51 protein-coding genes and 3 tRNA genes (2 of these 54 running past the window's edge) are annotated in these 57,671 nt (G+C 33.8%); 17 read left to right on the top strand and 37 right to left on the bottom strand.

The features are described from left to right. The 8 genes from ABD859_RS06255 to ABD859_RS06220 form a co-directional block, all read right to left on the bottom strand. On the bottom strand, window positions 1–1,781 hold the 5' portion of the coding sequence (locus ABD859_RS06255; RefSeq protein ID WP_345141727.1) for an OmpA family protein. Its footprint begins 1,078 nt before the window's first position; the window shows 1,781 of its 2,859 coding nt (coding positions 1–1,781); the start codon lies at window positions 1,779–1,781; its stop codon lies off the left edge, out of view. Window positions 1,782–1,783: 2 nt separating this feature from the next. Further along, on the bottom strand, window positions 1,784–2,281 hold the full coding sequence (locus ABD859_RS06250; RefSeq protein ID WP_345141724.1) for a DUF4280 domain-containing protein: 498 nt from the start codon (window positions 2,279–2,281) through the stop codon (window positions 1,784–1,786). 11 nt (window positions 2,282–2,292) lie between these two features. Continuing rightward, window positions 2,293–3,528 (bottom strand): hypothetical protein, encoded by a 1,236-nt coding sequence (locus ABD859_RS06245; RefSeq protein WP_345141721.1) that lies wholly within the window; start codon window positions 3,526–3,528, stop codon window positions 2,293–2,295. Between the two features lie 95 nt (window positions 3,529–3,623). Continuing rightward, window positions 3,624–4,973, bottom strand: a complete 1,350-nt coding sequence (locus ABD859_RS06240; protein ID WP_345141718.1) for a DUF5689 domain-containing protein — start codon at window positions 4,971–4,973, stop codon at window positions 3,624–3,626. An 18-nt stretch (window positions 4,974–4,991) separates the two neighbouring features. Further along, entirely contained in the window at window positions 4,992–7,808 is a 2,817-nt protein-coding gene (locus tag ABD859_RS06235) for a TonB-dependent receptor (RefSeq protein ID WP_345141715.1), read from the bottom strand. 164 nt (window positions 7,809–7,972) lie between these two features. Then, window positions 7,973–9,190, bottom strand: a complete 1,218-nt coding sequence (locus ABD859_RS06230; protein ID WP_345141712.1) for an MFS transporter — start codon at window positions 9,188–9,190, stop codon at window positions 7,973–7,975. Window positions 9,191–9,427: 237 nt separating this feature from the next. Beyond that, window positions 9,428–10,468 (bottom strand): Gfo/Idh/MocA family oxidoreductase, encoded by a 1,041-nt coding sequence (locus ABD859_RS06225; RefSeq protein WP_345141709.1) that lies wholly within the window; start codon window positions 10,466–10,468, stop codon window positions 9,428–9,430. A gap of 156 nt (window positions 10,469–10,624) precedes the next feature. Then, window positions 10,625–11,695: an NADH:flavin oxidoreductase/NADH oxidase gene (locus tag ABD859_RS06220; protein ID WP_345141706.1), complete on the bottom strand. Its 1,071-nt coding sequence runs from the start codon at window positions 11,693–11,695 to the stop codon at window positions 10,625–10,627. 200 nt (window positions 11,696–11,895) lie between these two features. Here ABD859_RS06220 and rseP point away from each other — a divergent pair, with 200 nt between their 5' ends. The 4 genes from rseP (at window position 11,896) to ABD859_RS06200 (ending at window position 14,055) form a co-directional block, all read left to right on the top strand. Further along, window positions 11,896–13,239: an RIP metalloprotease RseP gene (gene rseP / locus ABD859_RS06215; protein WP_345141703.1), complete on the top strand. Its 1,344-nt coding sequence runs from the start codon at window positions 11,896–11,898 to the stop codon at window positions 13,237–13,239. 83 nt (window positions 13,240–13,322) lie between these two features. Further along, window positions 13,323–13,396 (top strand) — tRNA-Asn (locus ABD859_RS06210). Window positions 13,397–13,434: 38 nt separating this feature from the next. Continuing rightward, window positions 13,435–13,508, top strand: a tRNA-Asn gene (locus tag ABD859_RS06205). A 220-nt stretch (window positions 13,509–13,728) separates the two neighbouring features. Beyond that, window positions 13,729–14,055, top strand: coding sequence for a magnetosome magnetite crystal formation protein family (locus ABD859_RS06200; RefSeq protein WP_345141700.1), 327 nt, complete (start codon window positions 13,729–13,731; stop codon window positions 14,053–14,055). Window positions 14,056–14,142: 87 nt separating this feature from the next. On the opposite strand, the gene ABD859_RS06195 is transcribed toward ABD859_RS06200, so the two are convergent. From ABD859_RS06195 to ABD859_RS06185, 3 genes are all read right to left on the bottom strand, one after another. Next, a complete protein-coding gene (locus ABD859_RS06195; protein WP_345141697.1) occupies window positions 14,143–14,832 on the bottom strand; it encodes a hypothetical protein in 690 nt (229 codons plus the stop codon). Between the two features lie 172 nt (window positions 14,833–15,004). Beyond that, entirely contained in the window at window positions 15,005–15,841 is an 837-nt protein-coding gene (gene dinD / locus ABD859_RS06190; RefSeq protein ID WP_345141694.1) for a DNA damage-inducible protein D, read from the bottom strand. Window positions 15,842–16,059: 218 nt separating this feature from the next. Continuing rightward, window positions 16,060–17,256, bottom strand: a complete 1,197-nt coding sequence (locus tag ABD859_RS06185) for a C1 family peptidase (RefSeq protein ID WP_345141691.1) — start codon at window positions 17,254–17,256, stop codon at window positions 16,060–16,062. A 243-nt stretch (window positions 17,257–17,499) separates the two neighbouring features. On the opposite strand from ABD859_RS06185, the gene ABD859_RS06180 reads away from it, so the two are divergent. Beyond that, window positions 17,500–18,297, top strand: coding sequence for an AraC family transcriptional regulator (locus tag ABD859_RS06180; RefSeq protein WP_345141688.1), 798 nt, complete (start codon window positions 17,500–17,502; stop codon window positions 18,295–18,297). A 73-nt stretch (window positions 18,298–18,370) separates the two neighbouring features. Then, window positions 18,371–19,231: a CPBP family intramembrane glutamic endopeptidase gene (locus ABD859_RS06175; RefSeq protein ID WP_345141686.1), complete on the top strand. Its 861-nt coding sequence runs from the start codon at window positions 18,371–18,373 to the stop codon at window positions 19,229–19,231. Between the two features lie 63 nt (window positions 19,232–19,294). Here the strand turns inward: ABD859_RS06175 and ABD859_RS06170 are convergent, their stop codons facing one another. The 13 genes from ABD859_RS06170 to ABD859_RS06110 all read right to left on the bottom strand — a co-directional run bounded on the left by ABD859_RS06170 (window position 19,295) and on the right by ABD859_RS06110 (window position 33,751). Then, window positions 19,295–20,482 (bottom strand): BamA/TamA family outer membrane protein, encoded by a 1,188-nt coding sequence (locus ABD859_RS06170; protein WP_345141683.1) that lies wholly within the window; start codon window positions 20,480–20,482, stop codon window positions 19,295–19,297. 57 nt (window positions 20,483–20,539) lie between these two features. Continuing rightward, the gene (locus tag ABD859_RS06165) at window positions 20,540–21,514 is read right to left on the bottom strand and encodes a SphA family protein (RefSeq protein ID WP_345141680.1); all 975 of its coding nucleotides are present in this window, start codon (window positions 21,512–21,514) and stop codon (window positions 20,540–20,542) included. A gap of 56 nt (window positions 21,515–21,570) precedes the next feature. Further along, window positions 21,571–22,764, bottom strand: coding sequence for a helix-turn-helix domain-containing protein (locus ABD859_RS06160; protein WP_345141678.1), 1,194 nt, complete (start codon window positions 22,762–22,764; stop codon window positions 21,571–21,573). Between the two features lie 133 nt (window positions 22,765–22,897). After that, complete coding sequence (locus ABD859_RS06155) at window positions 22,898–23,476, bottom strand: DUF4136 domain-containing protein (RefSeq protein WP_345141676.1); 579 nt, start codon at window positions 23,474–23,476, stop codon at window positions 22,898–22,900. 280 nt (window positions 23,477–23,756) lie between these two features. Continuing rightward, window positions 23,757–25,157, bottom strand: coding sequence for a DUF2252 domain-containing protein (locus ABD859_RS06150; protein WP_345141675.1), 1,401 nt, complete (start codon window positions 25,155–25,157; stop codon window positions 23,757–23,759). Window positions 25,158–25,172: 15 nt separating this feature from the next. Beyond that, complete coding sequence (locus ABD859_RS06145; protein WP_345141673.1) at window positions 25,173–25,988, bottom strand: hypothetical protein; 816 nt, start codon at window positions 25,986–25,988, stop codon at window positions 25,173–25,175. A 93-nt stretch (window positions 25,989–26,081) separates the two neighbouring features. After that, window positions 26,082–27,098: an HAD family hydrolase gene (locus ABD859_RS06140; RefSeq protein WP_345141671.1), complete on the bottom strand. Its 1,017-nt coding sequence runs from the start codon at window positions 27,096–27,098 to the stop codon at window positions 26,082–26,084. Window positions 27,099–27,158: 60 nt separating this feature from the next. Next, window positions 27,159–28,823 carry an arylsulfatase gene (locus ABD859_RS06135; protein ID WP_345141668.1) on the bottom strand — a complete coding sequence of 555 codons (1,665 nt, stop codon included), beginning with the start codon at window positions 28,821–28,823 and terminating at the stop codon, window positions 27,159–27,161. Window positions 28,824–29,219: 396 nt separating this feature from the next. Further along, window positions 29,220–30,653, bottom strand: a complete 1,434-nt coding sequence (gene pyk, locus ABD859_RS06130) for a pyruvate kinase (protein ID WP_345141665.1) — start codon at window positions 30,651–30,653, stop codon at window positions 29,220–29,222. A 5-nt stretch (window positions 30,654–30,658) separates the two neighbouring features. Beyond that, on the bottom strand, window positions 30,659–31,147 hold the full coding sequence (locus ABD859_RS06125; protein WP_053472898.1) for an IPExxxVDY family protein: 489 nt from the start codon (window positions 31,145–31,147) through the stop codon (window positions 30,659–30,661). 125 nt (window positions 31,148–31,272) lie between these two features. Beyond that, window positions 31,273–32,013: a ribonuclease III gene (gene rnc / locus ABD859_RS06120; protein ID WP_073413452.1), complete on the bottom strand. Its 741-nt coding sequence runs from the start codon at window positions 32,011–32,013 to the stop codon at window positions 31,273–31,275. 9 nt (window positions 32,014–32,022) lie between these two features. Then, window positions 32,023–33,276 carry a beta-ketoacyl-ACP synthase II gene (gene fabF / locus ABD859_RS06115; protein WP_345141660.1) on the bottom strand — a complete coding sequence of 418 codons (1,254 nt, stop codon included), beginning with the start codon at window positions 33,274–33,276 and terminating at the stop codon, window positions 32,023–32,025. Between the two features lie 238 nt (window positions 33,277–33,514). Then, window positions 33,515–33,751, bottom strand: a complete 237-nt coding sequence (locus ABD859_RS06110; RefSeq protein WP_007137004.1) for an acyl carrier protein — start codon at window positions 33,749–33,751, stop codon at window positions 33,515–33,517. Window positions 33,752–33,926: 175 nt separating this feature from the next. Here ABD859_RS06110 and purN point away from each other — a divergent pair, with 175 nt between their 5' ends. Beyond that, window positions 33,927–34,487 carry a phosphoribosylglycinamide formyltransferase gene (gene purN / locus ABD859_RS06105; protein WP_345141657.1) on the top strand — a complete coding sequence of 187 codons (561 nt, stop codon included), beginning with the start codon at window positions 33,927–33,929 and terminating at the stop codon, window positions 34,485–34,487. A 91-nt stretch (window positions 34,488–34,578) separates the two neighbouring features. Continuing rightward, window positions 34,579–35,055, top strand: a complete 477-nt coding sequence (rnhA, locus tag ABD859_RS06100) for a ribonuclease HI (protein ID WP_345141655.1) — start codon at window positions 34,579–34,581, stop codon at window positions 35,053–35,055. A gap of 59 nt (window positions 35,056–35,114) precedes the next feature. Here rnhA and ABD859_RS06095 read toward each other — a convergent pair whose 3' ends face one another. Continuing rightward, window positions 35,115–35,462, bottom strand: a complete 348-nt coding sequence (locus ABD859_RS06095) for a DUF6249 domain-containing protein (protein WP_345141652.1) — start codon at window positions 35,460–35,462, stop codon at window positions 35,115–35,117. A gap of 297 nt (window positions 35,463–35,759) precedes the next feature. On the opposite strand from ABD859_RS06095, the gene ABD859_RS06090 reads away from it, so the two are divergent. After that, window positions 35,760–36,347, top strand: a complete 588-nt coding sequence (locus ABD859_RS06090) for an RNA polymerase sigma factor (protein ID WP_345141649.1) — start codon at window positions 35,760–35,762, stop codon at window positions 36,345–36,347. Beyond that, window positions 36,331–36,726, top strand: a complete 396-nt coding sequence (locus ABD859_RS06085) for a hypothetical protein (protein WP_345141647.1) — start codon at window positions 36,331–36,333, stop codon at window positions 36,724–36,726. Before ABD859_RS06090 ends, ABD859_RS06085 begins: the two co-directional genes overlap by 17 nt. A 270-nt stretch (window positions 36,727–36,996) precedes the next feature. Here the strand turns inward: ABD859_RS06085 and ABD859_RS06080 are convergent, their stop codons facing one another. Beyond that, complete coding sequence (locus ABD859_RS06080) at window positions 36,997–37,344, bottom strand: hypothetical protein (protein ID WP_345141645.1); 348 nt, start codon at window positions 37,342–37,344, stop codon at window positions 36,997–36,999. 235 nt (window positions 37,345–37,579) lie between these two features. Between ABD859_RS06080 and ABD859_RS06075 the strand changes: the two genes are divergently transcribed. Then, window positions 37,580–38,503, top strand: coding sequence for a PfkB family carbohydrate kinase (locus ABD859_RS06075; RefSeq protein WP_345141643.1), 924 nt, complete (start codon window positions 37,580–37,582; stop codon window positions 38,501–38,503). A gap of 81 nt (window positions 38,504–38,584) precedes the next feature. Continuing rightward, window positions 38,585–40,483: an amidophosphoribosyltransferase gene (locus ABD859_RS06070; protein WP_345141641.1), complete on the top strand. Its 1,899-nt coding sequence runs from the start codon at window positions 38,585–38,587 to the stop codon at window positions 40,481–40,483. 660 nt (window positions 40,484–41,143) lie between these two features. On the opposite strand, the gene ABD859_RS06065 is transcribed toward ABD859_RS06070, so the two are convergent. From ABD859_RS06065 to ABD859_RS06050, 4 genes are all read right to left on the bottom strand, one after another. Further along, the gene (locus tag ABD859_RS06065; RefSeq protein ID WP_345141640.1) at window positions 41,144–41,755 is read right to left on the bottom strand and encodes a superoxide dismutase; all 612 of its coding nucleotides are present in this window, start codon (window positions 41,753–41,755) and stop codon (window positions 41,144–41,146) included. Window positions 41,756–41,893: 138 nt separating this feature from the next. Further along, the gene (pth, locus tag ABD859_RS06060) at window positions 41,894–42,520 is read right to left on the bottom strand and encodes an aminoacyl-tRNA hydrolase (protein ID WP_345141638.1); all 627 of its coding nucleotides are present in this window, start codon (window positions 42,518–42,520) and stop codon (window positions 41,894–41,896) included. A 222-nt stretch (window positions 42,521–42,742) separates the two neighbouring features. Then, entirely contained in the window at window positions 42,743–43,354 is a 612-nt protein-coding gene (locus tag ABD859_RS06055) for a 50S ribosomal protein L25/general stress protein Ctc (RefSeq protein WP_345141635.1), read from the bottom strand. Between the two features lie 68 nt (window positions 43,355–43,422). After that, window positions 43,423–44,364, bottom strand: coding sequence for a ribose-phosphate pyrophosphokinase (locus ABD859_RS06050; RefSeq protein WP_345141633.1), 942 nt, complete (start codon window positions 44,362–44,364; stop codon window positions 43,423–43,425). Window positions 44,365–44,654: 290 nt separating this feature from the next. On the opposite strand from ABD859_RS06050, the gene ABD859_RS06045 reads away from it, so the two are divergent. Continuing rightward, window positions 44,655–44,734: transfer RNA gene (locus tag ABD859_RS06045), tRNA-Leu, on the top strand. A gap of 147 nt (window positions 44,735–44,881) precedes the next feature. On the opposite strand, the gene ABD859_RS06040 is transcribed toward ABD859_RS06045, so the two are convergent. The 6 genes from ABD859_RS06040 to ABD859_RS06015 form a co-directional block, all read right to left on the bottom strand. Next, complete coding sequence (locus tag ABD859_RS06040; RefSeq protein WP_345141631.1) at window positions 44,882–45,352, bottom strand: OsmC family protein; 471 nt, start codon at window positions 45,350–45,352, stop codon at window positions 44,882–44,884. A 169-nt stretch (window positions 45,353–45,521) separates the two neighbouring features. Beyond that, window positions 45,522–46,706 carry an aldose epimerase family protein gene (locus ABD859_RS06035; protein ID WP_345141629.1) on the bottom strand — a complete coding sequence of 395 codons (1,185 nt, stop codon included), beginning with the start codon at window positions 46,704–46,706 and terminating at the stop codon, window positions 45,522–45,524. 104 nt (window positions 46,707–46,810) lie between these two features. After that, window positions 46,811–48,319, bottom strand: coding sequence for an L-arabinose isomerase (araA, locus tag ABD859_RS06030; RefSeq protein ID WP_345141627.1), 1,509 nt, complete (start codon window positions 48,317–48,319; stop codon window positions 46,811–46,813). Window positions 48,320–48,484: 165 nt separating this feature from the next. Next, window positions 48,485–49,186 (bottom strand): L-ribulose-5-phosphate 4-epimerase, encoded by a 702-nt coding sequence (locus ABD859_RS06025; protein ID WP_345141625.1) that lies wholly within the window; start codon window positions 49,184–49,186, stop codon window positions 48,485–48,487. Beyond that, on the bottom strand, window positions 49,170–50,861 hold the full coding sequence (locus ABD859_RS06020; protein WP_345141623.1) for a ribulokinase: 1,692 nt from the start codon (window positions 50,859–50,861) through the stop codon (window positions 49,170–49,172). The genes ABD859_RS06025 and ABD859_RS06020 overlap by 17 nt, the downstream gene beginning before the upstream one ends. A gap of 232 nt (window positions 50,862–51,093) precedes the next feature. Beyond that, a complete protein-coding gene (locus tag ABD859_RS06015) occupies window positions 51,094–52,638 on the bottom strand; it encodes an alpha-N-arabinofuranosidase (RefSeq protein WP_345141620.1) in 1,545 nt (514 codons plus the stop codon). A gap of 565 nt (window positions 52,639–53,203) precedes the next feature. On the opposite strand from ABD859_RS06015, the gene ABD859_RS06010 reads away from it, so the two are divergent. Next, window positions 53,204–53,893, top strand: coding sequence for an NUDIX hydrolase (locus tag ABD859_RS06010; protein WP_073408252.1), 690 nt, complete (start codon window positions 53,204–53,206; stop codon window positions 53,891–53,893). A 295-nt stretch (window positions 53,894–54,188) separates the two neighbouring features. On the opposite strand, the gene ABD859_RS06005 is transcribed toward ABD859_RS06010, so the two are convergent. Next, entirely contained in the window at window positions 54,189–55,187 is a 999-nt protein-coding gene (locus tag ABD859_RS06005; protein ID WP_345141616.1) for a GntR family transcriptional regulator, read from the bottom strand. 102 nt (window positions 55,188–55,289) lie between these two features. On the opposite strand from ABD859_RS06005, the gene ABD859_RS06000 reads away from it, so the two are divergent. The 3 genes in view from ABD859_RS06000 to ABD859_RS05990 are tightly spaced (at most 19 nt apart) and all read left to right on the top strand, a layout consistent with a single transcriptional unit that may run on beyond the window. Continuing rightward, the gene (locus ABD859_RS06000) at window positions 55,290–56,345 is read left to right on the top strand and encodes an aldose epimerase family protein (protein ID WP_345141613.1); all 1,056 of its coding nucleotides are present in this window, start codon (window positions 55,290–55,292) and stop codon (window positions 56,343–56,345) included. 19 nt (window positions 56,346–56,364) lie between these two features. Further along, the gene (gene galK / locus ABD859_RS05995) at window positions 56,365–57,525 is read left to right on the top strand and encodes a galactokinase (RefSeq protein WP_345141610.1); all 1,161 of its coding nucleotides are present in this window, start codon (window positions 56,365–56,367) and stop codon (window positions 57,523–57,525) included. Window positions 57,526–57,539: 14 nt separating this feature from the next. Beyond that, window positions 57,540–57,671 carry the start of a UDP-glucose--hexose-1-phosphate uridylyltransferase gene (locus tag ABD859_RS05990; RefSeq protein ID WP_345141607.1) on the top strand. The gene runs 930 nt beyond the window's last position, so only the first 132 of its 1,062 coding nucleotides appear in the window; its start codon is at window positions 57,540–57,542; its stop codon lies off the right edge, out of view.

Below are 57,671 nucleotides of genomic sequence, written 5' to 3'. Positions count from 1 at the left end.
ATCTTATCTATTAAAGAATTTGATATTTCATTTATTTCCTCCTTAATACCATTTTTTAGTTCTAACTTTTTGTTATGGAAATAATAAGGTGCTTTTGCAGGTTCGTGTTGATCTTCGTGATGCGTATAATTATACTGAAAATGTCCAATCCAAACAATATCAGGATAAGCATTAATAGCAAGAGTTGGATTAGTATTCAAAGAATAATAGGCGCAGGAATTTAAGTAATAATGATATATGTTTTTATATGTTTTGCCAAATGAAAGTGAATCCGATATTTTTGGAGTAGTTGGCGTTCTTGAATGCAATTTTACATTTACATTATTTGCTCCTTTTTTTTCTATTAGATCATGAGATTCTTTCTTATTATAGCTGTCACGAGAAATTAATTGATTCGTATGATCTTTTGTTTTATGACACGCCTTTCTACTAAAGTCCTCAATACTTATTTTTATATCCCCTGGCTTTTTATAACTTGGCACAATAAGATCGTGTACAAGTGTTTGAGCATCGTTTTCGAAAAGTTTAAATCGCAAAGTGGTTCTTCGATTTTCCTGATGGAGTTCTTCTGAAATATTTTCTCCTTGATGAATTAATTTTGTTTTACCATATCCTTTTGCAGAAATCAGGTTTTTATCTACGCCTTGTGATATTAAATATTTTACAACAGAATCTGCTCTTTTTACAGACAACTCTAAATTGTATTCGTCTGTTCCTCTATTATCTGTATGAGCGCCTAACTCAACAGGAAGTAAAGGCGGTTCTTTTAAGTAAACAGCTACTTTGTCTAAAATAGGTTTTGCATCATTACGAATTTCCCATTTATCAAAATCGTAATGTATTTTCTCTAAAATATCAAACTTATCATCTGGATTTGCTCTGCGAATAAACTTTCCTTCATCAAATATCAGGTCATCATCTTCATTATATCCAATCCTAATTTTTGCAAATTTGCAGCTTCCGGGATTTTTTTCGTATTTTTTTGATTTTCCTACTTTTGCCTTATTGTTTCCTGTATCAATTTTAGGAAGAATGAATTCGGTTTTGTTTTTTATGCGCAAGTAACGCGCATGATAAACATCGTTATTATAGTCTTTTATATATTCTTTTGCTTCCGGATTCTTAACCTTTATATAGAAATCTTCAATTTCATTTTTATGTTTAATATTCCAATTGGAAGTATCATTAAGAATCACATTAATTTCACCATTTATAACAGGAACTTTGGTATAGACTTTTATTAATTCGTCGTCCTCAACTTTTTGACCGCCTTTTACTCTACGATGCACTTCTATAATTAAATTATTACAGCCGTTTAATCCTTCTGTTTTTAAATGAAGATAAACGGGATGTCCGTAACAAAAATAATGAGACAATCTCACATCCGTACCTTTTGTTTCAGTTGCCCAGGCACTAGAAATAATTCTGGGTTCGCACCAGCCGCTAATAAGTAAACCCGCAGATTTTGAATATTCTAAACTTGGTAAATTTACCTGCAGATAGTAAAGAAAGGGCCCACAAAGATTTTTAGGCAGTTTTATACCATAAGTATCCTCTCCTTTTTTTGTAGTTTTTAGAACACTTTCTCTTGGATTATTTGTTTGAAAATGCCATAATACATTTCTCTTTTTATCATCTGGATTTGTATCATTATACCATTCTGAAATTTTAAAATATACAAATTGATCAGCCTGTATAACCGTCCTTTGATCTGGAACTGAAAGACTGCTTACTATTTTACCTTCGCCAGTCCATTCAATTTTTTTTATTCCTTTTGCCATGATTAATTTTGTTCTATTCCGTTAAAATTAAATTCTGGTTTTCCTGCCTCATGTAGTTTTAATAATGGGTTTATTCTATTTTGCACATCGGGATCTGCTTTTTGAAAATTTTGTACAGAAGGTTCAGAAACCTGCCCATGTTTTACAATTTCTATACAGTTAGGAGTGCCCATTGAACAAGTTGCTTTACTGTCTTCAAGCAGAACTTTACCTTCATTACTAAGTGTTATTTTTTCATAGGGATTTTTCCATTCCGTCAAATCAACTATGCAAACTTTGTATTGATCATTACCCAAAGGCTGTTTTCTGCAGCTTCCAAATGAATTTAGCTCGAATGTCTTTCCGATTTCTTTTGTTGTTGCCTGTAATTTTTTTGCACTTCCTTTATCATTAGCAAAATGTTTTGAGTGTGTTTTTACTTTTAAAATATCTGTTTTTCCTTCTTTACTCCAAGCGCATTTACAAACTGCACCTTGCACTACCATGTGTTTTTCTCCCATTTCGTTTGTTTTTAAAAATAAAATTTGACAATTCCATAGACTAAAAGAGCTACAATTACAATAATCGCAATAAGCATCCATTTTATTTCCTGCTCTGTTTCTTGAGGTTTTCTATCTACGGATATATACAGCTCATTTCCAGTATCAAGAATTAATTTTCCCTGTTCATCCAGATTAGATATTACAATTGTAATTTTTTGCGGCACATCGAGTTCTATGGCGCATTCCAGAAAAAGACTTTCTACGGTATTAGTATTGGGGTCTAAAAAATAATGGGCTTCAAAAGTTCCTTGCAATTTTTCAGATTCTACTGTTTCTGAAATGTAATGTGAAAAAGGTAACCCATTTTCAAAGTCATCTTTGCTTCTGTTATCAGAAAGAAGTCCTTTTTGTGTTATGTTAACAAGATTATATTGGTCTACTGCCGGCAAAATAGTTTGTTCAACAATAAACTTTACATCTCTCAATTTATGAGAAACAGGAAATGAAATTGTATTTTGAAACTTTAATGCTTCTTTATACTCGATATTTAGTCCATTAAAAAATGCTCTTAAAAACCAATCATTACTAAATGATTCTCTAATAATATCGTCATGTTCTAATTTATTTTCAAAAGCCTTCAACCGCTCTTTAACAGCATTTCCGTTAAAATCGCTAAGTATCTCATTTTTTAAATTATACCAACGATTGCGTACTGAGTCAAAATTGTAAATATCAATCCACTTTCCATCAGAATCCACAACAATTTCCAAAGGATAAAATATTGATGCCGTTTTTTCTGCTAATTCATCCGAAGGGCTTTTAGAATAATTATCATTAATGTATAAAGCTTTTCTATCAATTTCAATTAAAGAATATTCATTAGAATCTGTAGCCAGCCACTTAACATTAATTTCTTCTTTTATAGAATGTCTCTCATTACCTTTTTCAATAATGTACATTGCCAGATAATTTTTATCTAGATGCGCCGGAAGAAATGGCAGTTTAAAATCTTTAGAAGAAAAATGTATTTTTTCGCGATATGCTTCTTGTGCTTGTTTTTCTTCTTCTGACTGAAGTATGAGAAGTTTTAGATGATTTGGGAAAGAGCGCCCAATACAATCTTCTAAAGGACAGTATGTATTATGATAACTCCTTAACTGGTAAACTTCAATATCTAATTTCGCAGCAACGCTTTCAAGAGTATCGCCTACTTCTATTTCATATGTAAAGTAATCATTATATGAAAACGGAACAACATAAGTCATTTCTCATAAATTTAAAAATCAAATATAGGAATTATTTTACAATTAAAACAATTCAGAATACAATAATCTACAATATTATATTTGTAGAAAATAATTTACTTTTCTCCAAAAATCTTCACATCATCAACCATAAAAGCACCGTTTAGTGTTTTATCTTTTCCTGCACCTACATATCTAAATGCAATATTTATATTTCCTGAATAAGCAGATAAATCAATTCCTCCGGAACTTATAAATTCTCGTGAAGGGGTGGAAAGAACAGGAACTTTGGCTTCCAGTTTTGTCCATTTTGCTTTCGTTACACTCGATCCGTCAAAATTGGTTGAAACATAAACTTCCAGTGTATTTAATGGCGAATCTACTTTTAAATCATGCTGAGCACTTCTAAAAGAGAGAACCGCATTTTTGTAACCTGTTAAATTAATTTTAGGCGAAACCAGCCAGGCAATATTTTCTGCTGCTGTTGTACTTGTGGTATTAAATTCGGCATAACCGTTTCCGGCATACACCATGCTTTTCCATAGTTTTGTTGCTTTTTCGACAATATTACTCCAGCCTGGCATCGCAAAATTGACATTGTTTTTAACTGACTGAAAATCTTCTGCAAAAAAGGGAACATTTCTTTTTCCATTCATTACAATATCATTTTCATATCGTACCATAAATTGATAATCCGATCCAAATTTGGTTAAAATACCTCTGGCTTTTCCACTTCCTTCGGGTACAAAATGATCTGCAAATTTTGCATAACTGCTGGTTCTAAAAATAATCTGATTTCCGGTTTTATCCCTTAAATACCAGTTTGTAGATCCTCCTACATTATTTGATTCTTCAAAATAATGACGTCCAATGGCTGATTCAGTAAACTCTACGTCATTTAATTCTATCAGCGTGTTTAATTTGCTGTCGTTTAGAGCTTCTTCTACAGTTAGTGATTGTACGAGTTCATTTTCATCAATAATAGTGCACGAAGCATTAAGAACATTTTTATATTCATTTTGAGAAATCCTGCCCACTGTTGGATCTCCAGCATTACTCACATATAGACTTCCAACTCGCAGACCTCCATAATACAAATCTGTAAACTGATTTTTTAGTTTTACATATACTTTGTTTCCAACTCTGTAATCGATATAAGTATTTGATGCATCCAATGGAACGCTAAAACCAATTGCAGGATTTTTAGACGTTGCTTTGGTCTGCAGTGAAATGTTTTTAAAGAAATTTCCACCTTCATCACTAGAAATGACATAAGCTTCTATTACATCATCATATAAATATTGTTTTGCTGTCGGTCCCGAAAGTTCGTAGACTTTTTCGACTGTTTTGTTTACTTTAAAATCCGGCTGAGTACAAGCAAGATGTGGTGTTTCGATTTCATTATTACAACTTATAATGAGCAATAATGTTATTCCTAAAAATAAACTTGAAAAGATGTTTTTCATAATAAATTAGTTTTCGATTTATAAACCAATTGTGAGATTTAAAAAATAAGTTCTTCCGTAACCGTAGTAATATTTTGGTCCAAATGATGGCATTCCACTTGACACATCTTGATTTAAAGCCCTAAAATTGGCATTCCGAGGCTGCTCAAAACCACCTGTTTTATAAACGGAATTCAAAACATTATTAACGCTGGCAAAAAGGCCAATATATTTTTTGTAAATGCGCCAGGATTTTCCACCATTAATATTTAATAAGGTTATGGGATCAAATTTTTCTTGTTTCAATAATTCATTTCCTCTTTCAGAAGTCGCTTCAGGAAAAGGAAAACCATTTGCCGGATTAATGTAAAATTGAGAAGTTCTAGAAATAGGCGAAACGTCAATATAATTATCTGTCAAATAATTGATATTAGTTCCAATCCACCAAAATTTTGGATCTCGATATTCTAAGCCAAGCGAAAAAGCATTTTGAGGCGTTCCTGCTTGTTTGTAGTTTTTAAGATAGGCTTTTCCAAAATCAAAAGTGGTTTGTGCTCCTTCTTTTACTGCATTTGCATCATTTGTTATTGATACATTTGGATTACTATTATAAATATAATTTCCGTAAGCAGCACTTAAAGTTGTTTTTAGAGTAGATGTAATTTGATATTCAAAACTCAATTCTGCACCTGTGTTTTTCTTATCGAGTTTGGTTAAAGTCTGACTCACAAAAGCGTCTGTAGGATCATAGCCTGCTCCGTTATCAAAAATTCCTTCAGCATAGAAAAAAGAAGTTTTTGACGTGTTTTTAATTAAAGTATAGTAAGCTGTTAATCGGAGTTTTAGTTTTGGAGAACTATAAACATAATTAGCTTCGGCACTGCTTATATTTTCACTTTCAATCCCGTTTACGATATTATTATTTAAACGTGAATTCGAAAATGTATTTCGCAGAGAAGGCGCTCTGGTAAGATGTGCTCCATTAAAAAACAGCCACTGTCTGCCCGATATTTTATAGGTAAATCCGCCTTTAAATCCAAAATTCTCAAAATTTACTTTATCGCTTTTTCCTAAAGAATTGGTTGGATAAAGTCCGTTTTGATACAATCCTTCTCGCTGATAATTGGACATCGAATAAGATTGCGCCAGATAAAATTCGGTTTTATTATATGAAAATTTAAATTGAGTAAAAGCATTTATAACATTCGATAAAAAATTATAATTATAGCCGTAAATATCTCCCGCTTTTACCTGTCTGTTTGGATTTTGCAAATCAGACTGTGCTTGATCTCCTTTGTAAAACGGATCAATATCATCAAAATATTTTCCTCCCAGAAGATCCAGCAAATATTGAAAATTATGCGATTTCAAATTCTGATAGGCAATTCCTCCATCAAAAGAAATGTTAGGAGTAATTTGTGTATTTAAATTAGAATTTACTGCAAAAGTTTTATCATCTGTTCTGTCTTCATACAAAACATAATGACTTTGTGCCGGTTCGTAACCATTTGTTCCCGGTTTTTGATTGGCCAGATACATGGCATTCCAATCGATTTGAGAATTAGCTAGAAATGTCTCTCTGCTTTTTTCTGCATTTTCATAATCGGGTGTGAAAGCTCCCGAAAATTCTCCCTGATCTTTTGCATAAAGTGAGCTGAAATAGCTTGGCATTTTTCTATAATAAACCGGATCCGGACTGTCTGCATTTTGATAATCAATATTGGTATTCCCAACTTTTCCAAACTGATACATAACGCCTGAATTCAGGTTTGTTTTTTCATCAATTTTAAAATAATGATTCAGCATAAACAGTGGTTCTTCAACGGTTTTAACCCTTCCGTTTCTTTGTTTATTATTCTGAAATCCCCAATATGAATTGTATTTTTCGCCCATCAAATTCGTGACTTCGGCTGTATTTGGAGAGTTTTTCCCTCTGGAATTAGGTGTGTAAAATCCGGTAAGATTGAGCGAATGTTTATTATTTAGTCTTTTTTCTACACTCATAAAAAAAGAATCAGCATTAAAGTTTGTTCCTTCAAAATATCCTTCGTCTGCCCATCTTTTTCCGGCAGAAACTACATAAGCCCAGCCAGACGAATCCATACCTGAAGCATACGTTCCAATGCCGCGCAGACTATACGTTGTATTACTTCCTGAAAAGGTAAACTGTGCACCTTTTCGATATAGCGAAGCACGTGTAAATATTTGCTGTGTTCCTAAAATGCCTCCAAAAGTATAATTTGAAGCTACGGTTCCTACCGAAAATTCCTGATTACGAAGTACATTATTTAGTCCGCCCCAATTGTTCCATTGCGGTCTTCCGTCGTAGATTTTATTCATCGTCATGCCGTTAAGCATCATGGTTCCGTTTTCACTGTCGAGTCCGCGGACTCTAAATCGTGCCTGACCCCAATTGAATGCAGAAGCCTGCATAAAAGCATCTTTTGAAGACTGCAAAAGCCCGGAAGTCATTTCTGAAGAACTATTATCTTCAGACAAGTCGCTGTCTAATAATGTGATTAATGCTGCCGGTACTTCGTCAGAATAAATATCTTCTAACTGTAAAACTCCCAGATATACAATCTGACCAAAATTAGAATGAATTTTGAGCAGTAAATCTTTGCAGTCCTGACTATGAATTAAAAGTAATTGCTCTCCTTCTATAGAAGAATGCAGTTCAAATCTGCCGGTTTTAGAAGTGAGTTTGGTTATAGAAGAGTTTTGAATGCTTACTACAACATTTTCCAGAGGATTTTGGGTTTTAGAATCAACAACAACTCCTCTAAAAACTGTTTCTTGTGCAAAAGCAAAACTAAAAGACCCTAAAATAAAAAAGGCAATGTATTTTTTTACCATTAAAAATTCCAATTTACTTTGAAAATTGATTTTCGGATAATAATCCTATTCAAAAGATAAAATTGGTTTTTAGAAATGGTTTTGTCTCGTTTGCAATACAAACAACAGAAAGTTCAAATATAGAAACTTTATTTTTAAAAGAAAATAAATTCTTACAAAAAAACTTAAGAGGAAGGTCTAATTTTAGAAACCATAAAAGCAATCAGCACTCCAAAAATCCCGATAAAGGCAAAAGAAAACTGAAGTCCGAAGTTTTGAGCAATGTGTCCAATAACCGGAGGTCCCATTAAAAACCCTAAGAAACTCACGCTTGAAACTATCGTTAAAGCTTCGCCCGCAGGAACTGTTGGATTTTTCCCTGCCAGGCTGTAAACCGTTGGCACAATTGTAGCAACTCCTAGACCTACTGCCATAAAAGCAATGATACAAGGAATAATATAAGGTAGAAAAACAGCTGTAAAAAGTCCAACAGAAATCATAACACCGCTGATTTGCATAACGCGTTCGCGTCCAAATTTATTGATCATTCCGTCGCCTAAAAATCTTCCGCCGGCCATCATAATCATAAATGAGGTATATCCTAAAACAACCAAAGGTCCCGGCGCCTGCACAATATCTTTAAAATAAACACCGCTCCAGTCAAACATTACACCTTCGCTGGCCATACTGCAAAAACCAATTACTCCCAGCCAAAGCAAAGCGCTGTCTGGTTTTGCAAACATTTTTTTCTTTTCGGTATTGTGTTTGATTTTTTCTTTGGCACGAATCAAAAATTTAAAATTAAAAGCGACCATTGTTAATACGACTCCGCCCACAATCATAAAATGATGTAAAGGCGATAAATCTAAAGCAAGCATTCCTAAACCAATTAAAGCACCTGTAAATCCGGCAAAACTCCACATTCCATGAAAAGAAGACATGATCGTTTTTTTGAATAAAACTTCGGTATAAACCCCTTGTGTATTTACCGCGATATTGGCTAAGTTTCCAAAAATTCCAAATAAAAATAAACCTAACGACAATTGTAAAGCAGTTGTAGCCAATCCTAAATTGGTTAAACTGAAGACATACATTATTAAAGAAAAAATTAAAACACGATGACTTCCAAATTTAGTAACCATTTTTCCCGAAAACGGCATTACAATAAGCTGCCCCATTGGAAGTGCAAAAAGTATAGAACCTAAATCGCCTTCTGTTAAATGAAGCGCGGTTTTAATATCCGGAATTCGGCTGGCCCAGGTTGCAAAACTCAATCCCATTCCGAAATAAAACATTCCTACAGCAAAACGAATTCGGTTTAAATAAGAAGCTTTTGCTTCTCTAAAAACTTTCTTGATTTTTCCTTTTGTCTGGAAAAGCTGTAATGGATTGAAGTTTATCAAAATTAATGTCTTTAAGGATTATGTTATAAAATTACAAAAAAGCAGCACATTTACTTAAAAGTACGAATTGTTCGTTTATTTACAACGTTATTGTTTATAAATTACTTCTTTTTGCCCGCAGATTTTACTGATTTAAACTCATTTTTGAAAGGCGATATTTTCATATTTCAAACAAAAAAAAAGACGCACTGCTGTGCGTCTCTACGATTAATCGAAATGTATATTTTATTGTAGATGTTATAAATTAATCACGGTGCGCTGTGCATTACTTGCAATAGCCGCTTCGATAATCTGCATTACTTTTACACCGTCTTGAGCTGTAACGGGTTCTTCTGTATCGTTTGTAATAGAATTGAAAACGCCGTCAAAAAACGAAAAGTAATTTCCTTTTAGCGTAGACACTTTTTCGCGAATCACTTTTCCGTCTATTTCAGTGTGCAGAATACCTTGTAAATCTTCCGATTCTGTTCCCCAGGATTCTAAATTTGGTTTTTCTCCAATTTTTAAATCATCTTCCTGAACGTCTCCGCGAGGTTTTAAAAAAGAACCTTTTTTTCCGTGAACGGTATAAGCAGGATTAGCTTCTCTGACAAAAAATCCAGCTTTTATACGCACTCTGAAATCATCGTAAATTAACAATAAATCAATCCAGTCATCTACTAAAGAATTTTCTCTGGTTATTCTGATATCTCCAAAAACAGATTTTGGAGAACCAAATAAACAAACTGCCTGATCGATAATATGAGGCCCTAAATCTTTTAAAACTCCTGCACCGTCGTTGGCCGTTTCTTTATGTGCCTTTGGACTTAATAATGGATTGTATCGGTCAAAATGGAATTCAGCTTCTACTAAATCTCCTAAAACACCGTCGTTTATAATTTTTTGAACGGTTTTAAAATCGCTGTCCCATCTTCGGTTTTGAAAAACGGCTAGTTTTACTCTTTTTTCTTCGGCAATCTGAGCCAGTTCCTGAGCTTCTGCGACTGTTGTTGTAAAAGCTTTTTCGACCACGGCATGTTTTCCGGCTAAAAGCACTTTTTTTGCATATTCGTAATGTGTTCCTACAGGCGTGTTTACGATTACTAAATCGACATCATCTTCCAGCAAATCATCTATTGAAGGATAGCTTTTTACGTATGGATAATCTTCCTGAATTAGTTTTTTGGTTCTTTCCCAAGATCCTAACAATTCAAATCCGGGATGAATATCTAAAAATGGCGCGTGAAAAACTTTTCCCGACATTCCGTATGACAATAGTGCTGTTTTTATTTTTTGCATTTTTTATATTTTTTTTGCCACAGATTAAATTGATTTACACAGATTTTTTGTTTGCCACGAATTTCACGAATTTGCATTAATTTTTCTAATCCAAAATTTAATTAATACGATTCAAGGTATAATCCTTTTAATCTCTGAAATCTGTGGCTAATAAAATTAAAGTTTAGCTCTTTCGTATTGTTTTGGCCATTCAATATCGTCGTTTAATGCTGCGACGAAATCTAAAGGTAAATTTGGATTTCTTAATGATTCTCTGGCGAATAAAATTAAATCGGCCTGACCTTTATTTAAAATTTCTTCGGCTTGTTTCGCCTCGGTAATTAAACCAACAGCTCCAGTTGAAATATGGGCTTCAGTTTTTACTTTTTCTGCAAATGGAACCTGATAACCTGGTCCAAGTGTAATTTTTTGATGTGAAACTAATCCTCCAGATGAAACATCGATTAAATCTACTCCTTTTTCTTTTAATATTTTTGAAAGCTGTACAGATTCTTCGGGATTCCATCCATTTTCTGCCCAGTCTGTTGCAGAGATTCTAACAAATAACGGAAGGTCTTTAGGCCATTCTTGTTGTACTGCTTCTAAAATTTCGAGTGTAAATCGAATTCTGTTTTCAAAACTGCCTCCGTATTCATCCGTTCTTACGTTTGTTAGAGGCGATAAAAACTGGTGCAGTAAATATCCGTGTGCCGCATGAATTTCCAAAACCTGATATCCGGCTTCTATAACTCTTTTTGCGGCTGTTTTAAAATCAGAAATTACTTTTTGGATTCCGTTTTTATCTAAAGCTTCGGGAAGAAAAGGCTCGTTGTCATGATAAGCGATCGTACTTGGCGCAACAGTCTGCCATCCGCCTTGAGCGAAATCTAACTTTTTATTACCAAGCCACGGAGCCGAAACAGAGGCTTTTCTGCCTGCATGCGCCAGCTGAATTCCGGGAATTGAATTTTGAGAAACAATAAATTCATTTATTTGTTTTAGTTTTTCGATATGCTCATCTTTCCAGATTCCAAGATCAGAGGGAGAAATTCGGGCTTCTGGAGAAACTGCTGTGGCTTCCTGAATAATTAATCCGGCTCCGCCTGTGGCACGGCTTCCTAAATGAACCAGATGCCAGTCGTTTGCAAATCCGTCAACGGCAGAATACTGGCACATTGGCGAAATTGCAATTCTATTTTTTAAGGTGATGTTTTTTATAGTTAATGGAGAAAATAATTGTGAAGACATATATGTAACATTTTATAGTTAAGGGCTACCAATTATATATGAAAGCCTTTTAAAAAGTAAAGTTACTCTATCTTGATAAAAGGAGAAATCGAAATGTTTATTAATTAACAAACATTTAAAACCTTAAGTAGTATCTTGCGGTATTAAATTAAATAAGAAAACGCTACTTTTGTGCGTTAAATACGAACTAAAAATTTACAATGGATATAGTTATCAAACTCTCTCAATTTTTATTGAGTTTATCTTTACTTATTATTCTTCATGAATTAGGGCATTTTATCCCGGCAAAATTGTTTAAAACGAGAGTTGAAAAATTTTACTTATTTTTTGATGTTAAATATTCGCTGTTAAAAAAGAAAATTGGCGAAACTGAATACGGAATTGGATGGTTACCGCTTGGAGGTTACGTGAAAATTTCGGGAATGATTGATGAGAGTATGGACAAAGAGCAGATGGCTCTTCCGCCTCAGCCATGGGAATTTCGTTCTAAACCAGCCTGGCAGCGTTTAATTATTATGCTTGGCGGTGTTACAGTAAACTTTATTCTGGCGTTTATTATTTATATAGGAATGGCATTTGCTTACGGTGATACGTATATTGCCAATTCTGATTTAAAAGATGGTGTGGCTATTGACAATCCTGCAATGCTTAAAGCCGGATTTAAAACGGGTGACAAAATAATGTCTATTGACGGAAAAAAGGTTGAGAATTTTGACAGTGATATGAACATGAACATTATCATGGCAAAACAGGTTCTTATTGAAAGAAACGGTGAACAGCAGACTATTAAAATGCCAACAGATTTTGTAGACCAATTATCTAAACATGAAAAAGGTTTATTAGTTGGCATTAGAATGCCTTTTGTTGTGGGTAAACTTTCTGAGGAATCTGAAAATACAGCTTTAAAACCAAAAGATTTAATTGTGAGCCTTAATGGTCAAAAAATTAAATATTTTGATGAAGCAAAAGTTATTTTAGAAAGTAACAAAGGAAAATCTATTCCTGCCGTTGTTTTACGTGATTTAAAAGAAACTCCTATTACTTTAAAGGTTTCTAATGCAGGAAAACTTGGCGTAGGTGTTGGTGCATTAGGAATGGATTCTTTAGAAAAATTAGGTTATTATAAAGTAAGCACAAAAGAATATGGTTTCTTCGAATCGATTCCGGTTGGTCTTGAAAAAGGAAAAGATCAATTAGTAGGTTACGGAAAACAATTGAAAATGATTTTTAATCCAGAAACAAAAGCATACAAACAAGTAGGTGGTTTTGCTGCGATTTATAATATTTTTCCAAGTTCTTGGAGCTGGGAAGTATTCTGGTCAATCACGGCATTATTATCGATTATGCTTGGAGTTATGAATTTATTGCCAATTCCGGCACTTGATGGCGGACACGTTATGTTTTTATTGTATGAAATAATAAGCGGCAAAAAACCAAGCGACAAATTCCTAGAGAATGCGCAAATGGTTGGTTTTGTTTTACTTATTTCACTACTACTGTTTGCTAACGGTAACGACATTTACAAGGCCATTGTAGGCAAGTAAAAAAAAGTCAAAAAAAGAGTGAAAATGTTTTTGAGAAACTAAAAATAGTTTTATATTTGCACTCGCTAAAAAGAGCAACAACTTCCTCCTTAGCTCAGTTGGTTAGAGCATCTGACTGTTAATCAGAGGGTCCTTGGTTCGAGCCCAAGAGGGGGAGCAACTTTTTTTAGCAAACATATTTACCTTTAAGGTGATTCCTCCTTAGCTCAGTTGGTTAGAGCATCTGACTGTTAATCAGAGGGTCCTTGGTTCGAGCCCAAGAGGGGGAGCTTAAAAAAAAAGACGATCAAATTGATCGTCTTTTTTTTTACCTATTTATATTACCTCCACTGAAAGGAATTCAAGCAATGGTTAACAAAACTACTGTGATCTGTCCAAATTCAGGATTCAAAAAAGTCTTATCTTGATACATTTTAAACCTATCTGTCCTGTTTAAAAAAGCTAATGTTGATATTTTTGCACAAAATTTAATATTTAAAATATAACAAAATGAATAATAAAACATTAGCCATTGTTTCTTACATAACCATAATTGGATGGTTAGTATCTTTCTTCTCTTCTAATTCGCCTAGAGATCCGCTGGTAAAATATCACCAAAAACAATCTTTTGGATTATATGTAATCGCAATTGCGTATAATGTAATTGTACAGATCGTAGCAAGAATTATTCCTTCATTAGCATCGATTTTAAGCTTAGTAAGTTTAGTTTTTCTAATTCTTATAATTATAGGAGCAATTAACGCAAGTAAAGAAAAAGAAACTCCACTGCCTTTAATTGGAAAAATCTTCGAAAACAAATTTGGTTTTATTAACTAAATATTGGTTTTGCAAAAAACAAAAAAAGACTATCGATTGATAGTCTTTTTTTGTTATATCACTTTCTCGAAATGACAGATCTATACTTTAATTTCTTGCAACTTTACTGTGCCTTGTTATATCGTTGGCTGTATTTTTACTTTCAAACAAAAGCATGGCTTCATTAGCTTTGTCAATTTGGTTAATTGCTTTTAAAGATTCGGCGTATCTGTAATAATAGACGGTTTCGATTTCCGGATCGAGAGTTATTAATTCTCCGTAGTATTTTGCAGAAGTTTCGAAATCATTTTCAAAATAACTTTTATCGGCAACTTTTTTGAGCATATCAATTGATCTGTAGCCTTTGTCTAAAACATTTGTATAAGTATCCAGAATATCTATTTTTACAAACTTTTCTGCATAAGCCGGAGCCGTAACCTCAACTTCTACGGGCTGAATCTCGGCATTGGCTTCAACAACTTCTTTTGGCGAAACAGCGCCTGCAGACCGCACTTTTTTCTTTTTATATATTGGAGTGACCGTTCTGGTATTATTTGGCCCTAAATCGTTTGTATACACCATATCCAGCTTCGAAACTTCATATTTGGTAGTTCGCTTACCAAAAGGCATATTGATTACTTCTACAACAAGATAAGAATCAATAATTAGATCTTCGGCTGATTTGTCGTCAAACTTTGAAGCTGTTTTTTTTGTATCTGCATCGATAATCGTATAATTTGCCTGAGCAAAACTGCCTACAGAAAAAACACTTGCGATAATAGCTGCATACTTTTTCATGATATTTAAATAAGTTCATACTGCATTAACAATCTATAAAGTTACTGATTTTGTGTTACTTAATGTTTATTTTAACTGCAAAGTGTCTGTAAAAACGATTAAGTGCAAATTCCTTGTTACCAATAAAAAAGCGCTGTAATGAAAATTGCAGCGCTTTTCTATTTTTAAAACCTTATTTTTTCTTCTTAGTTTCCTTGAGAATTTTTTTATCATCGCTTTCTAATTTACGTTGTACTTTTTTAACATCTTCAGCAGGAGCAAGATTTTCAGGCACAATTCCTCTCTGTGTAAGCATATTTCTTACCGCTTTATTATTTTCAATATGTTCATTTTCTATCTTATTTTGCCCTTTTAAATCTTTACTTTGTACATTTAAACCTGTCATTTCTGCTGCTAAATCTTTAGCTTTAATACTTATAGTAGGCAAAAAATCTGCAACTGGTCTATTATCCGGAATACTCATTTTTTTCTTAAGCTGCATCGTTGATAAACGAAATAATGCTTGATCTCCTTTTGAGCGTATTACACCAAAACCTTTATTATCTATTCCGCGTTCAAACAATATCCCGGAAAGTTGTTTTTCAGTTTGAGTAAGTTTTTCTCTTGCCTTTACTCTTTCAAATTCCAACAAACGTTGCTCTATCACTTCAGCTCTTCGGGTTTGAACTGCAAAATAATTTTGGGCAAAGGCAATTTCTTCCTTACGACTATCTCCATTTTGAGCGATTAAATAACATCCATAACGCGTAAGTGCTATATCATTAATGATATGATGAGCTCCTTTACCAGCTTCTATCACCTTCCCGACTTCAGGAAAGTGATTCTCTATATCTTCTCCTGCATTTAGACAAGCATCTTTTGCTTTCTTAATTACCTTTTCAAAGTTTTCCCATTTACTATATCCAAGTAATTTTTGCAATTCCCTAGCGCTCCAGCATTCAACTCCTTCTATATTTGATGCAGCTTCTTCGAATTGAGCAAAAAGATCTATGATTTCTTGACTTTTCATATTTATCATTTTATTTATTTTTTATCTATTTTGATTTCCCACCTTCATGAAAAGAAATAAAGAAAGAAAAAACCTATACAAATATAACTTCAAAGATACATCTTATATATTTTTTTCAATCCTCAAGTATTGAAAAAAAACAAACAAGAATGTTTAACAAAAAAGCGCCGCAATTTTCATTGCAGCGCTTTTCTAATTTTAAAAAACTTAATCGAATCTTAAACCCCTAATTTCTTAGCGATTTCAGAAGGAATTCCACCTTTGTTTACCATTAAGGCAGTAGTTTTATATTTTACGAAATTTTTGGTTACAAATAAGAAACCTTTGTAGTCGTTTGTTTCTCCCCAAGAATTTTTTACGATATAATATTCTTTTCCGGTTTGATCTTTTGCAAGACCAATAATATGCATTCCGTGGTCATCTGTTGTTGTGTAGTTATCAAACGCTGCCTGACGCATTTCCGGAGTAATTTCTGGTTCTGCTTTTGGTCCGTTAAACATATCAGCTTTTTCTTCTGCAGTCATTTCGTCGAATTTCTTTGTTGGTACATACGCAACACCGTTTTTCCAGCTAAAGCTTTTTTCGCTTACGTCTGTTGCCCAAGCTACCGTATATCCTTTTTTCAATGCGTTGTCGATAACGTCTGTCATGTCGTTTACTTTTACGTTGTAAACCTGATCGAATGACCAGTTATCAGGCACCATCATAGTTGTTTTTTGGTAGTAAGGAGAAGTTGTAAATGATGACAGCTCAACGTAATCATCCGGATTAATTCCTACTACTTCTTTTGCAAAAGACTGTGGTGTGTAGTTTTTTCCTTTGTATGTAAAGTTTTCCGGCACTTTTCCTAAATAAGAATCAATAACAGCTGCGTAAGCTTTTTGCCAGTTTGGTGTTAATTCTCCGTTTGGATTTTTAACCACTGCTGCTAAAACGCCTTCGATAAGTGCTGCCATTTCGGCAAATTTATTTTTATCTGTTCCGTAGTTTAATCCTGTGTAAACTTCTCTAGGAACGGCTCCGTATTTTTTGTACATGTTTGTAACATCATGTAAAGCGCCACCGTCGCCTAAAGTAACAGCTCCGTGCATACGAACGTAATTAATTCCTTTTTCTACATAAACGTTTCTTGCAGAAAAAACCTGAGAAAGCTCAACAGGCTGTTTTCCTAAACGAATCATTTCTGATTCTAAGAAAGAGTTTGAAGCATAGCTCCAACAAGTTCCAGATGAACCCTGATTTTTTACAGATGTAGTTCCTAAGTTTACTACTTCGGTAAATTTAAAAGCTTCTTTACTTTTATCGCTTGCATTTAACTTTAATGAATTTACCAAAATGTCCTGTGCAAAACAGCCGCTTACTCCCACTAAAAAAGCAGATGCAGCAAAAACTGATTTCATCGTATTTTTATACATAATATAAAGATTTAAATAGTTGACTTATTAGTAGCCGGTATTATATTTTTGTTACAAAACAATTAAATATTCGGTAAAAAAACTATTATTTAACAGTTAATCTTTATACAATGTTTTTATTATACATTTAAATCTTACAAATTACATAAAAACGTTAATCGATTTACAATCATAAACTAATTTTGTTTTTTGCTTTTAAATAAATAGTATTTTGGTTCTCTAAATGCCACACTTTAAACCTCAATGTACGAACTCGAAAAAGAGAAATACTTAGGCAATACTAAAAATAGTTTTGCCACAGCACAAGGAATTGCTGTAGTAGAAACCGAATATAACCAAAAGGTTTACGAAGGCTGGCATTCGCATAATAATGCACATATAACACTTTTTTTAAACGGCGGCACTACCGAAAAAAGGAAAAATTTTAGTGAAACTTTAGGTCCCGGTTCACTTCTTTTTTATCATAGTGATGAACTTCATTTAAATCAGGATACACTTTTTCCATCCAGAAACATCAATATCGAAATTGAAGAAAACCTGCTCAGGGAACTTCAAATGTCTGAATCTGTACTTGAAAAATCAATTCAAAACGAAGCTTTTACTAAATTCCTGATTTTAAAGATTTTTAAGGAAACGCTTTCTGCCGATTCTTTTTCAGGCGATAATATTACGATGTTGTTTTCGCAGTTATCCGGCGCTCAAAACCATTTAGACCGTTTTGAAAAAAGTCCGTTTTGGGTAAAAAGTTTAACAGAATTACTTAATGATTCCTGGAACGAAAATCCAAACCTTCAGGATTTAGCACAGGTTTTACAAGTGCATCCTATTACAATATCGAAACATTTTCCTAAATATTTTGGCTGTACTTTGGGCGAATATATGCGTCGTATTAAAATCAACCGTTCGCTTTCGCTGATACAATCTCCGGATTCTAATTTAACCGAAATCGCTTTTCAGTGTGGTTTTTCAGATCAAAGTCATTTTATAAGAACGTTTAAAAACCAAACCGGATTTTTGCCCAAACAATTTCAAAAATTATAAAAAGGCAAATTTCATTCTATTTTTTGTTTTTGGCTCCCTTTACTTTTGCTTCAAATTAATAAACCAAACTTAAATGGAAACCCTTACTACAAAACAAAAAACTTTTAATTCGCCAATAATCAAAATTATACTTGCCTTAGTTGTTTTTATGGCAGTGGTTATAATAGGACAGCAGATTGCTTCAAAACTGCTGGCTTTAACTCCTCTTGATAAAGATTACAGAAATCTGTTAAAAGGACTTTTTGTGTCTTCCGCAGCTGTTTTCAGTTATATTCTTTTCTTTAAAAAATATGACAAAAGAGCGATAACAGAATTTAGCACAAAAGGACTTGGCAGAAATCTTACAATTGGTCTTTTAATGGGTTTTATATTGCAGTCGCTGACTATTTTAGTAATGTACCTTAACGGAAATTACAGCATTGAGGCGATAAATCCGGTTTCGTACATCCTGATTCCGTTTGCTATAATGTTTACTGTTGCTATTATTGAAGAAATATTAGTGCGTGGTATAATTTTTAGAATTATTGAAGAGAAACTGGGAACTTATATTTCGCTTGCAATTTCTTCGATTATATTTGGTGCTTTTCATTTAATTAATCCAAATGGCACTTTAATTTCGTCAATATGCATTACAACTGCAGGTTTTTTATTGGGCGCGGCTTTTATTTACAGCCGTAATTTATGGATGCCCATTGCTTTGCATTTTGCATGGAATTTTACTCAATCTGGAATTTATGGTGCCATAACATCCGGAAACGCAAAAACAAATAATTTAATCGAAGCCAAAATACAAGGTCCTGAATTTATTACCGGAGGTGAATTTGGTCCGGAAGGATCAATAGAGGCAATCCTTTTTTGTGCTCTTGGAACAATTATTTTTATGGTTTTAAGTCATAAAAACAACCAGATTATAAAACCTTACTGGAAGAAGTAAAAACTTTTTAACACCAATAATCAACCTTGAAACCCAACAGGATTTAAAACTTGTTGGGTTTATTTATCTTAACCAATTACTTCCAAAAACAATATAATAAGCCCAATCTTCGGGACCACGGGCAACATCGACTCCCATACGGAGTTTAAATTTTCGGGCTAGTAAATATCTAAAACCTGTTCCGTAGCTGTACACAACAGGTTTTGCAAATGCCTGATCCCAATCGTTAAAAGCACTTGCGAGTCCGCCGTAGCCCATTAAACTCCATCTTCTGTACAAATCCCAACGTAATTCGGCTTCGGTAACAATGCTGGTTTTTCCCTGATATCTTGCGGCGGGAATTCCTCTTAAATTAATTCCGGGTCTTAAATAAAAAGGCGGACTCCCAAACGCCTGCTCTCCTTCTACCCTAAGCCCGCCAATTAATTTTTTTGTTAGTGGATAAAAGCCTATTGCCGATAAATTAACGCGCCAGGCATCATAATCGCTTCCAATGGCATCATCAGACCAAAAGAAATCTGACTGAAGCCGAATTCCTTTATCTGGTGTAAAAATATTGTCACGTCCGTCAAACTGAATAGCGGCACCCAACTGACTTATTGTACTTTTTATATCGCCGGGTTTTACAAAAGGCGGCGGTAAATTAAAATCGGGAAGATCAATTTTAGAATTTAAAAACAAATATTGCGGTCCGGCGCTCCATTTGGCATTATTAAATTGTTTGAGCCATTGTGTATAAAATATGGTCGATTTAAAATTGAGTTTAAATTCCTGATCCGGCACATTAGGCAGATTGTTTTCATAAAATGATAAATTCATATCGCCATAACCTGCCATAATACGATATAATATTTTGGGTTTTATAAGCGTTCCCGACCGAAAAGCACCCACCATCCAGCTTTTGTTTCCGGTGTACATTCCAATACCGCCTGTTATATCAGGATTTATAAAACGCTTTTTTCCGTTTTCATCAATCACAGGTGCATGTTTTTTTAGAAAAACAGGTACAATGGCACCGCCAATTCCGCCCAAAGCCGGTTCTGTAATAACCGTTGGAACAACAATAAAACCATGTGCATAAATAATATAATCGCTTAAATCGAAAGCGCCGTCGAGAGAATCTTTTACACTGATGTGCGTTTTTTGTGCAAAAGCAATTTGAAGAGAAAGAATGAAAAATGAAAGAATGAAAACCATTTTCTGAAAAAGTTTTCTGTTTTTTATAGAAGAATCTGAATGTATGTTTCTCATTTAAATCAATTTAAAATTTATCGAATTCACTTAAAAACATCAACTTTCAAGTTTGGTTTATCCTTTCTTTTCTTTTGATAAACTAAAAACATGTGCAAGGGTCAGGAAAAAAGTATTTCCCTGAAAACGACTTTCGGCACTTAATTCTGAAACCCAGCGAAGTCCCGCCGAAGTCCTGCAGCCAATATGAAAATAATTAACCTCAGCGCCAAGACCGGCTACTTTATCTTTGTCTGGTTCAAGTACAATATTGCCAAACGGAATTTTATCGTTTGAAACTTTATATTGCAGATAATAAATCAATCCTGCATTTAAAATTGATTTTGGAGCAGTTTTTTCGGCATTGAGCATATAAAAGGTTTTGCCCAAACCGCCTTCAATACTTAAAATATCTCCAGTTTTTATATCGGTATCTTTCTTTTTTCCGTTTATTTCATAACCTACTAAAGTCGAAAAGTGAAATGTTTTTTTATCATTAAAAAATAATGTTGTTCCTGCTGAAAATTCATTCATATACATTCCTAAACCGGCATTGTCTGAAGCTCCAGCCGTAAACCTTCCCGTTGGAAGATATAAGGAATAGCTAAAAACAAAATCGGCTTTTTTGGTATGCCAGCCCAGTTGTACAGGTTGTAGAAACATATCTGTAAAAGCAAGTGAGTTTTTAGAATCGACACTATTGCCCTGAATTGTATTTGATGCAAAAGCTAATAAAATGGTAGCACCGTAATTGGCTCCTAAAATTTTAAAATCGCTTACATAACTTGCTCCTGCTCCGGTTATAAACATGGTAATATCTGGATTGGCAAGAGCTTCGTCTCCGTCAGAATTTCGCAGTGTGCATGCATCATACAGATAACCCGGAACATAAACACTTAACGTATTTTCCGGCGCCTGCGTTCCTGATTGTAATCCCATGGCTCCTAAAATATGCCCACCTTTGAGCTGTGCATGAGCTGTAAAAAAGACAAAAAATAACAGTATTGTAAATACGAATTGTATGACTGGTTTTTGATTAAATTTCGTTTTCATGATTTTTCTTAATTAATTAGACTTTACAATCTATTTATTCTAACAGAATTAAATCTTCAGTTTGTAGATTGTTTAAAAAAATAAGAATTTGTTTTTTCCGGGTTAACTCTGATTATTCTAAAGTATTCTGAAGGAGATTTTCCAGTATGTTTTATAAAAGCTCTAAAACAGGTTGTTCTGGATTTAAAACCAGACGCCCATGCCATTCCTTCGAGCGAGAGATCTTTCCAGTCTGAATCGTTTATTTTTTCTTTGAAATATTCGATGCGTTTTAAGTTTATATAATCCTGAAAATGAAGATTAAATTCAGAATTAATTAAACTCGAAAGATTGTTTACCGTAATTCCGGTCTCTTCTGAAATATCCCGAATTACTAAATCTTTCTTTAAAAAGAGTTTTTTCGAATCGAATATGCTTTCTAATTTAGAAAGGTATAATTCCTTTTTTTCGGGAGTAAGTTCTTTAACCATCGGCAGTGAATTTTTAGTTTCGTTCGATGCAAATATTTTTAAATCTTCTTCAACAAGATTGAATTCTTCTATCTCGGACGAATCGTAAAACAACTGCGGTTTAAAATATAGCCAGCATACTGTAAAAATTAATACTGACGAAATCAAAACATAACAGGAATAATCGACTTTATTTACTTTGGTAATTAAAAAGAAATGCACGAAAAGTGTTGAAAACAGAAACAGAATCATCAAATTGTAAACCCTGATCCAGTTTAAAATTTTTATTTTTTGAAGATGATTTTCTTTAAATTTTTTCAAATCGTAATTTAAAATCATCATCGTCTGACAGAATGCATATAACAGCCAAACGCTTAGGCTTAATAACGAAAACGGACTTTTTATTTTCATCGAAATATAATCGATAAAATAAATATTGGTGTAGTTTCCAATCCATACAATAATGGTAAGTGAGAAATAAATTAGAAAAGGCAGAAAGTGAAGCCAGTCATAATTTCTAAAAGATGCGTTTGGAAAAAGCACGCTTCGTACATATAAGAAAGCACAAGGGGCAACAAGAAAAATAAAGGATTTCGTGATCATAAAAAGATCAGGGAAATTTTTAAACAAATGTGCCGACAAATAAAAATTATAAATACTTACAACCGCAAGACTAAACAAAAACAGGCCTAAGAAAAAGGACTTTGTATAGTTTTTCTTTGAAAAAAGAACCATAAATGAGGTAGCAAATCCAACAATTGTAGCTATAAAAAAGAAAAGCGAAAGTACTATATCCTGCATAATTTTAGTCTTAAATTATAAATAGAGAATCGTGTTCTTATGAAAAAAATCAAAAGAAAATAAAAGATATTTTTATAAGCGCCGTACTTTTTCTATACAAGAAAAAGCACAGCGGTCTTTATAAAAATTTAAACTATTTTTTTACTGCTCCCGGAGGAAAACCGGCTAAGATTTTTTTTATAGAGTTGTTAATAAATTCCTCCGGATTGTCGGGTTTACTGTCAATTTCGGCATTACCAATTCCCTGCCACACCAGTTTTTGAGATTTTGTAGAAACAATATCAATTACCAGCGACCCATCGACATAATCGTATGTATTAAATGTTGTATTAGCGCCTCCCATCATGGCACCTCCGCCCCAATATCCGTATGGTCTGTACATACCGCCATACCCATAGAAATTGGTATCGGCAGATACTGAAGTTTTATTTTTTAAGATCGAAACTGCATTTACTTTTAAATCGGGATTGTCGCTTTCTGTAAATCCTTTGGCAATCATTTCAGCGCGAATTGCATTTGTAACACGATCTACATTTAACTGGTTTACCTGACCCTGTTGTGCTTTTAAATCGTAAACTGCAAAAGTTTTAAATTCACTGAAATTTGCTGCATGATCGTAATCTGTTGAAACTTTTACAGTTGGGGAGCAGCTGTAAATTAAACCCAATAATAATATTGGGATAATGCGAAGATTTGTTCTTTTAATATTCATCTTGTAGAATTTTAATTAATGATTAATTGGCTTTAACTCGAAAATTATTAATTCTGAAAATCTTGAATGAATGATAAAGGCTTCAATAATGCGTCAGCATAACACAAAGAACTAAATTACAGGCGTTTACAAAACACTCAAAGATAAATCATTTATTTTAATTAGCACTATACTGTACGTAATTTTCTTACGTATAATACTTAAAATATTTTTGATTATTACAAAACATTCTTACTTTGCAGAGCTACATAATTGTTTGTACTTATTAATTACCAGCAAATTACATTTCTGGTGCGATAGGCAGTTTTCCTTCTTTTATAGCGCGAAGCATTTTGTGATAATCAGCTTCATTTTGATCGGCATATAAAATCGAAAACTTAGCAATGGCATTTGCAAATTCATTTCCTTTTCCTATATAACCGGACAATAATGATGGATCTCCAGAACGAGCGTGAGCTCTTGCCAGTGCCCATCCGCATGCTTTTGCATAATCTGCCATGTTTTCGGCTTTCATGATTTCTAAAACAGGTTTTACTTTTGCATCACGAAGCTGTCTGATGTAAAAAAATCGGTTTAAGTCGTCGCTTGTCCATCCTAAAAACATATCCGAAGCCGACTGCATTAATTTCTGTCCAATTACAATTCGCTCTCCCTGATGCGTATATTTTGATTTGTTTTTTAAATACGGTTCTAAAACACTTTTTCTGGCTTCTTTAAACTGCAAAAAAATAGGTTCTCCTGTTGCCGACATCAAAAGACTAATTCCGCACATGGTTCCCACACTTCCTACTCCTACCACTTTTATAGCAATGTCATGAAGTTTGTACCGGCTTAAAAGGATTTTTTTATCATCTGGCAGTGATTTCATGTATTGTGTATGAGCTTTTTCTGCAGCCTTCAAAACAATTTCTTCTTCTCTTACTGTGGGATGATAAATTAATGGCGGATCATCTTTTATTCTCGCACGAGGTCCTTCGTGATACGTCATTTTTGCAAATTCTTTTTCGTGAGCCGTATATTCTGATGCTTTTTTTATTCTCTTTTGATGAAACTTTTTGATTTCTTCGTCTTTACCCATTTCAATTAATTCAGACAAATCAATATCAGCATACCAAATCTGCAGTGCCGATAATTTACTATAATCGAGCATATGTCTTTTATAACTATCAGCGGCATGCCAGGCAAATTCTTTACAATTTTTATTGGAGAAATCTCTCCATCGTCCAGCAATGGCAAAACTTGCACACAGTCTTTTCAAATCCCATTCCCATGGACCCGGATAGGTTTCGTCAAAATCATTGATATCAAAAACCAGTTTTCTTTCCGGAGTGGCAAATCCGCCAAAATTCATTAAATGACAATCCCCGCAAAGCTGTAAATCAATTCCGGAATTGGGTGTCTCAGCTAAATCTGCCGCCATTATTGCTGCCGATCCTCTAAAAAACGCAAAGGGAGATTCCATCATTCTTCTGTATCGAATAGGCAGTAAGGTTTCTATTCTGCCAATACTGCTTTCAATTAAAATCTCAACAGGATCTCTTCGATTTACTGATGGTTTCCATTCCTGATGAACAGAACGCGGTACATTTTTTCTAATCTCATTTCCTCTGGCAAATCGCTCTGCTTTTGAGGAAACGGGATCAAAGATATTTTCGCTGTTATCTTTAAGTTCATCATTCATTATATAATGATTTTATTATTCCGGAAACACAAAAGCTACAACCGCTCTTAATCCCCAATCGGGTCTAATACTTTGATGTCCTACAATTGGAATAAGAGGCTGTACAGAAAACTGAACGACCTGTTTTCCAAATTTTGTAATTCCGCCCATGGTAGGATTTAGCGAAATCAGGGTTGTGTTTCCTTCCCAATTTTGAGTAATCTCTGCATTTACACCCCACGATGCACCGCTTTTATAACTATGAGATAGAAATATCTGTGTATAAAAACTATTAAAATCAGCTCGATCACTGGCTCCGGCCACTGACCAAATTTGATTGGCTATAAACCCAACTGAAAGTCCTTTTCCCTGATGCATAATCAATAAACTTGGACCTAAACCAAATTTTTCTGTTCCTAAAAATTTTTCTGTAGCGGTTGGAACCAAAAATGCAGGTCCAATTCCATAAATCAGTTTACTGCTTTTAGGAGCAAAAAAAGCGGTTACCGTTGCATCACTCAAACCAAATTCGTGTGTATTGAGCCCTGTAATATTTCTTTGATCGACAACTGGAAGAATATAACGGGTAATTAAGTTGAGATTATCACTCAGTTTAAACGGAATTACGGGCTGTACATTTATAGTGTATTTAACACCATTGTAAGGACCTATTCCGTAGTTTAAATTATTTTGAAGAGGAACACTTATCAAACTTGCTACTGGATTTGCCAGTTTATCTGCCAGTTCTTGTGCGCTCGCGCCTGGCTTCTCTTCCTGTGCATAACACTGGAAATTTAAAATAAAGCATATCACAAGTAACAGCTGCTTAATGTTGTTGGAAAACACTATCATGACTTTTCGTTTTATGGGATTTTTTTACTTTAAAATCAAAACGAAACAACTCCATTGATGAAGTTGTTTCACTTCAATTCTAACTAATTCAATCTAATTATCGGAAAAGACTTTTTTCCAGTCTTTTTTCATGTCTACAACATGCCATTTGTTTTTTGCTGCTGCATTTAACGATGCGTTATCTTTTTCCTGATAGCTGTATTCTCTAATAGAATCGTTATGGTTAACCAAAAGCTGGAAGGAAGGGTATTTGTTTCCCTGCGAATATTTGAGCATGGCAATGTCGCCGGCACCGCCTTCGTTTCCGCAGGCAAATACAGGACGCTGACCAATATGCAGCTGTATGCCGACAGGTTTTCCTTCTTTATCATTAAAATGATCTAAGGCCGGTTCTCTCTGGACTGCATTTTTAGCATTATCATATTTGTATTTAAAAGAAGTACCCACGACCTGATCTTTTGGAATTCCGTAAAAATCCTGAGATATGGCCCTTACCACTTCAATAGTCCCGCCGGTAACGATATAAGTTTTAAATCCGTTAGCACGCAGATAATTTAACAGCTCCAGTTGAGGCTGATACCGTATTTGTCGTACCGTAACATTTTTTCCCGGATATTTTGCGTTTTTAAAAAAGTCGTTTACAGATGTTTCAAATTCATCTTCGGTCATTCCGGTATGAGTTGCTGCAACGAGTTCTATAAGTGCTTTGTCTCCGCCTTTTTCAAAAAAGGTTTTGTCTTTTTCGACAACGGCTTTAAAAGGCTGTTTTTGAGCAAGCTCAGGCTTTGCTTCTACCATTTTTTTGACTTTATAAAAGGCGAAAAGTTCTTGTACATAGGGTTTTTCAGCCCATAAAGTTCCATCGTTGTCAAAAGTTGCGATTCTAAATTCTTCTGGAATAAAATCAGGACTTCCTTTTTTGGTTACTTTATCTACATAAGCTATGATATCACTTTTTAAAGTTCCGTCATTCCAGCTTGGCAATGGATCGCCGCTTACAGCAGTCTCTGTTTGTTTGCTTTCCGTTGTGGGAGAAGTCAGTGTGTCGGATTTTTTGCAGGAAAAGAAAAACAGAACTACCAGAGGCAAAAAAAATATTTTTTTTCTCATGATATTTACACTTTAGAAAAGAGATTCAAACTCTTAAATTTGAATCTCTTTTATGATTATTTATTTTTTCTTTTTCGAAGCTGCCTCTTCTTCCTTCATTTTCGGCAATACATTTTTCTCTATATATTGCTGTGCTTTAATACCCTTCATAGTTTCTTCCATAATAGTATAAGCAGAAAAACTTGGCGGAATAGATCTAGGAGGATATTCTTTAAATGTTTCAGCAAAAACCACTACATCTTGTATTGCTCCATATACTAACTGTACATGATTCATTAACCAATCCCAATAAGTATTTGAGGTAATATCTGCTCTTTCAAATGGATCTTGATAAAGATTAAATATTTTTTGCAAACGTAGTTTTGTAAAAGGTTCAGCCCATACTCCCATGGTTCCGGCAAGACGTTGTTCTGCAAAAACATATTTGTAATCTCCTTCTCTTAAACCTACTAAAAGACCATCATCATCTGTGTAAAAGAATTTATCTCTTGCACTTTTTGTGGTTGTACCTCTCAGGAAAGCACTTTGATCAAAACCATCCAGATGCACTTTATACGTTTTTCCATTTGCATTGTATCCTTTTAAAAGTTTATTAACAATATCTGGCTCTCCTGCAATAGATGCAAAAGTTGGAATCCAGTCGTTGTGACCCATTAACTCATTTGTTGTAGTTCCCGGCTTAATAACTCCTGGCCAGCGAACGATACAAGGTACACGGAAAGCTCCTTCCCAGTTGGTATTTTTTTCAGAACGAAAAGGTGTCATTGCGCCATCTGGCCAAGTATTCATGTGCGGTCCATTATCTGTAGAATATACCACAATTGTATTGTCAGCGATACCTAAATCATCAAGTGCCTTCAATATGCTTCCAATTGTTTCATCATGCTCAATCATACCATCAATATATTCGCTGTCACCATGTGTATATCTTCCTCTGTGTTCTGCTCGTACGTGTGTGCGAAGGTGCATACGAGTGGCATTAAACCAGCAGAAAAATGGTTTTCCAGCTGCATTTTGTCTTTTAATAAAATCTATAGCTGCTGCTGATGTTTCATCATCTACCGTTTCCATTCTTTTTTTGGTAAGTGCTCCTGTGTCTTCAATTTTTTGTTTACCAACTCTACCAAAACGAGGATCTGTAGTCGCATCGTCTACATTTGTTGCCGTACATTTTAAAACTCCTCTTGGTCCAAATTTTTTCAAATATTCCGGATCTTTTGGGTAATCTGGCAATTCTGGTTCTTCTTCTGCATTTAAATGATACAGGTTTCCAAAAAATTCATCAAAACCGTTTACAGTAGGTAAATTTTCGTTTCTGTCTCCTACGTGGTTTTTACCAAATTGTCCTGTTACATAACCCAGACTTTTCATAATACCTCCAACTGAAGGGTCTAACTGACTCATTCCCATTGGTGCTCCGGGAAATCCTACTTTAGTAAGCCCAGTACGTAAACCATGTTGTCCTGTTAAAAAAGCGGCACGTCCTGCTGTACAGCTTTGTTCTCCATAATAATGCAGAAAACGAAGTCCTTCATTGGCTAAACGATCTATATTTGGTGTAGTATATCCCATTATTCCATCACTGTATGCACTAATATTAGTAGTACCAATATCGTCGCCCCAGAGTACTAGAATGTTTGGTTTTTTTTGTGCTTTCACCTGAACAATTGTGAAGCAAACTAATGCAAAAAGCATTACGGCATTTCTAAATTTACTTTGTTTCATGGTAATAAGATTTGTTAATAATTCGTTTGTATATAAAAATGGTTTTTAAAATCGAACTATATTTTCTGTAAAAAATGAAACAGAAAATAATCTGTATTAAAAGCAATTTCTTAGAACATATTTACTGTTTACATATAGAGGGAATTATGCACCAGTATTTTTAACGTTTTGTTAAGGATCTCAAAATTATATAATTAAAAAAATAAACAGCTTGTTTTTAAGGCTTTAGCTTGTTGCAAATTATAACTTGCAACATAAAAAGAGATTATTTTACTTACAGATCTTTCATTTTGAAACTTGAAACATATTTTTTTACTCATGAAACTTATATAAAACAAAAAAGCCACCCGGAATTCCGGATGACTTTTTTTAAACATTATGATTTCTTTACAGAAACTATTCTATTTCTGAAACTCTCATGGTATTAACCATTCCTTTTTCTTTGATTGGCATTGCAGCAAGGTTAATTAAATAATCACCTTTTGATGCATAACCTTTTGCAACTGCAATTTGATTTACATCTGTTACTGTATCATCTGTACTTTCCTCATTATCATAGAAAAATGATTTAACTCCCCATAATAGGTTTAATTGAGTTAAAATTCTTCTGTTTGAAGTAAATACTAAGATATGTGCTGTAGATGGTCTCCAAGCTGAAATTTGGAAAGCTGTATAACCGCTGTTTGTTAAAGTACAAATTGCTTTTGCTTCAATTTCATTAGCTAATAAAGCTGCTTGGTGGCAAACCGTTTTCGTAACAAAACGTTTTGTTTTAATTTGCGGTGTGTTTTGAGGAACCTGAATTAATGGAGAGTTCTCAACAGCCTCGCAAATTTGTGCCATTCTTTGAATAACCTGTACTGGGTAGTTTCCTGTAGCAGTTTCTCCAGACAACATTACAGCATCAGCACCGTCCATTACAGAGTTTGCAACGTCGTTTACTTCTGCTCTTGTTGGAGTTAAACTTGTAATCATTGTTTCCATCATTTGTGTAGCAACGATAACAGGAATTCTGGCAGTTTTTGCTCTGCGGATCAAATCTTTTTGTACCAATGGCACCTCGTGAGCAGGAAGCTCAACACCAAGATCTCCACGAGCAACCATTAAACCATCGCAATATGCTACAATTTTATCCATGTTCTCAAGAGCTTCCGGCATTTCAATTTTAGCTATAATTGGAATTTTAAATTCTGAATGTTTAGCAATTAATTCTTGTAAATCTTGTAAATCGCGAGGTGTTTTTACAAACGAAAGTGCGATCCAGTCTACTTTTTGCTCAATAGCAAAAATAGCATCTGCAATATCTTTTTCAGTTAAAGCTGGTAAAGAGATTTTTGTGTTAGGTAAATTAACTCCTTTTTTAGATTTTAATTCTCCACCCTGAATAACTTTAGCAACAACTTCTGTTTTTTTATCTGTTGAAACGATTTCAAAAATAAGTTTACCATCGTCAAGCAAAATACGCTCTCCAACATTTACATCATTTGGGAAATTTTGATATTTCATAAATGCTTTTTTCGCATTTCCAATAATATCTTCTGCTGTAGTGAAAGTAATTTCGTCACCATCGTGTACAACAGTACCTTCTTCCATTACACCAACTCTAAGTTTTGGTCCCTGCAAATCTCCAAGAATCGCTGTAGTGTAACCAAACTCTTCGTTTAATCCTCTAATGATATTAATTTTTTCTTTTACTCCTTCGTAATCTGCATGCGAAAAATTGATTCTAAACACATTCACCCCTGCATCGATCATATCTTTAATGATCTCTCTTGTACTACAGGCAGGCCCAAGTGTAGCAACAATTTTGGTTTTCTTACTTGTTAACATTTTTTTTAAAAAATTAGATTGTTTTTTGATTTTATTTTATTGGTATCTACTGCATAAATTGCTGCAATACTTTCAATTGAATTTAGTTGTTGCTGAATTTCTGAAAAATCAACAGCCTCTTCGCTGTTATCGATCTTCAGGAAAAAATCTACCTTTTTGAATTCAGGAAGTAAATGAATTGTTGTAGAAACCTCACTTGTTTCATTAGAAAACAAATTCTGAAAATCATTTGTACTCACAGAAATGATCTCATTTTTATTCTGAATCAAATTCCATGATACAGCTTTCTCAGAATCATAATAATAAAATCTCGAAAAATTTGCCTCACCTTCTTTAGTCTGAGCATGGATCTCGTTTTTGCTCTTACTTAAGTTAATCGGAAGGTTCTTATTGATAAAATAGGCCAATCTATAATCTTCTAATGAAGTATGAATTGCCATTAAATAATAATCAATTTCGTCAAATTCGTCTAAATCCAATCTATGAATAGCCATGTCATGAAAAATCAAGTTGTAAATATACTATTTCTAACGGAGCATCAATAGTTATAAGCAGCTTGTTTTTATTAATTTATAAACGAAAACGATTTAGCGTTAAGAAAATTACAGCATTTTTGTAATTATTTCTTGTCAATTTTTTCCTGAAATGCAAAATAGGCTCTTTGCGAAGCTTTCTCTTCTGCTTTCTTTTTTGAAGTTGCCCGCGCTCTTGCGACCACCTTATCGTCTATACTTAATTTGACACCAAACAAACGCTGTCCGTCAATGCCGTTATCTTCAAAAATATCATAATGAAAGATTCTCTTTTCTTTCTGACACCATTCGATAACTAAACTTTTATAACTAATTACTTTTCCTTCTAGTCGCGCAATGTCGACATAAGGTGTAATTACTCGTTTTTGAATAAATCTTTCGCAGTACGAATAGCCTTTATCCAAATATATAGCACCAATAAGCGATTCGAAAATATTGCCATGAATATTTTCTCCAAAATGCTGTACTGGTACTTTGCTTTCTACAAAACGCACTAAATTTAAATCTTTACCCAGTTCATTTAAATGTTCACGGCTTACGATTTTTGAGCGCATTTTTGTTAAATAACCTTCATCTCCGTTTGGTGCTTTATTAAACAAATGTGCAGCAATTACGGCACTTAACATGGCATCTCCTAAAAATTCTAAACGTTCATAATTTATAGGATGACCTGCTTCATCTAATTTATTTGACGATCTATGGGTGAAGGCTTTTCTGTAAAATTCGATATTAATAGGCTGAAAACCAAGAATTTTCTGAATAGTGTCAAAAAAAATCCCGTCTTCTAGAGAACGGGATTTAGAAAATATTTTTTTGATAATATTCATATCCGAAAATTAGTCAGCTAACTTTTTAAACAATACACAAGCATTGTGTCCGCCAAAACCAAACGTGTTACTCATAGCAACATTAACTTCTCTTTCCTGAGGTTTGTTTAGAGTAAGGTTTAACGACGGATCGATATTTTCATCAACAACAGTATGGTTAATCGTTGGAGGAACAATACTGTGTTTCATCGCTAAGATAGAAGCAATTGCTTCAATAGCTCCGGCAGCACCAAGTAAATGTCCTGTCATTGATTTTGTTGAGTTGATATTAATATTTTTAGCATGATCACCAAAAACAGCGCTAATCGCTTTTAATTCAGCTACATCTCCAAGAGGAGTAGAAGTTCCGTGAGTATTGATATGGTCAACATCTTCCGGGTTCATTCCTGCATCTTTCAACGTATTTTTCATTACTGCAATAACTCCAATTCCTTCCGGATGTGGTGCCGTTAAGTGGTAAGCATCAGATGACATTCCGCCTCCTCCAATTTCGCAGTAAATTTTTGCGCCTCTTGCTTTTGCGTGTTCGTAATCTTCAAGAACCAAAGCTCCTGCTCCTTCTCCTAAAACGAAACCATCTCTGGTTGCATCAAAAGGTCTTGAAGCTGTTTCCGGGCTTTCATTTCTTGTAGATAATGCGTGCATAGAACTAAAACCTCCCATACCAGCAATGGTAACAGCAGCTTCAGATCCACCAGACACAATAACGTCGCACATTCCTAAACGAATGTAGTTAAAAGCATCGATTAATGCATTTGCAGAAGATGCACATGCAGAAACTGTTGTATAATTTGGTCCCATATACCCGTTACGCATAGAAATATGCGCAGGAGCAATATCAGCAATCATTTTAGGAATAAAGAAAGGATTGAACTTTGGTGTTCCGTCTCCTTTAGCATAGTACATTACTTCATCCTGGAAAGTTTCTAAACCTCCAATTCCAGCTCCCCAGATAACACCAACTCTTGTTTTATCGATATTATCGTCTGTAAGTCCAGCATCTTTAATAGCTTCGTCACTGGCAGCAATTGCATATTGAGCAAATTTATCTAATCTACGAGATTCCTTGCGATCCATGTAATCTTCAATATTGAAGTTTTTCACTTCGCAGGCAAATTTCGTTTTATGCTTCTCTGTATCATAATATGTGATAGGAGCGGCTCCGCTTACCCCATTCACAAGTGCATTCCAATATTCCTGGATATTATTCCCTATAGGAGTAAGTGCACCTAATCCTGTTACAACAACTCGCCTTAATGCCATAAATATGTATTTTGTGTCTTTAAACAAATAAAACCCATGCTTTCTTAATTGTATTGCTACTTAAGAGCCATGGGTATTACAATATAAATATATCTTTTTGATTGAAAACCAATCGAAATTTAAATTTTAAAAAATAATAACACCCGACTTTTAATAAATTCAAGTTTCAAAAAACAAATTCCAAAATTGGAAATGGAATTTCAAAAATTGGGATTTTTAAAAATCGGGTGTGGTATTATTATTTTTTAGCTTCCTCGATATAAGAAATAGCTTGACCTACAGTAGCAATGTTTTCTGCTTGATCGTCTGGAATTTGAATATCAAATTCTTTTTCGAATTCCATAATAAGCTCAACAGTGTCTAATGAGTCAGCTCCTAAATCATTAGTGAAGCTTGCTTCTGTTACAACTTCGTTTTCGTCAACACCTAATTTGTCTACGATAATCGCTTTTACTCTTGATGCAATGTCTGACATAATCTTTAATTTTAGAATTTAATTTGTTGGCAAAAATAAAAAACTTTATTTTAAAACCATGATTTAGTTTATAAATGTGATACTAATTTATAAAATTAATTTCAAGAAAGGTCTTTTAAAGCTATTTATTTTCGATTTTTATTCCGTTTTTTGCAGTCTCAAAATAAATTCTATTATGAAAAAAATTATCGTTTTTGCCTCAGGATCAGGAACTAACGCAGAGAACATTATAAAATATTTTTCGAACACCGAAATTGCAAAGGTCGTTTCGGTTTTTACAAATAATGCTTCAGCAAAAGTTATTGACAGGGCAAAAAATCATCAAATTCCAGTCGAAATCTTCTCAAAAAACGAACTTTTAGAGAGAAATGTATTACAAAAAATACAAAAAATCGACCCGGATATGATAATTCTTGCCGGTTTCTTATTGAAATTCCCAGAAAACATAATTGAGCATTATCCAAATAAAATAATCAATATTCATCCTGCACTTTTACCTAAATATGGAGGTAAAGGAATGTACGGAATGCACATTCACAGAGCGATTGTAAACAATAAGGAAAAAGAAACTGGAATCTCAATACATTATGTGAATGAACATTATGATGAAGGCGGTATCATTTTTCAGGCTAATGTGGCACTAACAGAAGAAGACACACCAGAAACGGTTGCCGAAAAGATTCACGAATTGGAACAAAAACACTTTCCTGAGATTATTGAAAGATTGCTTGTTTAAACTTCAATTACAAGAATCAATATCAATTACAATATTAAAAATCAATTTTAGAAGCATATTGAATCTAAAATCAACAATCTAAAATAATTAAATGTCTTACGAAGTACATATATATACAGACGGCGCAGCAAAAGGAAATCCCGGAAATGGCGGTTATGGCGTTGTTATGGAATTAGTAGGTACTCCATATAAAAAAGAATTCTACGAAGGTTTTCGTCTTACTACTAATAATAGAATGGAACTTCTGGCCGTGATTGTAGGTTTAGAAAAACTCAAAAATCCTGATATGAAGGTTTTGGTTATTTCTGACTCAAAATACGTAGTTGATTCTGTTGAAAAAAAATGGGTTTTTGGCTGGGAAAAAAAAGGATACAAAGACAAAAAGAATCCTGATTTATGGAAACGCTTTTTAATTGTTTACCGAAAACACAAAGTCGATTTTAAATGGATTAAAGGCCATAACAATCATCCGCAAAACGAACGCTGTGACCAACTGGCTGTAATGGCCTCGATGCAGCCCAAACTTTCTGTCGATGTTTATTACGAAACTATTGGCTCTAAAGAATAAAAAAACGCATCATATATATGATGCGTTTTTTGTACTAACTTAATTCTTTACAAAACTGCTTATTCTTTATCTAAATCTTTAGCCGTTTTAAATCCTGTTAAAAGTCCCAACCCTGCCATTATAAATATAATTGAAGGATATACTGCACCATCATTTAAAGAGGTATAAGTTGTAATTAATAAGGCAATAAAAATTCCAACTCCACTACCTATTAATAAAAAGGCAAGATTAACTACGAATACTTTCCAAGCCGGAACACCGCTTCCTTTTCCTTGCAAAAAAATACTTGCATCTACACCTTTTTCTATAAGTGCCAAACGCTCTCTATTTCTTGTTGAATAAACTAAATAAACGATCCCGAAGATCATTAAGAAAAAGCTAATTGGAATTAAAATTTTGTCATCCATGATATTTACGTTTTTAATTGATTGATATACCCATAGGACGACAGCTTTTGAAATGAGGTTACAGATTTTGGTGAAAAAATTCAATATTTAAATTCCAAATTCCAAAACTTACTGATAATCAATTAATTTTGATGTTATTTTTTCAATGTATCAAACTTTACCAAAGTTGAATTATCCGAACTTCTTTCGCAATATTGTCATTTCGACGAAGAGAATTGGAATTTGGAATTTTAAAGAATTGGAATTTATTTTCATTTTTACTGTAACCTAAATAAACAAATCGTCGTCCTATATAATATGAGCACAATAAATGATCAACATTATATCGATAAAATATTGCAAGGCGAGACAAATGCGTTTGCCGTGCTGGTTGATCGTTATAAGGATATGATCTTTTCACTGGCTCTCAAAATGGTCAAGAACAGAGAAGAAGCCGAAGAAGTTGCACAAGATACCTTTATTAAGATTTACAGTTCGCTGACAAAATTTAAAGGAGATTCGAAATTTTCGACTTGGATTTATAAAATTGCTTACAATACTTGCCTTGATCGTTTAAAGAAAAATAAAAAAGAAGATTTGAATATTTCCATAGATGAATTTTCTTCTCACTTAGTAAAAACAATGGACAATGCTTTGAGCGCTTTAGAAGAAAAAGAACGAAAGCAGACCATTCAGAAATGTTTAAATTTATTACCCGGTGACGAAAGTTTTCTGTTGACTTTATTTTATTTTGAAGATCAGAATCTAGAAGAAATCGGAAAAGTAATGAATATCTCGGCCAACAATGCCAAAGTAAAATTATTTAGGAGCCGACAAAAATTAGCCGTAATTTTGAGACAGCAGTTAGAACCAGAAATAATAGAATGTTATGAAAGAGAGCGATAAAAATATAGAACAACTTATTGATAAAATGATGGCTGAAGAAAAACTACAGTCGCCATCTTTTGATTTTACTTCAAAAATAATGTCAGAAGTTTTGGTTTTGGAAGAGAAAAAACTAAAAACCTATAAACCACTGATTTCAAAATCGACTTGGATTTTTATTGGATTGGCTTTATTAGGATTGATAATTTATGCTTCTTTATTTTCTGGAACTTCTCAAAATTTAGAAATTGGAAAAGTATATACTGATAAAATTTCGAATACTTTTTCTGGAATTCATTTATCTAAAAATATCGTTTACGCTATATTGATTGTGCCGTTTATGATTTTGGTTCAGGTCGGAATTTTGAAGAATTATTTTGATAAGAAATATCAGTTATAATGAAAAAAGAAAGAATTAGAAATAAAAAATAATCTTGCAAACTCTATTTAAAAAAATCTTCTCTTTTACAGATATAATCTTTTCCAATATAACAGTCTTGACTTATATCATATCTATTTATATAAAGCAAATATGCAATTGTAAGATATTCATCATTTTTCAAATTAGATTTATTAAGTTCTACTTTTCCTTTTCTAGATGATGATTTGGAATATTTTTCTAAAAAATTTTTAAAGCCCAAGCTCGAATATTCTTTTTCTATTTTTGGATTTACCTTAAATGTTTGAAGGTACTTTGTTTTTTTATCAATTTATTATCAAAAACAAATCCCTTATTTAAAACTTCGTTTAAGAAAGACTTGAAAGACTTGAATTCTTTAGAATAATATTTTTTATAAAAGAAAAACAATTCATCGCCATTTGTCAACATAATTTCATTACTTTTTATAGAAAGGTAAATATTAGAAAATGATGATGGCGGAGGAGGCAATCTTACAGATCCGTTTACTGTGTCACCACGATCAGCTAACATTTCTATAATTTCTTTAGAAAAATTAGCTTCTTTTCTTTCACAGGAAAACAAAAAGCAAACAAGTAATAAAAGAACAATTCTCTTCATGATTAAGATTTCATATTTCAACAAATCTAATCAAAAAGATTTTTCAAAATATAAGTTGCATTTTAAATCCAGAAAACATATTTTAAGCATTCTACAAAATCAATTTTAATTAATTCATTTACAATAGTTTTACTTCGAAAGCGTTGTCATTTTTTTAAGAAAATTTTGAGACTCTAAACCGTTGCAAGATTGTAACTTATAGAGTATCTTTGCACCCTAATTCGAAATTCATAAAATGAATAAACTATTGATTGTTGGAACAGTAGCTTTCGACGCGATTGAAACTCCTTTCGGAAAAACAGATAAAATATTAGGTGGTGCTGCAACCTACATCGGATTATCAGCGTCATTTTTTAACTTACAATCGGCCATTGTTTCTGTAGTTGGCGACGATTTCCCTCAAGAACATTTAGATCTTTTAACTTCAAAAAATATTGATATCTCTGGTATCGAAATTGTAAAAGGCGGAAAAACCTTTTTCTGGAGCGGTTTATACCACAACGATTTAAATTCTAGAGACACTCTTGTTACTGAATTGAACGTTTTAGCTGATTTTCAGCCAAAAGTTCCTCAAAACTATAAAGATGCTGATGTGGTAATGTTAGGAAACTTACACCCATTAGTACAAAGCAGTGTTTTAGACCAAATGGAGAAAAAACCAAAATTAGTAGTTTTAGACACTATGAACTTTTGGATGGACTGCGCTCTTCCAGAATTACTAGACGTTATTAAACGTGTAGATGTTATTACAATCAATGATGAAGAAGCAAGACAGCTTTCTGGTGAATATTCATTAGTAAAAGCGGCTGCGAAAATCCAGGATATGGGACCAAAATATGTGGTGATCAAAAAAGGAGAACACGGAGCACTTTTATTTCACAATAGAGAAGTATTCTTTGCACCAGCTTTACCATTAGAAGATGTTTTTGATCCAACTGGAGCAGGAGACACTTTCGCAGGTGGTTTCTCTGGATTTATTGCACAAAGCGAAAATATTTCGTTTAACAACATGAAGAATGCGATTATTTACGGTTCAAATTTAGCTTCGTTCTGCGTAGAAAAATTTGGAACTGAAAGGATGGAAAACTTAAGCAAAGCCGAAGTAGCGATTCGATTACAGCAATTTAAGTCGTTAACTCAGTTTGACATAGAAATATAATGCGCAAAAGCCTCGGATAAAACGGGGCTTTTTTTATTACGTTAATACACACAACTTACAACACACAAAAAAACAAAAACAATGAGCGACGCGTTAAAACACGAATGTGGTATAGCTTTAGTAAGATTACTAAAACCGCTTGAATATTATAAAGAAAAATACGGAACTGCTTTTTACGGAATCCAGAAGATGTACTTAATGATGGAAAAACAGCACAACCGCGGACAAGACGGAGCTGGTTTTGCAAGCATTAAACTTGATGTAGATCCGGGACAACGTTACATTAGCAGAGTTCGTTCAAATCATGCACAGCCAATACAAGATGTTTTCAAACAAATCAATGAGCGCGTAAGCGAAGAATTGAAAGCAAATCCAGAATTAGGTGATGACATGAAAGAATTAAAAGCAAATATTCCTTATGTTGGAGAATTGTTTTTAGGTCACGTTCGTTACGGAACTTTTGGAAAAAACAGCATCGAAAGTGTTCACCCATTTTTACGTCAAAGTAACTGGATGCACCGTAACTTGATTTTGGCTGGTAACTTTAATATGACAAATGTTAAAGAGCTTTTCGAAAACTTAGTTGAGTTAGGTCAGCACCCAAAGGAAATGGCTGATACTGTTACGGTAATGGAAAAAATTGGTCACTTCTTAGACAAAGAAGTAATGCAATTGTACCAAGACTGCAAAGCCGAAGGGTATTCTAAAAGAGATGCTTCACCAGTAATTGCAGAACGTTTAGATATTGCCAAAATATTAGCTCGTTCAGCTAAAAACTTAGACGGTGGTTATGCTATGGCTGGTTTATTAGGTCATGGAGATGCTTTCGTATTTAGAGATCCTGCCGGAATTCGTCCTGCATATTTCTATCAAGATGATGAAGTAGTTGTTGTCGCTTCCGAAAGACCAGTTATTCAAACTGTATTTAATGTACCTTTTGAAAGTGTTCAGGAAATCGAACCAGGAAATGCTTTAATTATCAAGAAAAACGGTAAAGTAAGCATGGATCAAATCCTAGAACCAACCGTTAAAAAAGCTTGTTCTTTTGAAAGAATTTATTTCTCCAGAGGAAGTGATGCGGAAATCTATCAAGAGCGTAAAGATTTAGGAAAACTAATTCTTCCTGCGGTTCTTAAAGCAATTGACAGCGATACAGATAACACCGTTTTCTCATATATTCCAAACACAGCAGAAACTTCATTTTATGGTTTAGTTGAAGCTGCTCAGGATTTCTTAAACCAAAGAAAAAACAATTATATTCTAGAAAACAGAAATACACTAACTGCTGAAACACTTCAGGAGCTTTTATCTGTAAAAATACGTACTGAAAAAGTAGCCATTAAAGATGCTAAACTTAGAACTTTCATCACAGAAGACAGCAGTCGTGATGATTTAGTAGCTCACGTTTACGATGTTACATATGGTGTCATTAAACCAGAAGACAATTTGGTAATTATCGATGACAGTATTGTTCGTGGTACTACACTGAAAATGAGTATCATTAAAATGATGGATCGTTTAAAACCAAAACGCATCGTAATTGTTTCATCGGCACCACAGATTCGTTATCCGGATTGTTACGGAATCGATATGGCAAAACTTGAAGGGTTAGTTGCCTTTAGAGCAGCGCTTGCTCTATTAAAAGAACGCAACTTATACCATATTGTCGATGAAGTCTATGCAAAATGTAAAGCACAAGCAGATTTTCCTGATAAAGATGTTGTAAACTATGTAACAGAAATTTACGACCAATTTACAGACGAAGAGATTTCAGATAAAATTGCAGAAATGTTAAGCTCTCCGGAAATCAATGCCGAAGTAAAAATCATTTTCCAGACTGTAGAAAATCTTCATAAAGCTTGTCCTAAAAATTTAGGAGACTGGTACTTTACAGGAGATTATCCAACTCCTGGAGGAAATCGTGTTGTAAACCGTGCATTTATGAATTTTTACGAAGGAAAAGACGCCAGAGCGTATTAATAAAATACTAACAAAAGGTTAAATTGTGCATTTCATCGGTTTTTTTTGCCGTTCATCCTATTTCTTTGGTGAAAATGAAATGCTGCAATACTTTTGAGATACCATAACATTAGTAGGTTAAGTTTATGGTAGATTTGGGGCAAAAAGGGTGGTAGAAATACCACCTTTTTTATTGGAATAAACTCAAGTATTTCGATTTTAGACTCTTATAAATTCATTTCGTCGGATATATTTACCTTTCATCAGAATTTTTTTTTTCACAAATATAGGTGTCATACATTTACTAAACCATAACATTAGTAGGTTAAGTTTATGGTAGATTTGGGGCAAAAAAGGTGGAAGAGATTCCGCCTTTTTTATTTTAATTTTCCAAATACTGCCCTACAATCCTCTGTAAGGCTTTTATCGGATATATTTACCTTTCATCTAAAAAGTTTTTTTCATAAAAATAGTCGACATACATTTACTGAACCATAACATTAGTAGGTTAAGTATATGGTAGATTTGGGGCAAAAAAGGTGGAAGAAATTCCGCCTTTTTTATTTTCTTTTTTTAGAGAAAATAAAATAGATTATAGAATAAAGAAATAAATCTTCGTATAAAAAAAGATGAGCTAACCTTTCGGCGCTCATCTTTATTCTATTTTCTTTACTCTATTTCTTATTTGTCTAAAGCAAATCTTCTTGCAACTTCAGTCCAGTTAATTACATTAAAGAAAGCATCAATATAATCTGGTCTTCTGTTTTGGTAGTTTAAGTAGTAAGCGTGCTCCCAAACATCCATTCCTAAGATTGGAGTTCCACCGTTACCAGCAACTTCCGGCATTAATGGATTATCTTGATTTGGAGTTCCTACAACTTCTAATTTTCCTCCTTTTTGAACCACTAACCAAGCCCATCCAGAACCAAATTGTGTTGCTCCGGCTTTAGCAAACTTCGCTTTAAATTCTTCAAATGAACCAAAAGAAGACTCAATAGCAGCTAATAAATCTCCTGTTGGTAATCCGCCTCCATTAGGCGACATTACTGTCCAGAATAAATTGTGGTTGTAAAAACCTCCACCATTGTTACGAACAGCTGCGTTTGACTTATCTAAGTTAATTAAGATATTTTCGATTGTTTTTCCCTCTAAATCTGTCCCTGCAATTGCCGCGTTAAGGTTTGTTGTGTATGCATTGTGATGCTTAGTATGATGGATTTCCATTGTACGTGCATCAATATGTGGTTCTAATGCATCGTATGCATAAGGTAATTGTGGTAATTCAAAAGCCATGGTATTAAATTTTTATGGTTTATAATAATTTATCCCAAATTTAGACATTTAACTTTGGAATTGAAAATACTATTTCGTTATAATTGAATTTAATTAACTGATAATTTGAATTTTTATTATATAAACACCTGTAAATCTTTATTTTCCGTTAAAAGTGGTCATTGTATTTTCTAAACCAGCGGTTCCAAAAGTTTTAATTATTTCTGCAGAGGTTTCTAAACGTTCCGGCAATTTCGCTTCTTCTTCTTCATTCCATTCTCCCAAAACATAATCTACCTGCTGGCCTTTTTTGAATTGATCACTGATTCCGAATCTAAAACGGGTGTAGTTTTGTGTATTCAAAACCAGGTTAATGTTTTTCAGTCCGTTATGTCCACCGTCGCTTCCTTTTGGTTTTATTCTAATGGTTCCAAAAGACAGGTTTAAATCGTCTGTAATCACGAGAATATTCTCCAACGGTATGTTTTCTTTATCCATCCAGTATTTTACAGCCTTACCACTTAAATTCATATAAGTATTTGGTTTTAAAAGAAAAAAGGTTCTTCCTTTAAATTTATATTCTGCCAGCGATCCCAGTTTTACAGTTTCAAAAGACAAGCTTTCTTTTTTAGCTAAAAAATCTAAAACCTTAAATCCAATATTATGTCTGGTATTTACGTATTCAGCTCCTATATTTCCTAATCCTACGATTAAATATTTCTTCATATTATCTATGTTTTCTTCTTTTGTTGTTGATGAAAACAGTTTTGTAATCCATTTTATCATTTGGCAAAAGTAAACTTAATTAGAGAATTGGGCAATGTGTCAATTAGATAATTTCCTGATCCCGCTATTTAACCACAAGGAATACAAAGAACTTTAAAACTTTCTTTTACATGTGGATTCTAAAAGTTCGCAAAGGTTTTTGCTTAGAACCTCAGTATTAGAAGCAAAAAAAAAGCCCCAATCGTAAAGATCGAGGCTTTTTGTATAGCGATTGAAAAAAAATTATTTTTTCTTTCCTTTTGCTGGAGCTTTTGCAGCTTTTGCAGCTTCTTGAGCAGCTTTCATAGCAGCACGAGAAATTCTTACCTGTGCAACAACTGTGTTGTCTGGGTGCATAATTTTGTACTCTGGTTTTCCAACTTTAGTAACATATAATTTGTTACCCATTTCAAGTGGAGTAATGTCAGCTTCAACAAAATCAGGAAGATTTTTAGGTAAAGCTTTAACTTTTAATTTACGTTGGTTTAAACGTAAAACACCACCCGCAAGAACACCTTTAGATGTACCAACGATTTTTACAGGAACTTCCATTGTGATTTCTTTATCATCAAATAATTGGAAGAAGTCAATGTGTAAAATTTTGTCTGATACTGGGTGAACTTGGATATCTTGCAAAATTGCATTGAATGATTTTCCTTTTCCAAGTTCGATCACAACTGTGTGAGCGTTTGGAGTGTAAACCAAGTTTTTGAATGCTGCAGCATCCGCTGAGAAATGTACTGCTTGATTTCCTCCGTATAAAACGCAAGGAATCGCTCCAGCATTACGTAAGGCTTTAGTAGACACTTTACCCACGCTTTCTCTTTCTGATCCTTTAATTGTAATCGATTTCATTGTAAAAAAATATAGTTATTAAATAAATATTCTTCTTTAAAATGCTATAAATGCTTTTAAGCAGTTTATTACATTATAAATTTCCCACTAATGGAATTGTTGTGGTGCACCATGTGCATAACTTCTGCAAAAAGAGGCGCACAACTCACTACTCTAATTTTGTCTGAATGTCTCTTTAACGGAATAGAATCGGTTACAATTAATTCAGTCAATTTTGAGTTTTCAATTTTTTCATACGCACCGCCAGATAATATAGCATGTGTACAAATTGCTCTTACACTTAGTGCTCCTTTCTCAATCATAAGGTCGGCAGCTTTTGCTAAAGTTCCTCCTGTATCGATCATGTCGTCTACTAAGATTACGTTACGACCTTTAACTTCACCAATCAATTCCATAGTGTCGATAACGTTTGCTGCTTTTCTTTGTTTGTAACAGATTACTACATCTGATTCTAAAAACTTAGAGTAAGCATAAGCTCTTTTTGAACCTCCCATGTCTGGAGATGCAATAGTTAAATTTTCTAAATTTAAACTTTGCACGTAAGGCAAAAAGATTGTAGATGCAAATAAATGATCTACTGGTTTTTCAAAGAATCCCTGAATTTGATCTGCATGCAAATCCATTGTCATGATTCTTGTTGCTCCTGCAGCAGTTAATAGGTTTGCTACTAACTTGGCTCCAATTGGAACTCTTGGTTTGTCTTTTCTATCTTGTCTTGCCCAACCAAAATAAGGCATAACAGCTGTAATGTGTCTTGCTGATGCGCGTTTTGCCGCATCAATCATCAACAACAATTCCATCAGATTATCTGCACTTGGAAAAGTCGAACATACGATAAAAACTCGTAATCCTCTTATTGATTCTTCGTAAGACGGCTGAAATTCTCCGTCGCTATACGTTGACATCGTTACTTTTCCTAACGGAATTCCGTAATCTGCAGCAATCTTTTCTGCTAGATAAACACTTTGTGAACAAGCAAAAATTTTAGCTTCTGGTTCTAGGTGCGACATTGTAATGTGTTGTTTTTGCTCCGCTGTACGCTGCACAATTTGGCTTTATCTTTTAAATAAAGCAAAATACGCATAAATACCTCGGATGTAGTTAGTTGTGTGTGCTTCGTTTTAACGAGCTGCAAATTTATAAAATTAATCGAACACTGAAAGTAAATATTTGAGATTTTTTAGTAGAATTTTTAATTTTATTTTTTACATTTGCACCGTGTTAAAGGAATGACGCCATTTATGACTTCATTCTATTGCGTTAAAATAATTGATTTATCATTATTTTATTCGTCTGCTAAGCCCGGATGGCGGAATTGGTAGACGCGCTGGTCTCAAACACCTGTGGGAAACCGTGCCGGTTCGACTCCGGCTCCGGGTACAAAAACCTCTTCTTAACGGAAGAGGTTTTTTTCGTTTTTATACTATATGATTTAACCGCAAAGAACGCAAGGAAAAATGCGCAAAGGTCCGCAAAGATTTAAATAAAACTTTGCGGACCTTTGTAAAAACCTAGCGCTCTTTGCGGTTAAGCCACCTCACAACTCGCATTATGCAAAACCGGAAAATTGCACGAATTTGCTATAAAACACAATTGATTTGCTTTTGTATGCAGTTCTAAAGCCAGATCTATTTTATCTGAGTTTACAATTGTAACTTTTGGATATAAACGAACCTCAACAAAACGTCCGCTTCCATCTGGATTTACTTCTAAAATTCCTTCGGCGTTATCTGAATATTCTAAAACTTCAATTCCGTTTTGAGAACAGACGTATAAATAGGACATCATATGGCAGGAAACCAAACTGCTTAATAGCAAATCTTCCGGATTATATAATTCCGGATCACCTTTAAAAGCTTTTGCTGCAGAAATATCTAAAACTTGTTTTCCTTCAATTTTGATTTGATGGGTTCTGCTGTAGAATTTCTTAGATGATTCTTCTGGATTTTGTTTTGAAGTCCAGTTTAATTTTACTTTGAATAAATGTTTGAATGCCATAATTGTTTTTTTTCTGCCACTAATTACACGAATTTACACAAATCATGATAGTTAAATTTAAATTAGTCCTAATTTGTAAAATTCAAGGCAAAAACTGCCAATAAAAAAACCTCGAAAGGATTACTTTCGAGGTTTTCTAGAGAACTAAACTAATAAACAAATTCTAAAACTATTTTATAACCGAGAATTTAAAAGTAGTTTTAGTTTTATAATTTTCCCCAGGATTTAAAACCGTTGTTGGGAAGTTTTTCTGGTTTGGAGAATCTGGGTAATGTTCTGTTTCTAAACATAATCCGGTTCTGTGAGCAAAAGTTCCTCCGTTTGGCATTGACAATGTTCCATCAAGGAAATTTCCAGAGTAAAACTGAACTCCAGGTTCGTCTGTCGTCATTTCCATAACTCTTCCGCTGGCTGCGTGGTATACTTTTGCAATGATTGTTTTTCCTTTTTCAGGATTGTTCAACACCCAGCAGTGATCGTAACCTTTTCCTCTTTCTAGCTGCTCGTTTTTAACTGCAATATCTTTTCCAATTAATTTTGGTTTTCTAAAATCGAAAGGCGTATTGGCAACATCATCTAATTTTCCTGTCGGAATTAAAGTGGCATCAACTGGAACTAATTTATCTGCATTTAAAGTCAATTCGTGATCTAAGATTGTTTTCGTAAAATCTCCTGATAAATTGAAATAAGAATGTTGTGTCAAATTCACAACCGTTTTCTTATCTGTTGTAGCTTCATACAAAACTTCCAACTGATTATCATTTGTCAAAGTATAAGTCACGAAAACCTTTAAATTTCCTGGATAACCTTCTTCCATATCTTTACTTAAATACGAAAGTTTTAAAGTTGCCGTATCGCCAGATTTAGTTTCATCTGCTTTCCAAACTACGTTAAAATAACCTTGAGGCCCACCGTGCAAAGCATTTGGAGCATTGTTAATTGCTAATTGATATTCTTTTCCGTCAAGCGAAAATTTTCCTTTAGCAATTCTATTTCCGTATCTTCCGATCAAAGCCCCAAAAAATGGATTCTCTTTTTCGTATTGTGCCAAAGAATTAAAACCAATTACCACATTTTCAGAAACACCTTCTTTATTTGGCACTTTCAAATCGGTAATTCTTCCTCCAAAAGTGATGATATCTACTTCCATCCCATTTTGGTTTTTCAGTTTATAACTATCTACTTTTTCACCTTTAGCGGTTGTTCCGTATTCTGATTTTTCGATTGTAACTGCTGCTTTTTTATCCGAAGAAACTGTAGCTTCATCCATTTTTTTATCGTTTTTGCATTGAACTGAAATTGCAGCCAGACTTAACAGGCTTATCCCAAAAACACAACGTTTTAATACATTCATAAATAATATTTTTTGGTTTGTAAAAAGTAAAATGTGAGATGTTAAAGTCTAAAAATAACAAAAAAACTTTGAATCTTTGTCTCTTTGAACCTTTGTATCTTTAGTTACAATCCATGTTGAAACAAATGAAAGTATGCTTCGTTGGCATTGATTTTATCTTTAAACTCTCTTACCGTTGTTTTTTCATCAATAACCAATAATTCGATTCCTGCAATGTCCGCAAGATCTTCCATATATTCTGTTGTAATTGACTGGCTGTAAACTGTATGATGCGCTCCTCCAGCTAAAATCCAAGCTGTTGCTGCGATATCAAGGTTTGGTTTACAATCCCATAAAACTCTTGCAACTGGTAATTTAGGTAATTCTGCCATTGGTTTAACCGCTGTAACTTCGTTCACGATCAAACGGAAACGAGTTCCCATATCAACCAAAGAAACATTGATAGCATCACCTGCAGGCGAGTTGAATACCAAACGAGCCGGATCTTCTTTTCCTCCAATTCCTAATGGATGTACTTCACAAGAAGGTTTTCCGTCAGCGATTGATGGACAGATTTCTAACATGTGAGATCCTAAAACGTATGATTTTTGTGGTGTGAAATGGTACGTGTAATCTTCCATGAAAGAAGTTCCGCCTTCCAAACCAACACACATTACTTTTAATGCTCTTACCATTGCAGCGGTTTTCCAGTCTCCTTCTCCACCAAAACCATAACCATCGGCCATTAATCTTTGTGTTGCGATTCCTGGTAATTGTTTCCAAACGCCAAGGTTTTCAAAAGTATCTGTAAAAGCACCAAAACCTCCTTCTTCAAGGAAAGCTCTTAATCCTAATTCGATTTTTGCTGCTTCAACTAATGAACTTCTTTGTGCTCCGCCTTCTTTTAAAGAATCGGTTAAATTGTATGAAGACTCATAAACTGCTAATAAATCATTTAATTCTTTGTCTGTTACTTTCTCGATATGTTTAGTCACATCTGAAGAATCGTATCCGTTAACTGACATTCCGAAACGAATTTGCGCTTCTACTTTATCGCCTTCTGTAACGGCAACTTCACGCATATTGTCTCCAATACGAGCTACTTTTAAGTTTTGCAATTCATCCCAACCTAAAACCACTCTAGACCAGATTCCTAATTTTTTCTGAACTCTTTCGTCTTCCCAATGTCCAACTACAACTTTACGTTTTTTACGTAATCTTGACATGATAAAACCGAATTCACGATCACCGTGAGCTGACTGATTTAAGTTCATGAAATCCATGTCGATGCTTCCCCACGGAATTTCAGCGTTGTATTGTGTATGTAAATGACATAATGGTTTTTTAAGGATATTTAATCCGCCAATCCACATTTTTGCTGGTGAAAAAGTGTGCATCCAAGCGATAATTCCAATACAGTTTTTAGCTGAGTTTGCTGCTAAACAAACATCTAAAATCTGCGAAGGAGATTTCACAACATCTTTATAAACCACTTTTACTGGAATCGAAGATGAAGCATCTAATCCTTTTGCGATAATCTGTGAATGTTCTGCTACTTTTCTAAGTGTTTCTTCACCGTATAATTCCTGGCTTCCTACTACAAACCATACTTCTTTTTGAGAAATGTCTATCATGTCTTTATTTTTGTTTCAGGTTTTCTTTGTTTCAGGTTTCAAGTTGTTGAAACGTCGAAAATCTTTGTTATGAATTGTTTATTTTTTGTTTTTCTTATTTCAGGTTTTAGGTTTCACGTTCCAACAACTTGAAACAAACAAAAACCTGAAACCTGAAACTAAAAATTATTGTCCGTAATATGAATCTTTTCCGTGTTTGCGGTTGTAATGTTTCTTTATTAATGAATCTTTTAATCTTGGTGCGTTCGGGTTTATCTGTAAAGTCAGGTACGCCATTTCTGCCACAACTTCTAAAACTTTACTATTATAAACCGCTTTTGCTGCGTTTTTTCCCCATGCAAATGGACCGTGATTTCCAATCAAAATCATTTCTACTTCTTCGTACGAAAGATTTTTTTCTTTGAAACAATCCAAAATCTGGATTCCGGTATTGTGTTCGTAGTTTCCTTCAATTAAATGATCTGCCATTGGCGGCGCACACGGAATATCTGCCGTTAAATGATCGGCATGCGTTGTTCCGAAAATCGGAATATCCTGCTGCGATTGTGCCCAAGCCACAGAATACGTTGCGTGTGTATGTGCAACACCACCAATATTTGGCCAGTTTTTGTATAAATAGGCATGCGTTTTAGTGTCAGATGACGGACGCAGGTTTCCCTCAATCACATTATTATCGAAATCTACGATTACAATATCTTCAGGTTTTAAATCTTCATAAGGAACACCGCTTGGTTTAATGGCAAAAACACCATTTTTTCTGTCCACAGCGCTCACATTTCCAAAAGTATAAACCACAAGATTCAATGCATTTAACTGCATATTGGCCTCGTAGCATTCTTGTTTTAAATCTTTATAAAGAGAACTCATTTTGAGAAATTTTAATAGTTGGATCAGCGAAAACGCTTAATTGTTCGTAAGCTAAAAGCAGTTTATGATACGCTTCTACTTTATCTGTCTGCGGGAAATATTCTCCGTCAAAATCACTTCCTATTTTCTGGCTTGCTTCGATTACGTTTGGATAAATTCCCGCTGCAACAGCTGCGTAAATTGCCGCGCCTAAAGCAGGAGTTTGATCTGAAGCTGCAATTTTAATTGGCTTGTTCAAGACATTCGCCAAAGTCTGCATGATAAAAGGAGATTTACGGGCAACACCACCAATTCCGATTACGCTGTCGATTTTTACTCCTTCTTCTTCAAAACGGTCTACGATTTTCTTCGCTCCAAAACAAATTGCGTTTACTAAAGCTTTGAAAACATGAGGTGCTTTTGTTCCTAAAGAAAGGTTTGAAATCGCACTTTTTACTTCCTGATTGGCATCTGGAGTTCTTCTTCCGTTAATCCAGTCTAAGGCAATTGGAAGACTTTCTGAAACTGGAATTTTCTCTGCTTCTTTTGTCAGTTCTACAATCAATTTATCGCTGAATTCCTCTCTTAATTGTTCTTTTTGAGTTTCATTTAAAACAGAAGAAGAACCTAATAAATGTTCCGTCGGCCACATCAATAATTCTTTGTACCAAGCCAATAAATCACCAAAAGCAGATTGTCCTGCTTCAAGACCAATAAAGCCTGGAATTACAGATCCATCGACTTGTCCGCAGATTCCGCGAACAGTTTTTCTTCCAACCTCATCATAAGAACCAACCAGAATATCGCAAGTTGAAGTTCCCATAACGCGAACTAAAGTATTCTCTTCAATTTTTGCTCCAACTGCTCCAGAATGTGCGTCAAAAGTTCCAACAGCAATAATAGTTTCTGTTGAAAGTCCTAAACGATCTGCCCATTCTTTGCTTAATTTTCCAGCTGATAAATCAGAAGTATACGTTTCATCATATAAATTGCCACGAAGCTGTGCCAAATAGGGATGTAATTTTTCTAAGAATTCAACCGGCGGTAATCCGTTCCAGTCAGTATGCCACATTGCTTTGTGACCCGCTGCGCAACGGCTTCTTTTGAAGGTTTTTAAATCTTTATTTTCAATTAATAAATACGTCATTAAATCGCAGTGCTCCATCCAAGTGTGCGCTGCATTTCTAACCGCTTCGTCTTGTCTTGCAATGTGAAGGATTTTTGCCCAAAACCATTCAGACGAGTAAATTCCTCCAACATATTTTGTTACATCTTCTCCGCCCCAGCTTACTGCCAGTTCGTTGATTTCGTTTGCTTCATTGATTGAAGTATGATCTTTCCATAAAACCATCATCGCATTTGGGTTTTCTTCAAAACCTTTTGTCAATGCCAATGGTGTTCCATCTTTGGTAACCGGAACCGGAGAAGATCCTGTTGTATCAATACAAATTCCTTTTATTAATGAAGGATCAACTTTACTTTCTTTTACAACATTTTGAATCGTGATTTCCAATCCTTCAATATGATCCAAAGGATGCTGGCGAAACTGATTTATAGCCGCGTCACAATATTGCTTGTTTTTCCATCTTTTGTAATGAGAAACATTCGATGCCAGCTCCTGCCCGTTTTCTGCGTCAATAAGCACCGCTCGAACAGAATCTGTTCCGTAGTCCAATCCTATTACGTAATTTTTCATTTCTAAACTTAATTGGTTAAATAATTGACAAATATAAAGATTATAATTTTATAAGTGTACAAAAAACACTTAATTGAAATTGCATAATTCATTTTTACTAAAAATGCATCAAAACAGCATTTTAGCTTTAATTCAAAAAATAAATGTTATGAATACATTTATAAGACTGCGATTATTTCATTTAAAATGCATAAGTCACATCTGCCCGAAAAAATTTTAATGTATTTAAATGTTATTTTCCTTCTAAAACCAATACCGAAAATGGCGGAATTGTAATTTCTAACTTCCCTTTCTTGTTTTCAAAACTTTTAAAAGCAGCAGGAACAATTTTATTTGGGTTTTCGAAAGAGTTATAATCCTGAAGTTTTGAAGCCGTAATTATACTTGCTGTATAGTTTTTAGCGCCAAGCGAAGCCACATCAATTTCGACTTTGTTTTTGTTTATGGCATCGACATTCACTAATGAAATATGAACCAATCCGTTGGCATCTTTTGAAGCCGAAGCCGAAACTGCTGGAATACTTTGTCCGTTAAAAGTATACAATGGTGCTTTAAATTCAATTGGAATCAGTTTTGCATCTTGGTGCACACTGTACATTTTCATGACATGATACGTTGGCGTTGTAATCATTTTGGCTTTGTCCGTTAAGATTACAGCCTGAAGCACATTTACGCACTGCGCCAGATTTGCCATTTTTACACGATCTGCATGATTATTGAAAATATTTAAAGTCGCTCCTGCCAAAACTGCATCTCTCATAGTATTCTGCTGATATAAAAATCCGGGATTTGTTCCTTTTTGAACGTCATACCATCCGCCCCATTCGTCTACAATCATGGCTACTTTTTTCTCAGGATCGTATTTGTCCATAATTGCGGCATGTTTTGTAACCAACTCTTCCATTTTTAAAGCAGACTGCATCGTAAGGAAGTATTCTTTTTCTGTAAAAGCGACATCTGCTCCTTTATTATTCCAGTCGATAACGGCGTAATGATGCACTCCAACGCCTCCAAGCATATTAAGAGGAATGTTTTTCATTAAAGTTTCTGTCCAGTTATAATCAGAACTATTGGCTCCGGAAGCGATTCTGGTAAGACCTCCCGTATTGCTCCAATCTGACATAAACGTGGCAAACTTGCGGTATTCATTAGCATAATAATCTGCCGTCATATTACCGCCGCAACCCCACGCTTCGTTACCGATTCCCCAGTATTTTACTTTCCAAGGTTCTGTTCTTCCGTTTTTCTTTCGCAAATCGCTCATCGGACTTTTGCCTCCAAAATTGGTGTACTGAACCCAATCGGCTAATTCCTGAACAGTGCCACTCCCTACGTTTCCAGACAAATACGGTTCTGCACCAAGCAATTCGCACATGTTAAGAAAATCGTGTGTTCCAAAACTGTTATCTTCTGTAACGCCTCCCCACCATTGGTTTACAATTGTAGGACGCTGATTTTGTGGACCAACTCCGTCTTTCCAATGATATGTATCGGCAAAACAACCTCCCGGCCATCTTAAATTTGGAATTTTTAAATCTTTAAGAGCTTTAATAATATCATTTCTAACTCCGTTTGTGTTGGGAATTTTTGAGGTATCTCCAACAAAAAAACCGCCATAAATACATCGGCCTAAATGTTCGGCAAAATGACCGTAAATGTTCTTGTTAATTATTGGTGCGGCTGGATCGTTTTTTATTGCAATAGCGACAGATTCTTTTTGCGCAGAAATAGTTTGAATACAAATTGTAACAAACAATAGCAGGAGTTTTTTTTTCATAGTCTATAGTGGTTTGTGACTTTTAGAAAAGTAAGGATGATTAGTTATAAGTTTTCTTTGATTATTATTTTCTTTAATACATATAAAAAAATAAGTGTTTGTTTAACATTTGTAAATTTAAATAAAAAAAAGCCTCAAAAACAAATAAAAATCGCAAAACAACTGGTTGCAAAAAACAGATTTGATAATTATATATTTGAAAAACTCAGCAAACAAAGGAGTTTTATATGGCAGGAAGTTTTTCACAGAAAGTTTAAAAATTATAAATTCTACAAAAAACCATAAAGAATACAGCTTTTATAACACTTTTACAGAGTCAAAATTTTACTAAAATAAAATTTACAACTCGTATATCAATTCTCTTTAAAATGTTTATACCTTTGATCCGGATTTTGGTCGTTTATTTTGTAAGAAAAACAAAAAGAAATACTGTTTTTTAAATTGCCGAATCGAATTGTTAAAACTTCTTATTTTTATAAGCATAATTTACATAAGTGTAAAAGACACATTAATAAATTATGAAACATTTTAGGAAGTTTATATCTTTACCAATAAATTATTGAATATGTTAAACAGTTATAGTTCTGCTGATAAGGTTTTACTGGCGGTAGATTGTATTATCTTCGGATTTGACAGCGAAGGTTTGAAGATTCTTTTAATCAAAAGAGATTTTGAGCCTGAAAAAGGAAAATGGTCTTTGATTGGGGGATTTTTAAAACGCGACGAAGTTTTAGATGATGCAGCTATTAGAATCTTGAACACTTATACTGGTCTAAACGATATCTACATGGAGCAGTTATATGCTTACAGTGAAATTGATCGTGACCCGGTAGAAAGAACAATTTCGGTTTCGTATTTTGCTTTAATTAATATCGAAAATCATAACGCAGAATTAATTAGAAATTATCATGCAGAATGGTTTCCTATTAATGATGCACCAAATTTAATTTTTGACCACAACGAAATGGTCGATAATGCCATTAAAAGACTTCGATACAAAACTTCAATAAAACCTATTGGATTTGAATTGCTTCCTGAAAAATTTACCATGCGTCAGCTTTTAGAATTGTATGAAGCTATTTTGAGTAAAGAATTAGATAAAAGAAATTTCATCAGCAAAATCAATTCTTTAGAAATTTTAAACAAGCTTGAAGAAAAAGATATGCAGTCATCCAGAAAAGGATCTTATCTGTATACTTTTAATAAAGAAAAATACGAGGAAAAATTATTAAATAACTTTTCTCTAAACTTATAAAAAAACAAAACCCTGAAATCCACAACTTTCAGGGTTTTTTCTTCAATAAAACTACTATTAAAAAAAATAAACAAAATTTTTTATCTTTTAACCTTGTCAAAGCGATCATTATGAACACTAATCGCTGAAACAATAATAAGTGTAAAATTTACATTTGCAAATGTAAGCAAAATAAATGTTCAAAAACAAGAAATAGTATTTTTATTTTTTTAATTAACAAATAAGCGTTTTTTGAAACAAAAATGGGTTTCACTGTTATATTATTAATCTGTTTCTAAAATTCTTTATCAAATCCTTAAAGCGAATTTCTTATTATAAGCGAAGATTTGTTCTCAATTTGTTCTTTCTTGTTTTTCAAAACCATTTCAGCAAGGATTTTTCCCATGGCTTCAAAATGAGTTGAGATGGTTGTAATGCCATTCGCCGCAATTTTTTTCAAAGGCGTTTCATTATACGATATAATACCAAAATCTGAACCTAGTTTTAAATTCTTCTCTGCTGCACTTTCGATTACACGAACCAAATCACGATCATTTGGAATTATATACAAATCTCCTTCGGTTATTTCTCTGTTTGTAAATTCGGTTATTATTTCAGATTGAAAGTTATATTCAGTGCAAAAATCCTCAAAACCCAGTTTCATGCCAAGCGGCTCACGAAATCCCGGGAAAATTAAAACCAATTTTTTGTATTTACTTAATCTTTCAATTCCCTTTTGCAGTCCTTCAAAAATATCTTTTTGATGATTTTGATAAATTGCCGGATAGGATTTTAAATCAAGATTGGTCTGGTCGAGTATAAATACATCACCTACTGGTAGGGTTTTTATTGAAGAAACGATATCTTTTAAGTTTGTAGGCATTAAAATGTATTTGGTATAATTTCCGTTACTGTCGTTTATTAGTTTTTGAAAAACCTGACTATTGAAATGATGAAAGAAAATATCAACCTGAACATTTTTGCCAATGTTGTTTAAAAAAGAGTTATAAATGTCTTCTTTAAAAATATTGAGCTCATCAAAAAGTAAAAAAATCTTCTGTTTTATAGTGATTTCAACGCTTTTAACATAATATCCCTTTCCCGGAATGGCATAAATAATACCTCTTTTTTTCAGTTCTTCATAAGCCAGCAAGACTGTATCTCGGGATAATGAAAATGCCAGACAGACTTTATTTACAGAAGGAAGACGGTCTCCTTTTCTCAATTTTTCTTCTTCAATTGCTTTTTCTATTGAAAGAATAATCTGCTTATATTTTGGCAGACCAATGTTGTTTTGGATTGAAATTATATTCATCTGTAAATAGAATTTTTGTGCAATATACAAAAACTGGTAGGTACTGGTATGTAAAAATAAAGATTGTTTCTATTTTTGAATTTCACTATTGGCAAAATTTATATGGAAATAAAACATAAATCGCATTTTCAGGAAACTTCTAATTCTAAATCTTTTGGTTTTATGCCAGATAATGAAGAAATCTTTTCTTTTGAATTATCGAACAAAAACGGAATGAAGGTTCAGATTATTAATTACGGAGCCACTGTAACTTCTTTAGAAATTCCAACTTCTGAAGGAAAGCTTGTTGATGTCGTTTTGGGTTTTGATTCTCTTTCTTCGTATTTAGAATCTTATTTTCTGCCAAGTGCTCCTTATTTTGGAACAACGGTTGGCCGATATGCAGGCCGAATCAATAAAGGAAGTTTTACGTTAAACGGAAAAACATACGAGCTAACCAAAAATAATAACAGCAACTCGCTTCATGGCGGTAATACCGGTTTTGGAAAAAAAGTATGGAATGTTACCAATTTAACTTCTGGCGAAAATCCTTCTATAACTTTTAGCCTTTTAAGCGAAAATCTGGATGAAAATTATCCGGGAGAATTACAAGTTGATTTAACTTATACGCTTACTGAAGAAAATGAACTAAAGCTGACTTACACAGCGGTTTCAACAGAAGATACTGTTATAAATTTAACGCATCATAGCTATTTTAATCTTGACGGACATAATTCAACTGTTTTAGATCAACAGATTTTTATTGATGCCGAAAAAATGCTGGAAACTAATCACGAAAATATTCCAACAGGAAAATTTACTGATCTTACCAATCATGATTTTGATTTTAGAATTCAAAAAAATTGTCCGGCATCTATCGACAATTCATTTGTCATAAATCAGACAAATAATGTCGCTGCGGTTTTATTCAGCTCAAAAAATAATTTAAAAATGAGTGTTTACACCAATCAGCCAAGTGTACATATATATGTAGGCGGCAATTGTTTTGATGTACTAAAAGGAAAAAATGACGCCGTTTATCATAAAACAAGCGGTATTTGTTTTGAAACTCAAAATTTTCCAGATGCGCCAAATCAGTCACATTTTCCTAATTCTGTTTTGAAAAAAGGTGAAGAATATAAACAGCAGACTGTTTATAAATTCGAAAATATCAACTAAACCAACCAATTACATAATAATGAATGATCTTTTAATACAAAATACTACTTCTTTTTTTGAAAAGTCTTTTGGATCTAAGCCAGAAAAAGTAGTGCTTTCTCCAGGAAGAATAAATATTATTGGAGAACATATTGATTATAACGACGGTTTTGTTCTTCCGGCAGCGATTGACAAAGTAATTTGCTTTGCTTTTGAAAAAAACAATTCGAAAAAATCTAAAATATTCGCAATCGACTTAAACGAAGAGTTTGAAATTGATTTAACTCAGGAAGTAAAACTAAGCGATATTGTCTGGACAAATTACATTCGCGGCGTAATTAAACAATTACAAGATAAAGGATTTGAATTTGACGGATTTAATTGTGTTTTTAGCAGCAACATTCCGGTGGGTTCCGGATTATCATCTTCGGCAGCTTTAGAGTGCGGTATGATTTTCGGAATTAAACAGCTTTTTGATTTAAAAATCGAAAAACTTGATATAGCATTATTAGGACAAAAAGCAGAACACTGGGTTGGTATTAACTGCGGTATCATGGATCAGTTCTCAAGTGTTCATGGTCTTGAAAACAAGGTAATAAAACTGGATTGTAATACGCTGGATTTTGAATATCACAATGCTGATTTTAAAGATTACTCACTGGTTTTATTTGACAGTAATGTAAAACATTCTCTTTTTACATCTGAATACAACACGCGCAGAATCGAGTGTGAAAAGGGTTTATCGATTATTAAAGAGAATTTTTCTGAAGTAAAAAGTTTTAGAGACTGCTCTGAAGAACAGCTTTTAAGCATTCAGGATAAAATGGATGCGACGGTTTTTAAAAGAGTGCATTTTGTTGTAAAAGAAATTAACCGTGTTATAAAAGCCTGCGAAGCGCTTGATAAAGGCGATATAGAACTTTTAGGACAATTGCTTTTTGAAACGCATCATGGTTTGTCTCAGGAATATGAGGTAAGCTGCGACGAATTAGATATGCTGGTTGACACTGCAAAAGCAGATGAAAATGTTGTAGGTTCTCGTGTTATGGGAGGTGGTTTTGGAGGGTGCACCATAAATTTAATTAAAAAAGGTCATGAAAATGAGGTAAAACGTAAGTTTTCGAATCTTTATTTAAATACATTTGGGATTGAATTAAAATTTTATGACGTAAAAGTCTCAAACGGAACAACATTACTTTAATACCCAACCAACCAATGAAAAATTTTGACATTAACGAAGATCCACACAGACGTTTTAATCCTTTAATTAATGAATGGGTTTTGGTTTCACCTCATCGTGCAAAACGCCCTTGGCAGGGACAAAACGAGGTGATTTCTGCCGAAACA

Origin of the sequence: Flavobacterium ginsengiterrae, assembly GCF_039539785.1 — a bacterium.
Taxonomy (GTDB): domain Bacteria; phylum Bacteroidota; class Bacteroidia; order Flavobacteriales; family Flavobacteriaceae; genus Flavobacterium; species Flavobacterium ginsengiterrae.
Note: the sequence above shows the minus strand (reverse complement) of the source record. Positions and strands in the feature narration are given on the sequence as shown.

Bases quoted from the DNA above. Each gene is read 5' to 3' on its own strand.
- pyk (WP_345141665.1), bottom strand. From the start codon at position 30,653: ATGTTAACAAGTAAGAAAACCAAAATTGTTGCTACACTTGGGCCTGCC.
- ABD859_RS06040 (WP_345141631.1), bottom strand. From the start codon at position 45,352: ATGGCATTCAAACATTTATTCAAAGTAAAATTAAACTGGACTTCAAAA.
- ABD859_RS06010 (WP_073408252.1), top strand. From the start codon at position 53,204: ATGTTAAACAGTTATAGTTCTGCTGATAAGGTTTTACTGGCGGTAGAT.
- ABD859_RS06075 (WP_345141643.1), top strand. From the start codon at position 37,580: ATGAATAAACTATTGATTGTTGGAACAGTAGCTTTCGACGCGATTGAA.
- ABD859_RS06015 (WP_345141620.1), bottom strand. From the start codon at position 52,638: ATGAAAAAAAAACTCCTGCTATTGTTTGTTACAATTTGTATTCAAACT.
- ABD859_RS06035 (WP_345141629.1), bottom strand. From the start codon at position 46,706: ATGAATGTATTAAAACGTTGTGTTTTTGGGATAAGCCTGTTAAGTCTG.
- ABD859_RS06250 (WP_345141724.1), bottom strand. From the start codon at position 2,281: ATGGGAGAAAAACACATGGTAGTGCAAGGTGCAGTTTGTAAATGCGCT.
- pth (WP_345141638.1), bottom strand. From the start codon at position 42,520: ATGATAAAATGGATTACAAAACTGTTTTCATCAACAACAAAAGAAGAA.
- ABD859_RS06180 (WP_345141688.1), top strand. From the start codon at position 17,500: ATGTACGAACTCGAAAAAGAGAAATACTTAGGCAATACTAAAAATAGT.
- rseP (WP_345141703.1), top strand. From the start codon at position 11,896: ATGGATATAGTTATCAAACTCTCTCAATTTTTATTGAGTTTATCTTTA.
- ABD859_RS06145 (WP_345141673.1), bottom strand. From the start codon at position 25,988: ATGATAGTGTTTTCCAACAACATTAAGCAGCTGTTACTTGTGATATGC.
- ABD859_RS06065 (WP_345141640.1), bottom strand. From the start codon at position 41,755: ATGGCTTTTGAATTACCACAATTACCTTATGCATACGATGCATTAGAA.
- ABD859_RS06025 (WP_345141625.1), bottom strand. From the start codon at position 49,186: ATGAGTTCTCTTTATAAAGATTTAAAACAAGAATGCTACGAGGCCAAT.
- ABD859_RS06175 (WP_345141686.1), top strand. From the start codon at position 18,371: ATGGAAACCCTTACTACAAAACAAAAAACTTTTAATTCGCCAATAATC.
- ABD859_RS06000 (WP_345141613.1), top strand. From the start codon at position 55,290: ATGGAAATAAAACATAAATCGCATTTTCAGGAAACTTCTAATTCTAAA.
- ABD859_RS06165 (WP_345141680.1), bottom strand. From the start codon at position 21,514: ATGAAAACGAAATTTAATCAAAAACCAGTCATACAATTCGTATTTACA.
- ABD859_RS06160 (WP_345141678.1), bottom strand. From the start codon at position 22,764: ATGCAGGATATAGTACTTTCGCTTTTCTTTTTTATAGCTACAATTGTT.
- ABD859_RS06125 (WP_053472898.1), bottom strand. From the start codon at position 31,147: ATGGCTATTCATAGATTGGATTTAGACGAATTTGACGAAATTGATTAT.
- ABD859_RS06225 (WP_345141709.1), bottom strand. From the start codon at position 10,468: ATGCAAAAAATAAAAACAGCACTATTGTCATACGGAATGTCGGGAAAA.
- ABD859_RS06055 (WP_345141635.1), bottom strand. From the start codon at position 43,354: ATGAAATCGATTACAATTAAAGGATCAGAAAGAGAAAGCGTGGGTAAA.
- rnc (WP_073413452.1), bottom strand. From the start codon at position 32,013: ATGAATATTATCAAAAAAATATTTTCTAAATCCCGTTCTCTAGAAGAC.
- ABD859_RS06095 (WP_345141652.1), bottom strand. From the start codon at position 35,462: ATGGATGACAAAATTTTAATTCCAATTAGCTTTTTCTTAATGATCTTC.
- ABD859_RS06020 (WP_345141623.1), bottom strand. From the start codon at position 50,861: ATGAAAAATTACGTAATAGGATTGGACTACGGAACAGATTCTGTTCGA.
- ABD859_RS06200 (WP_345141700.1), top strand. From the start codon at position 13,729: ATGAATAATAAAACATTAGCCATTGTTTCTTACATAACCATAATTGGA.
- ABD859_RS06140 (WP_345141671.1), bottom strand. From the start codon at position 27,098: ATGAGAAAAAAAATATTTTTTTTGCCTCTGGTAGTTCTGTTTTTCTTT.
- ABD859_RS06185 (WP_345141691.1), bottom strand. From the start codon at position 17,256: ATGTATAAAAATACGATGAAATCAGTTTTTGCTGCATCTGCTTTTTTA.
- purN (WP_345141657.1), top strand. From the start codon at position 33,927: ATGAAAAAAATTATCGTTTTTGCCTCAGGATCAGGAACTAACGCAGAG.
- ABD859_RS06245 (WP_345141721.1), bottom strand. From the start codon at position 3,528: ATGACTTATGTTGTTCCGTTTTCATATAATGATTACTTTACATATGAA.
- ABD859_RS06150 (WP_345141675.1), bottom strand. From the start codon at position 25,157: ATGAATGATGAACTTAAAGATAACAGCGAAAATATCTTTGATCCCGTT.
- ABD859_RS06220 (WP_345141706.1), bottom strand. From the start codon at position 11,695: ATGTCTTCACAATTATTTTCTCCATTAACTATAAAAAACATCACCTTA.
- ABD859_RS06135 (WP_345141668.1), bottom strand. From the start codon at position 28,823: ATGAAACAAAGTAAATTTAGAAATGCCGTAATGCTTTTTGCATTAGTT.
- ABD859_RS06240 (WP_345141718.1), bottom strand. From the start codon at position 4,973: ATGAAAAACATCTTTTCAAGTTTATTTTTAGGAATAACATTATTGCTC.
- ABD859_RS06195 (WP_345141697.1), bottom strand. From the start codon at position 14,832: ATGAAAAAGTATGCAGCTATTATCGCAAGTGTTTTTTCTGTAGGCAGT.
- rnhA (WP_345141655.1), top strand. From the start codon at position 34,579: ATGTCTTACGAAGTACATATATATACAGACGGCGCAGCAAAAGGAAAT.
- ABD859_RS06235 (WP_345141715.1), bottom strand. From the start codon at position 7,808: ATGGTAAAAAAATACATTGCCTTTTTTATTTTAGGGTCTTTTAGTTTT.
- ABD859_RS06085 (WP_345141647.1), top strand. From the start codon at position 36,331: ATGAAAGAGAGCGATAAAAATATAGAACAACTTATTGATAAAATGATG.
- ABD859_RS06005 (WP_345141616.1), bottom strand. From the start codon at position 55,187: ATGAATATAATTTCAATCCAAAACAACATTGGTCTGCCAAAATATAAG.
- ABD859_RS06080 (WP_345141645.1), bottom strand. From the start codon at position 37,344: ATGAAGAGAATTGTTCTTTTATTACTTGTTTGCTTTTTGTTTTCCTGT.
- dinD (WP_345141694.1), bottom strand. From the start codon at position 15,841: ATGAAAAGTCAAGAAATCATAGATCTTTTTGCTCAATTCGAAGAAGCT.
- ABD859_RS06155 (WP_345141676.1), bottom strand. From the start codon at position 23,476: ATGAATATTAAAAGAACAAATCTTCGCATTATCCCAATATTATTATTG.
- galK (WP_345141610.1), top strand. From the start codon at position 56,365: ATGAATGATCTTTTAATACAAAATACTACTTCTTTTTTTGAAAAGTCT.
- ABD859_RS06170 (WP_345141683.1), bottom strand. From the start codon at position 20,482: ATGAGAAACATACATTCAGATTCTTCTATAAAAAACAGAAAACTTTTT.
- fabF (WP_345141660.1), bottom strand. From the start codon at position 33,276: ATGGCATTAAGGCGAGTTGTTGTAACAGGATTAGGTGCACTTACTCCT.
- ABD859_RS06070 (WP_345141641.1), top strand. From the start codon at position 38,585: ATGAGCGACGCGTTAAAACACGAATGTGGTATAGCTTTAGTAAGATTA.
- araA (WP_345141627.1), bottom strand. From the start codon at position 48,319: ATGATAGACATTTCTCAAAAAGAAGTATGGTTTGTAGTAGGAAGCCAG.
- ABD859_RS06050 (WP_345141633.1), bottom strand. From the start codon at position 44,364: ATGTCGCACCTAGAACCAGAAGCTAAAATTTTTGCTTGTTCACAAAGT.
- ABD859_RS06110 (WP_007137004.1), bottom strand. From the start codon at position 33,751: ATGTCAGACATTGCATCAAGAGTAAAAGCGATTATCGTAGACAAATTA.
- ABD859_RS06090 (WP_345141649.1), top strand. From the start codon at position 35,760: ATGAGCACAATAAATGATCAACATTATATCGATAAAATATTGCAAGGC.